The 57671-nt window shown below is 61.7% G+C and carries 50 protein-coding genes and 3 pseudogenes (2 of these 53 only partly in view); 21 read left to right on the plus strand and 32 right to left on the minus strand.

All coding sequences use genetic code 11. The features are described 5' to 3' along the window. A protein-coding gene (locus QX094_RS01805; RefSeq protein WP_315768256.1) for an NAD-dependent epimerase crosses the window boundary here: on the minus strand, positions 1 to 911 show its 5' portion. 106 nt of this gene lie to the left of the window's left edge; the window shows 911 of its 1017 coding nt (coding positions 1-911); it begins with the start codon at positions 909 to 911; its stop codon lies beyond the left edge, outside the window. 10 nt (positions 912 to 921) lie between these two features. Further along, on the minus strand, positions 922 to 2205 hold the full coding sequence (locus tag QX094_RS01810) for a nucleotide sugar dehydrogenase (RefSeq protein ID WP_316187569.1): 1284 nt from the start codon (positions 2203 to 2205) through the stop codon (positions 922 to 924). A 189-nt stretch (positions 2206 to 2394) separates the two neighbouring features. On the opposite strand from QX094_RS01810, the gene QX094_RS01815 reads away from it, so the two are divergent. Next, complete coding sequence (locus QX094_RS01815; protein WP_316187570.1) at positions 2395 to 3354, plus strand: lysylphosphatidylglycerol synthase transmembrane domain-containing protein; 960 nt, start codon at positions 2395 to 2397, stop codon at positions 3352 to 3354. A 281-nt stretch (positions 3355 to 3635) separates the two neighbouring features. Here the strand turns inward: QX094_RS01815 and QX094_RS01820 are convergent, their stop codons facing one another. Continuing rightward, positions 3636 to 4502 carry a hypothetical protein gene (locus QX094_RS01820; RefSeq protein ID WP_316187571.1) on the minus strand — a complete coding sequence of 289 codons (867 nt, stop codon included), beginning with the start codon at positions 4500 to 4502 and terminating at the stop codon, positions 3636 to 3638. 714 nt (positions 4503 to 5216) lie between these two features. Here QX094_RS01820 and QX094_RS01825 point away from each other — a divergent pair. The 4 genes from QX094_RS01825 (at position 5217) to QX094_RS01840 (ending at position 8584) form a co-directional block, all read left to right on the plus strand. Continuing rightward, a complete protein-coding gene (locus tag QX094_RS01825) occupies positions 5217 to 5594 on the plus strand; it encodes a hypothetical protein (protein ID WP_316187572.1) in 378 nt (125 codons plus the stop codon). Positions 5595 to 6147: 553 nt separating this feature from the next. Next, a complete protein-coding gene (locus QX094_RS01830; protein ID WP_316187573.1) occupies positions 6148 to 6891 on the plus strand; it encodes a TylF/MycF/NovP-related O-methyltransferase in 744 nt (247 codons plus the stop codon). A 182-nt stretch (positions 6892 to 7073) separates the two neighbouring features. Continuing rightward, positions 7074 to 7769, plus strand: coding sequence for a TylF/MycF/NovP-related O-methyltransferase (locus tag QX094_RS01835; RefSeq protein WP_316187574.1), 696 nt, complete (start codon positions 7074 to 7076; stop codon positions 7767 to 7769). Continuing rightward, positions 7766 to 8584, plus strand: a complete 819-nt coding sequence (locus QX094_RS01840) for a glycosyltransferase (protein ID WP_316187575.1) — start codon at positions 7766 to 7768, stop codon at positions 8582 to 8584. The genes QX094_RS01835 and QX094_RS01840 overlap by 4 nt, the downstream gene beginning before the upstream one ends. A gap of 13 nt (positions 8585 to 8597) precedes the next feature. Here the strand turns inward: QX094_RS01840 and QX094_RS01845 are convergent, their stop codons facing one another. Next, on the minus strand, positions 8598 to 10988 hold the full coding sequence (locus QX094_RS01845) for a hypothetical protein (RefSeq protein ID WP_316187576.1): 2391 nt from the start codon (positions 10986 to 10988) through the stop codon (positions 8598 to 8600). A 49-nt stretch (positions 10989 to 11037) separates the two neighbouring features. On the opposite strand from QX094_RS01845, the gene QX094_RS01850 reads away from it, so the two are divergent. Together QX094_RS01850 and QX094_RS01855 are read left to right on the plus strand one after the other, a co-directional pair. Beyond that, positions 11038 to 11445, plus strand: a complete 408-nt coding sequence (locus tag QX094_RS01850; RefSeq protein ID WP_316187577.1) for a hypothetical protein — start codon at positions 11038 to 11040, stop codon at positions 11443 to 11445. Positions 11446 to 11471: 26 nt separating this feature from the next. Then, positions 11472 to 14171, plus strand: a complete 2700-nt coding sequence (locus tag QX094_RS01855) for a hypothetical protein (protein WP_316187578.1) — start codon at positions 11472 to 11474, stop codon at positions 14169 to 14171. Between the two features lie 118 nt (positions 14172 to 14289). Here the strand turns inward: QX094_RS01855 and QX094_RS01860 are convergent. Beyond that, a protein-coding gene (locus tag QX094_RS01860) for an IS3 family transposase (protein WP_316184463.1) occupies positions 14290 to 15479 on the minus strand; the annotation gives its coding sequence in 2 pieces (ribosomal slippage) (positions 14290 to 15230 and positions 15230 to 15479; 1191 coding nt in all). A gap of 288 nt (positions 15480 to 15767) precedes the next feature. Here QX094_RS01860 and QX094_RS01865 point away from each other — a divergent pair. The 3 genes and pseudogenes from QX094_RS01865 to QX094_RS01875 form a co-directional block, all read left to right on the plus strand. After that, positions 15768 to 17402: an FG-GAP-like repeat-containing protein gene (locus QX094_RS01865; RefSeq protein ID WP_316187579.1), complete on the plus strand. Its 1635-nt coding sequence runs from the start codon at positions 15768 to 15770 to the stop codon at positions 17400 to 17402. 199 nt (positions 17403 to 17601) lie between these two features. Further along, positions 17602 to 18788 (plus strand): IS3 family transposase gene (locus QX094_RS01870; protein WP_316187580.1). Its coding sequence is split into 2 segments (ribosomal slippage): positions 17602 to 17863 and positions 17863 to 18788, totalling 1188 coding nucleotides; the frame shifts between segments, so codons are not numbered across the junction. 14 nt (positions 18789 to 18802) lie between these two features. Next, positions 18803 to 19501, plus strand: a pseudogene (locus tag QX094_RS01875) (IS3 family transposase); the annotation flags it as partial. Here the strand turns inward: QX094_RS01875 and QX094_RS01880 are convergent. Then, the gene (locus tag QX094_RS01880; protein ID WP_316187581.1) at positions 19414 to 20952 is read right to left on the minus strand and encodes an SPASM domain-containing protein; all 1539 of its coding nucleotides are present in this window, start codon (positions 20950 to 20952) and stop codon (positions 19414 to 19416) included. The pseudogene QX094_RS01875 and the gene QX094_RS01880 sit on opposite strands and share 88 nt — an antisense overlap. Before the next feature lie 520 nt (positions 20953 to 21472). On the opposite strand from QX094_RS01880, the gene QX094_RS01885 reads away from it, so the two are divergent. From QX094_RS01885 to QX094_RS01895, 3 genes are all read left to right on the plus strand, one after another. After that, positions 21473 to 21946: an acyltransferase family protein gene (locus QX094_RS01885; RefSeq protein ID WP_316187582.1), complete on the plus strand. Its 474-nt coding sequence runs from the start codon at positions 21473 to 21475 to the stop codon at positions 21944 to 21946. Between the two features lie 163 nt (positions 21947 to 22109). Next, the gene (locus QX094_RS01890) at positions 22110 to 23132 is read left to right on the plus strand and encodes a hypothetical protein (RefSeq protein ID WP_316187583.1); all 1023 of its coding nucleotides are present in this window, start codon (positions 22110 to 22112) and stop codon (positions 23130 to 23132) included. Between the two features lie 132 nt (positions 23133 to 23264). Then, entirely contained in the window at positions 23265 to 23696 is a 432-nt protein-coding gene (locus QX094_RS01895; protein ID WP_316187584.1) for a hypothetical protein, read from the plus strand. Positions 23697 to 23853: 157 nt separating this feature from the next. On the opposite strand, the gene QX094_RS01900 is transcribed toward QX094_RS01895, so the two are convergent. From QX094_RS01900 to QX094_RS02005, 22 genes are all read right to left on the minus strand, one after another. After that, positions 23854 to 25155, minus strand: coding sequence for an acyltransferase (locus QX094_RS01900; protein WP_316187585.1), 1302 nt, complete (start codon positions 25153 to 25155; stop codon positions 23854 to 23856). A gap of 75 nt (positions 25156 to 25230) precedes the next feature. Next, positions 25231 to 26361, minus strand: a complete 1131-nt coding sequence (locus QX094_RS01905) for an acyltransferase (protein WP_316187586.1) — start codon at positions 26359 to 26361, stop codon at positions 25231 to 25233. 371 nt (positions 26362 to 26732) lie between these two features. Beyond that, positions 26733 to 28703, minus strand: a complete 1971-nt coding sequence (gene asnB / locus QX094_RS01910) for an asparagine synthase (glutamine-hydrolyzing) (RefSeq protein WP_316187587.1) — start codon at positions 28701 to 28703, stop codon at positions 26733 to 26735. Positions 28704 to 28958: 255 nt separating this feature from the next. Then, the gene (locus QX094_RS01915) at positions 28959 to 30860 is read right to left on the minus strand and encodes a TIGR04372 family glycosyltransferase (protein WP_316187588.1); all 1902 of its coding nucleotides are present in this window, start codon (positions 30858 to 30860) and stop codon (positions 28959 to 28961) included. After that, on the minus strand, positions 30857 to 31897 hold the full coding sequence (locus QX094_RS01920) for a class I SAM-dependent methyltransferase (RefSeq protein ID WP_316187589.1): 1041 nt from the start codon (positions 31895 to 31897) through the stop codon (positions 30857 to 30859). The genes QX094_RS01915 and QX094_RS01920 overlap by 4 nt, the downstream gene beginning before the upstream one ends. A 164-nt stretch (positions 31898 to 32061) precedes the next feature. Continuing rightward, positions 32062 to 32826: a hypothetical protein gene (locus QX094_RS01925; RefSeq protein WP_316187590.1), complete on the minus strand. Its 765-nt coding sequence runs from the start codon at positions 32824 to 32826 to the stop codon at positions 32062 to 32064. Positions 32827 to 33016: 190 nt separating this feature from the next. Continuing rightward, on the minus strand, positions 33017 to 34849 hold the full coding sequence (locus QX094_RS01930; protein ID WP_316187591.1) for a hypothetical protein: 1833 nt from the start codon (positions 34847 to 34849) through the stop codon (positions 33017 to 33019). A gap of 16 nt (positions 34850 to 34865) precedes the next feature. After that, positions 34866 to 35915 carry a glycosyltransferase family 2 protein gene (locus QX094_RS01935; protein WP_316187592.1) on the minus strand — a complete coding sequence of 350 codons (1050 nt, stop codon included), beginning with the start codon at positions 35913 to 35915 and terminating at the stop codon, positions 34866 to 34868. 2 nt (positions 35916 to 35917) lie between these two features. Then, positions 35918 to 36598 (minus strand): class I SAM-dependent methyltransferase, encoded by a 681-nt coding sequence (locus tag QX094_RS01940; RefSeq protein ID WP_316187593.1) that lies wholly within the window; start codon positions 36596 to 36598, stop codon positions 35918 to 35920. A gap of 40 nt (positions 36599 to 36638) precedes the next feature. Then, positions 36639 to 37526 (minus strand): SDR family oxidoreductase, encoded by an 888-nt coding sequence (locus tag QX094_RS01945; protein WP_316187594.1) that lies wholly within the window; start codon positions 37524 to 37526, stop codon positions 36639 to 36641. 26 nt (positions 37527 to 37552) lie between these two features. Continuing rightward, complete coding sequence (locus QX094_RS01950; RefSeq protein WP_316187595.1) at positions 37553 to 38215, minus strand: class I SAM-dependent methyltransferase; 663 nt, start codon at positions 38213 to 38215, stop codon at positions 37553 to 37555. A 27-nt stretch (positions 38216 to 38242) separates the two neighbouring features. Further along, entirely contained in the window at positions 38243 to 39280 is a 1038-nt protein-coding gene (locus QX094_RS01955; RefSeq protein WP_316187596.1) for an aminoglycoside phosphotransferase family protein, read from the minus strand. Then, entirely contained in the window at positions 39267 to 39884 is a 618-nt protein-coding gene (locus QX094_RS01960) for a hypothetical protein (protein ID WP_315828210.1), read from the minus strand. Before QX094_RS01960 ends, QX094_RS01955 begins: the two co-directional genes overlap by 14 nt. A gap of 9 nt (positions 39885 to 39893) precedes the next feature. After that, a complete protein-coding gene (locus QX094_RS01965) occupies positions 39894 to 40931 on the minus strand; it encodes a zinc-binding dehydrogenase (RefSeq protein ID WP_315753230.1) in 1038 nt (345 codons plus the stop codon). Positions 40932 to 40939: 8 nt separating this feature from the next. Further along, positions 40940 to 41863 (minus strand): transketolase family protein, encoded by a 924-nt coding sequence (locus QX094_RS01970; RefSeq protein WP_315738900.1) that lies wholly within the window; start codon positions 41861 to 41863, stop codon positions 40940 to 40942. Then, positions 41860 to 42708, minus strand: a complete 849-nt coding sequence (locus QX094_RS01975) for a transketolase (protein ID WP_315712801.1) — start codon at positions 42706 to 42708, stop codon at positions 41860 to 41862. The genes QX094_RS01970 and QX094_RS01975 overlap by 4 nt, the downstream gene beginning before the upstream one ends. A 42-nt stretch (positions 42709 to 42750) precedes the next feature. After that, positions 42751 to 43749, minus strand: a complete 999-nt coding sequence (locus QX094_RS01980; protein ID WP_316187597.1) for an NAD-dependent epimerase/dehydratase family protein — start codon at positions 43747 to 43749, stop codon at positions 42751 to 42753. A gap of 12 nt (positions 43750 to 43761) precedes the next feature. Further along, a complete protein-coding gene (locus QX094_RS01985) occupies positions 43762 to 44370 on the minus strand; it encodes an SIS domain-containing protein (RefSeq protein WP_315712798.1) in 609 nt (202 codons plus the stop codon). Continuing rightward, positions 44367 to 45305 (minus strand): SDR family oxidoreductase, encoded by a 939-nt coding sequence (locus QX094_RS01990; RefSeq protein ID WP_315712796.1) that lies wholly within the window; start codon positions 45303 to 45305, stop codon positions 44367 to 44369. Before QX094_RS01990 ends, QX094_RS01985 begins: the two co-directional genes overlap by 4 nt. A gap of 108 nt (positions 45306 to 45413) precedes the next feature. Then, positions 45414 to 46136: a nucleotidyltransferase family protein gene (locus QX094_RS01995; RefSeq protein WP_316187598.1), complete on the minus strand. Its 723-nt coding sequence runs from the start codon at positions 46134 to 46136 to the stop codon at positions 45414 to 45416. Positions 46137 to 46148: 12 nt separating this feature from the next. Next, positions 46149 to 47654 carry a PfkB family carbohydrate kinase gene (locus tag QX094_RS02000; protein ID WP_316187599.1) on the minus strand — a complete coding sequence of 502 codons (1506 nt, stop codon included), beginning with the start codon at positions 47652 to 47654 and terminating at the stop codon, positions 46149 to 46151. Between the two features lie 35 nt (positions 47655 to 47689). After that, positions 47690 to 48046: a hypothetical protein gene (locus tag QX094_RS02005; RefSeq protein WP_316187600.1), complete on the minus strand. Its 357-nt coding sequence runs from the start codon at positions 48044 to 48046 to the stop codon at positions 47690 to 47692. Positions 48047 to 48335: 289 nt separating this feature from the next. Here QX094_RS02005 and QX094_RS02010 point away from each other — a divergent pair, with 289 nt between their 5' ends. Together QX094_RS02010 and QX094_RS02015 are read left to right on the plus strand one after the other, a co-directional pair. Next, complete coding sequence (locus QX094_RS02010) at positions 48336 to 49223, plus strand: ABC transporter permease (protein WP_316187601.1); 888 nt, start codon at positions 48336 to 48338, stop codon at positions 49221 to 49223. A gap of 195 nt (positions 49224 to 49418) precedes the next feature. Beyond that, entirely contained in the window at positions 49419 to 50177 is a 759-nt protein-coding gene (locus tag QX094_RS02015) for an ABC transporter ATP-binding protein (protein WP_316187602.1), read from the plus strand. 244 nt (positions 50178 to 50421) lie between these two features. Here QX094_RS02015 and QX094_RS02020 read toward each other — a convergent pair whose 3' ends face one another. The 4 genes and pseudogenes from QX094_RS02020 to QX094_RS02035 all read right to left on the minus strand — a co-directional run. After that, positions 50422 to 50913 carry an NUDIX domain-containing protein gene (locus QX094_RS02020; protein WP_316187603.1) on the minus strand — a complete coding sequence of 164 codons (492 nt, stop codon included), beginning with the start codon at positions 50911 to 50913 and terminating at the stop codon, positions 50422 to 50424. 180 nt (positions 50914 to 51093) lie between these two features. Continuing rightward, entirely contained in the window at positions 51094 to 51621 is a 528-nt protein-coding gene (locus QX094_RS02025; RefSeq protein WP_316187604.1) for a hypothetical protein, read from the minus strand. Between the two features lie 332 nt (positions 51622 to 51953). Continuing rightward, positions 51954 to 53050, minus strand: a protein-coding gene (locus QX094_RS02030; RefSeq protein ID WP_316187605.1) for an IS3 family transposase whose coding sequence is annotated in 2 segments (ribosomal slippage) — positions 51954 to 52798 and positions 52798 to 53050 — 1098 coding nt in all. Because the reading frame shifts where the segments join, the coding sequence is not laid out codon by codon here. 77 nt (positions 53051 to 53127) lie between these two features. Continuing rightward, positions 53128 to 53295, minus strand: a pseudogene (locus QX094_RS02035) (integrase core domain-containing protein); the annotation flags it as partial. On the opposite strand from QX094_RS02035, the pseudogene QX094_RS02040 reads away from it, so the two are divergent. From QX094_RS02040 to QX094_RS02070, 6 genes and pseudogenes are all read left to right on the plus strand, one after another. Continuing rightward, positions 53291 to 53533, plus strand: a pseudogene (locus QX094_RS02040) (integrase core domain-containing protein); the annotation flags it as partial. The pseudogenes QX094_RS02035 and QX094_RS02040 sit on opposite strands and share 5 nt — an antisense overlap. A gap of 66 nt (positions 53534 to 53599) precedes the next feature. Next, a complete protein-coding gene (locus tag QX094_RS02045) occupies positions 53600 to 53998 on the plus strand; it encodes a hypothetical protein (protein ID WP_316187606.1) in 399 nt (132 codons plus the stop codon). A gap of 192 nt (positions 53999 to 54190) precedes the next feature. Further along, on the plus strand, positions 54191 to 54463 hold the full coding sequence (locus tag QX094_RS02055) for a hypothetical protein (RefSeq protein WP_316187607.1): 273 nt from the start codon (positions 54191 to 54193) through the stop codon (positions 54461 to 54463). A 225-nt stretch (positions 54464 to 54688) separates the two neighbouring features. After that, the gene (locus QX094_RS02060; protein WP_315714240.1) at positions 54689 to 55888 is read left to right on the plus strand and encodes an IS256 family transposase; all 1200 of its coding nucleotides are present in this window, start codon (positions 54689 to 54691) and stop codon (positions 55886 to 55888) included. Between the two features lie 506 nt (positions 55889 to 56394). Then, a complete protein-coding gene (locus QX094_RS02065; protein ID WP_316187608.1) occupies positions 56395 to 57552 on the plus strand; it encodes a glycosyltransferase family 4 protein in 1158 nt (385 codons plus the stop codon). Then, positions 57549 to 57671 carry the 5' end (the start) of a glycosyl transferase gene (locus tag QX094_RS02070; protein WP_315753267.1) on the plus strand. 879 nt of this gene lie beyond the right edge of the window, so 123 of the gene's 1002 nt are visible here — the first part of the coding sequence; it begins with the start codon at positions 57549 to 57551; its stop codon lies off the right edge, out of view. The genes QX094_RS02065 and QX094_RS02070 overlap by 4 nt, the downstream gene beginning before the upstream one ends.

A 57671-nucleotide genomic window follows, 5' to 3' on the forward strand; every position in this document is an offset into this window, starting at 1 on the left:
GCATAGGTCGCCTCGACGTCGCCGGGCTGCATCGGCAGCATTTCCCTGATGGCCGGCCGCCCGAACTCCTTCTCTAGTAATGTTATCACGTCCATCAGCTGTTCGGGATGATTGTTGCCGATATTGTAAATCCGCCATGGCGCCCGGCTGCTCGACGGATCGGGCCTGTTTCCATCCCAATCCGGGTTTCCCTGGGGCGGGCGGCCGATCAGGCGGACGATGGCCTGCACGATGTCGTCGACATAGGTAAAATCACGCCGCATCCGGCCTTGATTGAACAGCTTGACCGGCTGCCCGGCGAGGATGGCCTTGGCAAAGATGAACATCGCCATGTCGGGACGGCCCCAGGGGCCGTAGACGGTAAAGAAGCGCAGGCCGGTTGACGGCAGCCGGTACAGATGGCTGTAGGAATGCGCCATCAGCTCGTTGGCCTTCTTGCTCGCCGCATAGAGGCTGATCGGATGATCGACATTGTCCTTGACCGAGAACGGCAGCTTGGTGTTGGCGCCATAGACCGATGAGGACGAGGCGAACAGCAGGTGCTCGCAGCCGTGATGGCGGCATCCTTCGAGGACGTTGATGAAGCCTTCGAGATTGGCGTCGACATAGGCGTGCGGATTTTCCAGCGAGTAGCGCACGCCGGCCTGGGCCGCGAGATGCACCACGGCGGGAAAGCGATGCTGGGCAAACAGCGCCTTGATGCCGGCGCGGTCGACGAGATCGAGCTTGTGGAAGGTGAAGCCGGGCTGCCTCTTGAGAATGTCGAGGCGCGCTTCCTTCAGCTTCGGATCGTAATAAGCGTTGATGTTGTCGATGCCGACCACCTGCCGTCCCTCGGCGAGCAGCCGCTGCGATAGGTGAAATCCGATGAAGCCGGCGGCGCCGGTCACGAGGATGGGATGATCTGCCATGGTCGCTCCGTCAGGGTCGCCACAGTTCGATGGCGGCGGGTTTGCTCGCGCGGTCGAGCTTCATCTTCACGTCGAGCACGAGGCCGCCTGCGTCGCGCAGAAGCCCCTGCACCAGGGGCCAGCCGCCGGCGAGATAGGCGTCGTGCGACACCGCCAGCACGACCGCATCGGCCGGACGCAGCGCCTCAATCGCGGTCAGGTCGATGCCGTACTCCTCGTGCACGGCGGCGCGATCTGCCAGGGGATCGGCCACCTGCACCTCGATGCCGAACGACTGCAGCTCGCTGATGATGTCGATCACGCGGGAATTTCGGATGTCCGGCACATTCTCCTTGAAGGTCATGCCGAGGATGGTGACGACACCGCTGCGTCCTTTCCGCTTCAGCAGCCCGCGAATGCATTCGCGCGCGATGCGCCGGCCCATCTCGTCATTGATGCGGCGGCCCGCCAGGATCACCTCGGGATGATAGCCTGCTTTCTCGGCGCGGTAGGTCAGATAGTATGGATCGACGCCGATACAGTGGCCTCCGACCAGCCCCGGCGAGAACGGCAGGAAGTTCCACTTGGTGGCGGCGGCGGCCAGGACGTCTCCGGTATCGATGTTCAGCGCCTGGAAGATCAGCGACAGCTCGTTCATGAACGCGATGTTGAGATCGCGCTGGGTGTTCTCGATCACCTTGGCGGCCTCTGCGACCTTGATCGACGGCGCACAATGGATGCCGGCGCTCACGACCGAGCCGTAAACTTTGACGACGATGTCCAGCGTCGCAGGATTCTGCGCCGCCACGACCTTGGTGATGCTCTCGAAGCGATGGGTCCTGTCACCTGGGTTGATGCGCTCCGGCGAATACCCGACGTTGAAATCGACTCCGGCCTTCATCCTGGAGCCGTCTTCCAGGATCGGAATGCAGTCCTCCTCCACGGCGCCAGGGTATACGGTCGATTCGTAGACGACGATATCGCCTTCCTTAAGAACCGCCGCCACCGTGCGAGTGGCCGCGAACATCGCACTCAGATCCGGCCGGCGTGCGGCATCGATGGGAGTCGGCACCGTGACGATGAAGAAGTCGGCTTCGGCAAGGTCCGCAGCGGCGCTGGTGAATGTCAGACCCGGCTGCGAAAGATCGGCTGCATCGACCTCGCAGGTCCGATCCTGGCCGGCCTTCAGCTCGGCAACGCGCGAGGCATCGATGTCGAACCCCAGGACTCGACGGCCTACCCGCGCGAACGCTGCCGCGACTGGCAGGCCCACATAGCCGAGGCCAATCACTGCGATCTTCCTACCATGAGACATAAATTGACGTTCCGGTGGTTTCGAAGGCATTGACGCCGCCCTGACGACTGTTTAGCCACCGGGGCCAAGGTCCCGCAAGGGGTGGGCGGAACTCGCCGCCGCCACTCCGCGTCAGGGAACGCTCCAGGACTGGGCTCGCAGCTTGCGCTCGGCCTGGATTTATCTTCAGCAGGGGCCAGCCGAGCTGCCATGCGCGCTTTCTTGATTTTGGTCATTCGCATCGTGTTGTCGCTGGCGCTGCTTTATTTGGCGCTTCGTGACATCAACTTCGCGGCCATCCGCGAACGTCTCAGTCAGATCCAGATCAGCTGGCTCGCGCTTGGCCTGGCCGTCGGGCTGTTGCAGGTCTTCATCGGCGCGCTGCGCTGGCGAGAAATCTCGACATTTTGCGGTGCGCCGCTTAGCGGCCTGAGAGCATTCCGCTACAATATGATTGGCGCATTCTTCAATCAGACATTGCCGTCCTCGATCGGGGGCGATGCCGTACGTCTGTGGCTGCTTGGCCGCACCGACGCCGGCTGGCGTGCCGCCAGCTACTCGATCCTCACAGATCGCGCCGTCGGGTTTATCGCTCTGGCACTGATCATCGTCGCGAGCTTACCCTGGAGCTACGGGATGATCGGCAACGACAAGGGCCGGGTTGCCCTGGTCCTGGTCGATGCAGCCGCATTGGCGGCCGGGCTCGGCTTTCTCGCCATGGCTTATTTGCCCGCGCGTTGGATGAAGGCGTGGTGGCCGACGCGCCACATCCACGCCTGTTCGATTATCGCCAACCAGGTGATCTTCAGTCCGACGACGGGCCCCAAGATCTCGGCGCTTTCGCTGTCGATCCACGTTTTAGCCGTGACCATCGCCTGGTGCGCGGTACGTTCGATCGGCGCTCCCGGCGCATTCACGCAGATCTTCATGTTGACCCCCCCCATCATGCTGATCACGATGTTGCCGATCTCGATCGCCGGCTGGGGCCTTCGCGAGGCCACCATGATGGTGGCATTCGGCTATGCCGGACTGGCGCCTGCCGACGGCACCGTCGTTTCGATTCTGTTCGGTGCCGTCTATTTCATGCTCGGAGGCATTGGCGGGCTGGTCTGGATCTTTAGCAGCGAGAAGGCTTTTGGCGCCATCGGCCTCCCGAAGACGATCGGTTAGGCCGCAGCGACTGGTCCGGGCGATAGGACCTTCGTCAACGACCAAAATCGAGAATCAGCCGCTTCTCCTCTGGTCGCAAGTTCGCTTCCCCTCACGCGTGTAGCCTTTTCTTTTGGCCCGCTCCGGCCCTGCCCGACAGTTCGCTGCTGGATCTGCTTCCAAGGCTCATCCCCACAGCAGGTGCCACAACTTCGCTTGGCCGCTCTGGCTCTTGAGCGCGCCCGGGAGAGGTCCGGCTTCAGCCGCTGTCGGAAGGCAGAGCGGACATTGGGCGACCAAACCTAGTTCAGCGGATTGACCGTCAGCGTGCCACCGGAGATGTTGGAGGTGAAGTTGCCGTTGATCTCGTTGGTCTGGAAGGTCAGGATCGTGGCACCGTTGGAGATGCTGACGCCTGTGCCGTTGAACTCGACCATCGAGTTGCCGAGCAGAACCGAGAGGTTGTTGCCGCTCGCAGCGAGCCCGGTGCCATTGTGGGTGGTCACTAAGCGATCGATCCCCATCAGCGCCCCGGGCTTTCCGGCCGGAGTGAGCGCGGAGGCGCCGATTCCGGTATTGTGCGCCACGATGCTCCGCGAGATTGCCATGGACACCACCGTCGTGGCGTTGGCTGTCGAGAGCAGGATCCCGGTCACATTGTTCTCAATCGTCGAATCCCGAACGCTGGCCTGAGCGTTCGTCGTCGATGGCGCGGCATTGATGCCGTTTGCCGTGAAACCGGTGATGAAGCAGTGTTCGACGATCAATCTGGCTCCCGTTAGGAAGTTGATCCCATTCGTGCCGGTCCCTGCTCCGTTGATGCTGAGGTTGCGCAAGATGACGGTATCGCCTGCGCCTGCGGAAACATTGATACCGTTGGTACCGGACGCCAGGATCGAGGCCAGCGTTGCGTCACCGTCTATCGTGATCGCCTTGGTGATCGTGACCGCACCGTAGCCGCCGGGATCGAGGGCGTCGATTTCGCCGCCGGAGGCCGTCTTCGAGATCGCGCCCGCAAACGTCTTACATGGGGCTGTTCGACTGCACGGATTGGCGTCGTCGCCGACGCCTGAAACCCACGTCCGGGTGGCTTGGGCGGATGCGGGGTTGGCTGACATCACAAACGCCGCAAGGAACAGGAATGCAAACCGATTGAACAGTTTCAGCATGGAAAGAACATCCTCTTTGGGACCCAGCGCGATCGATCCGTCGTGCTTACGCGGAAGCCAGAGTGGTAGTTTATGAACTAGATTACACCCTCGGCGAGAAATTGTATGTGGAATCAGATGCCTGGACTTGCAGCACAGCCGGGATGCAATCGGCTGTCATTGAGCGCGCAATTGGCGACCCTACGCAACCACGGCGAGATCAAGGTGCCTGTTATCGGTCGTCTCGGTCGCTTTGAGAGCCGAGCATGATCTCGGGCGGCGCCGCGAGACGGGCCATTTCGGTGTGCTGGACGGCCTGCTGGAAGGCCACGAACAGCTTGTCACCAGCCTCTCGCCTAAAGATCCACTTTTGGTTGCAGCGACGAAATGCTTGGGCCGATGTCGAGAAACCTATGGTCCTCAAGCTCAAAGCAACGCTGTGTTGAGGTAGCCGGCATTTCGGCGTGTGAATGCGGGGAAAAGCGAGGGAGGGACCAGAAAGGAACAGAACCGGCCTCCGCTCACTCGGCCGCGCCGTAAGGCTTAATGCGTTGATATTGCAACACTTTATCTGCTCGGCCGCGCTCAAATTTCAGATATGTTCAGACTGGCACTTAGCCGTATACATATCGAGAGTTACTGGACCGAATCGGCCGCTCGTCGGGGGTCGTGATCCCAATCATCACGCAGTGTGTGTGTTCATTCGTCTCTGGAAGGCACATCAGGGGAAATACCGTGATTCCGCTCGAACTTAAGCTCTATCAGTTCATCGGCCAGATCAGGCTCCCCATATTAATCAAGGGGCTGATCTCGGCAGGCATGATCTATTTCGCCATCAACGTCCTTACGGGCTCACAGGACAAGGCACTCGGAATCGGCCTTAGTGGGTTGCTGCTCGCGCTGTTCTCGACGTGGCGTCGCTTTGTCGAGTCACTTTCATTTCTCATCTTCATAATCAGCCTGATCGCATTTTGCGGCGGGCCGGAACTGGCGGAGAGGCTCTCCAGGCTGCCGCCAAACACCCGCGTTGCCGGCTCGTCCCCAGACCCTCATGCGTCCATGCTGGTGGTGGGTGGCAAGGTGGGAGGAAAGTCCCCCACCACAGGGGAGTAGGAAGGGGAGCAGCCGCAAGCTGTCGGCCTGCAAGCGATTGCCCGCTCAGACACCTCATGAACCGTGACATGACCGAGCACCCGATTGCCTCGCTCGACGAGTCTGGTGCCGAATTTCGGCGAAGGCCTGTCCAGAGGTGATGCTGGCGCCCGCTAAGCCCAGTTGCCTTGCGATGGGGCGATGGGGCAATGGAGCGACACCGCCTCCGACAGTTGATCCCTCGCCCTGCTAGATCGGCCGCAACACGAGCCAACCGCTATCGTCGTGTCGATTGCTCAGGAAGCGCCGGTCCGGCGACAGCAGATCTCGTATTTTTCTTCAGCTAGCGATCGAAATGCAAGGCATGCAGGCTCCCCGACGGGCAACTACCGGTGGAACATCAGAAGGTTTGACAAGTTCGCGGTTGAGAAAGCAGAGTGGGTTTGCCTATCATCGAGGTCACACAGCCCGCCCCTCATTCTCGCTCTCTGTGCCGGACATAAACTGCATGACCTCAGCCGACGACATCAGCTCGCATGCCCCCGTCGAGGAAACTCCAGCGGTCAGGTTCGACATGGCGATCGCCGCGATCGCATCTCAGCACTCCTCGGTGTTCTGGGGCGACCGATTGCTTACACTGGACAAGACGGTTTCGTTTCGCGATGACCCCAAATTCAAGGCGGCGACCCGGACCACGGACAGCAGCACCGGCGAAAACCAGTACGCCTCCCCTGACGGCGTGTCGTGGCGCTACAACACCCTGATCTGGGCGGCGCGCCAGGCCATGCTGATCGAGGGGGACTTCGTCGAATGCGGCGTCTATCGCGGCGACATGTCCTGGGTCATCACGGAGATGATCGATCTCCCGTCACGCGGGCGGACGATATACCTCTACGACACGTTCAGCGGTTTCTCGGACAAGTATTCCTCGTCAGAGGATTACCCGGACGCGCCTCAGTTCTTCGATTTCGCCAACGCCAGCTACGGCCAGCAGGGCCTCTACGAGGAAGTGGTCGATCGTTTCAAGGGCAAGGCGTACGTCAAAGTCATTCGCGGCGTCGTGCCGGACGCTCTGGTCGGGACCGCCCCCGCGAAGGTCGCGTTCCTGCACCTCGACCTGAACTCGCCGGGACCCGAGCGGGCAGCGCTTGCTCACCTTTACGATCGCATCAGCCCCGGCGGCGTCATCGTATTCGACGACTACGGCTGGTCGATCTTTCGGAAGCAGAAGGAAGCTGCGGATCAGTTCATGGCCGAGCGCGGTCAGACGATCCTGGAATTGCCGACGGGGCAAGGGCTGGCGGTCAAGACCGGCTGATCAGGAGCCCCGAAGCTCCGAGACGGCCTGCGCTCGACAGGAATGAGGCGGCTGTTCGAACGCGCAACCATGAGCTTCGTCGGGTTGTCCTTGCTCACGGTAGTGTCTATAACGTTTCAACTTGCCCCTCCGTCTGTATTCTCGAGAGCACTCCTCCCCCTATGCTCGTCACAAACTTTCATGTGAAATACATCCTGTATCGGATTGTGCTCGCTGGATACCAGCTGCTCGATACGGGGCGCATGCATCCGGTCCGCGAACGCGCGATCCGTGCTCTGAACAGCAGCGTCGACTATATCGAAAGCAGCATGCCGGATGCGCTCGGCTTCGACAGCCAGAGAGAACTGATCGACTACGCCCTCACACAGGCCCCGGCCAGCGGTCATTACCTGGAATTTGGTGTGTTCTCGGGCGGTACGATCCGATACATCGCGAAGCGCAAGCCGTCGGTGACTGTTCATGGGTTCGACAGCTTTGAAGGACTGCCGTCGGCGTGGGGCGGCTTCAATCTCGGCACCGGCGCGTTCTCGCGCGGCGGCGAGCTTCCCAAGGTGCCCGGCAACGTGGTGCTGCATAAGGGATGGTTCAGCGATACGATCCCCCCCTGGAGCCGCCAGTCCGGCGGCGCGATCGCCTTCATCCACATCGACTGCGACCTTTACAGCTCGACGGTCGATATTCTAACCGGCCTCGCCGCCCATATGCGCCCTGGAACAGTGGTGCTGTTCGACGAGTACTTCAACTATCCCGGCTGGGAACGTCACGAATTCAAGGCCTGGAAGGAATTCGTTGCATCGCATGGGGTGAAGTATGAGTACCTCGCCTACGCCCGGCAGCAGGTCCTGGTTCGTATTCTGAGTCTGGAAATGAAGTCGTGAGCATCGGACGGGAGTTCTGGGCGGCGGACGTCACACTCAGCAAGGCCGCCGAAGCTTTTCACACGGTTCCCACCATTATTTCGCCGTACGACGTCGACCCGCTCGACCTCACGCTGTTCGTCTCCTGCTACAACGAGCAGGCCTACATTGCCCACACGCTCGATATGATCACCGAGATCGCGGAACGCGCCGATCTCCGCTACGAGGTGATCGTGATCGACGATACGTCGCGCGACGGCTCGCGGGACGTGGTCATCGATTATATCCGCAGGAATCCGACCAAGAACATCCTGCTGCGTGCGAATAAGACCAACAAGGGTCTGGCGCAGAATTACATGGATGGCGCATTTCTCGGCCGCGGCAAGTATTACAGGTTGATCTGCGGCGATCATGCGGAAACGCCCGAGAGCACGCTGGCCGTCTTCAAGGCCGTCGGGCAGGCCGACATCATCGTGCCCTACTATACCGACATCGAGGGCAAAAACCTTCCGCGGCGGCTCATCTCTAATTTCTTCACCGGTCTGATCAACACGCTGACCGGCAACAAGCTTCACTACTACAATGGGCTCGCCGTTCACCTCCGGCGCAATGTCATGCGGTGGCATTCCGATTCACGCGGCTTCGGATTTCAGGCCGACATCCTGTGCCGGCTCATCGACCTCGGCTTCAGCTATCAGGAGGTCGCGATGGTCGCCATCGAACGCCGCGAGGGCAAGTCAAACGCGCTGACCTTCCGGAATCTGCTGTCCGTCGCCCACACCCTGCTCGAGATCGGCATCCGCAGAATCTCCAACCGGGTTTACCGCAAGCGCTGAAGCGGACAGATCGTTACCAGGGAAGCTTGAAGGAGTGCCACGGGTGTGGCGTGGCGCGCAGGCTGCGGAAGATCGGCTCCATCTGGGCCGACGCCACGGGCGGTGTCTGCTCGAGTGCCCGCTTGTAATCCGCGATCCAAGCCTGGTCGAGGGGCTCAATGCCGGGCGCCAACCACGTCAGCAGCACTGTATCGCCATCCGTCCATTTCACGCCGAGAATGGACGCGATATTTTCTGGCCGGAACAGGGATGCGTTCGGGAGCACGTCCGGCACACTCAAGATCTTTGCCAAGCTTCGCGAGAACAGGAAGTAGTTCAGCCCTGCTTGCTGCAGCACCTCCCGTCCCTGCTCCGGCGTTCCGAAGGTCAGGACGTCCCAGTCACGTCCCGTCGTGAAGGCCGGGAAGGTCTGCATGCGGCAATCCGGCAACATGCAGTAGCTGTGGGCGTGCATGGACCGGATCGGTACCCCAGGGCCAACCGCGGAATACGCCCCTCGAGCGCCGGGGTGGATGCCGCCCCATGGCAGGCGGCCGGGCCATCCGGTCTGGGCGACGTAGGCTTGATCGATGCTGTAGGCCCCCCGGGCAAACCGCCAAGCCTGCGACGCAACCGCGGAAAATGCGCCAGGTTGGTAGCTTTTGGCGGCGCCGTGCCACGTCGCCCACAGCACCAGCGCCGGCAGAACGAGCCCCAGCGCTTGTCGCCGACCGAAATGGCGCGACGACAGGTTGCCCCAACAGCAGGTGCCGAACGCGATCGAGACGATGCAGGTGAAGCTCGCGTAGCGGAAGAACGAGATCGGCTGCGCGCGCCCGGCTGTCGAGGTCAGCACTAGGCAGGCCAGGATCGAAATGAGGAGGAAGGCGAGCAGGACCGGGTCGCGAACAACAGCACGGCGGACTAGGAGTGCCAACGCAAAAAGGAGCACCCCACCGCCGACCAGGGGGTAGAGCAGATCCAGCCGGAGCGAATTGATCAGGAGGTCGACCAGGGGCATGCCGAACGGCATGCTGTTCGCCAGCATGCCGGTGGTGCCTTGGTGAAGGTAGATGACCCACGGCAACGTGCCGAGCTGATACAATTTCTCGACATCGGCATACTTCCAAAGAGTGAGAACGCCCTGATCGTTGATCAGACCTGTCACGGCATAATTGATGCCGAGCAGGGAGAGCAAAGCCAGCCCGGCCGTAACCGTAAGCAGCAGACAATTGCGCGAAAGCCGCCACCTCCGCCGGAACAGCAGCAATGCGGAAAGAGTAGCAAAGACGGCGCCAAAGTAGATCGATATGGTCACGTTGATGATGACTGCGGCAACGATCGCGCAGGCCGCAGCGACCCACCAGACGCGCTCGCCTCGCGCCAACGCGTTCGCGGTCAGCCAGATGACGGCTGCGACCAGCGCCGCGTTCAGTTCATGCAATTTTTCGAAGTCGCCCCACCCGCCATTGAGACGGTATTCGCCTTGCCCGGGCGTATGGATGTAGAGCGCGAGCCAGAGGATGACGCCGACGTGAGGCCACCAGGTCTCCGGCGCCAGTCGAGACAACAATTGGAACAAGGCAATTGACGCGACGGCAACCAGGCAGAACGTCACGAGCTGAGGCGCCAGCGGATCCGTCAGCAGCATACCGAGGAAATAGAGTCCGGCGCCCTTGGAATAATAGAAGTGGTACCAGACCTCGTTCGGCCAAAGATTGCCGCGGGCAATGACGCTTTGGAGATACGGAAAGTAGTGCAGGAAATAGTCATGGCCGCCTGCTGGATAGAGCCCCTTGACCAGCAGCAGCATCAGCAGGCTTGCACCGAGCACTGCGGTGAGACATTTCGCGACAACGGCCTCGACGCTGGTTGCGGGCGAAGGCAGCGAGCCCGGCTGCAGCGGGGCGAGACGGATCGCAAGCTCGCTCCAAGCGCAGCGAACATGTGACGTCGACAGGACAACGAGCGGCAATGTCAGCAGGACGGCGACGTACGGCGTGTACAGGCTGAGAAACCCGAGACCGAGCATCCCGAGATGCCAGACACCAGCCCCGGCGAAGAAGCCGACCGCGAGCCATTCGAGCGTGCCTGTGCCGGCCGGCCTTTCACAGCGCAACAGGCTGAGGGCCAGGCTGCCTGCGGCATGCACGATCCAGAACAGATAGAAGATGAAGACGACACGGCAGAGGTTGTAGAGGACGACAAGCGGCCCGCTGGTCGCAAAATGGGCGTGATAGACGTCGATCCACCTGAAGAAGAGAATCAGCGCCGCGTAACCGCCGACATGCAGAAGAGCGGGAGGGGACAGCCAGCGCCCGCGGACCGATGAGGGGCTCGGGGGCGAGGACGCATGCGGATCGCGCGCCCGGCCAAGACCGGCCCAGGTATGAATCGGAACAAATAAGGTCCAACGCCTAAACATCTACGTCCGTAATGGTCATCGTTCGATAACCTGGTCCGAAAACCTCGCCATGAACACACGCAAGCCAGCGGCCCAATCCGCCGGTTCCCGGCTGGCGATCAACGCCGAGCTGACCGGACATCAATATTTTGCAGTGATGCATTGCTGGGTTGAACAGGCAACAACTTTCGGTCGCATCCCGGAAGATTCGCGCCCGGCACCGCTCGGTGCTGGCGATGGCCGCCGCGTTGGTCGAGGTCGGCATCACCGGCGTCGTGGATACAAAGAGAACAGAGCTGGAAACTGTGGGAACTCCGACCTAACCTGCGAGGCTCAGATCGACGCGTTCGACGTGATCCAACGCCATGCGAGCGGCTCCGCATCTCGATCAGCGGGCGCACTCGGCGCCAGCCGCCTTGATGCGCCAGTCATGATTGCCATTCGATCAAGGATCGGCCATGTGTTTTCCAGGCTCTGAGCGCTAGATGAATTCAGCGGATTGACATGAAGCCCAGCTCGATGGATCTCGAAAACAAGCCATGGTCGCGTACCACCGCGGTCGCGTTTGCCGTTCTCGCCGCCCTGTTCTGGCTGGAGATCGCCTGGTTCAACCTCGTCGATCCCTATGAAAAGCACTATTTCGATGCGGGCCTCATCATGGTGCTGCATCAAGGGGCGCGCCTGGTCTCGATGCTGCTGATGGGGTGGCTGGTCTATGCAACTGGCGCCGGCCTGCTCGCTCTGCTGCCGCCGATCAAGTCAGGAACTCGATTGCTGGCGACCGACATCGCCCTGCTCGGCTTTGCCTTCGGATGCTTCATCTGGCACGTCGTCATGCTCGGGCTTGGCCTGGCAAGCCTGTACTACCGGCCGCTGCTCGCGGCCGTGGCCTTTGTGGTGATCGCCCTGTCCTCGCCGCACGCGGCTGCCGTCGCCGGCAAGTTTCGCGAGGCCTGGCCGCGGCTGCAGCTCCAGCGGCCCGGACGGCTCGCGGCTGTGATCGTGATGAGCTTCGTCGCCCTGTGGCTGCTGACGCTGAAATCGCTGTATCCGGGCGGCGGTGGCGACTTCTACACGCACTACTTTCCCTACGCCGTCGCGGTCCTGAAGAATCACGGGCTCGTGCCGAATGACGTCTGGTATCATTTCTACTATTCGAAAGGCGACGGGCTGTTCTTCCTCGCCATGCTGCTGACCGATCCGATGGCGCAGCCGCTGGTGACCAGTATTTTCGTCGCCTTCGCAGCGCTCGCGGTCGGAGATCTGACCAACCGGCTCATCCCAAACTCGCTCTGGCCGCTCTGCGCGATGCTGGCTTATCTGCTCTTGAACGCCGTCAACATGAATCCGACCGGCGGAGGCGAGTTCCAGAAGTCGCACGAAGTGGTCGCCGCGTTGGTGACCCTGATGGCCTGGGCGCTTTGCCGTCACCGCACCGAGGGCGCGCCGATCTTCATCGCGATGGCCTCCGCCTGCGCTGCGACGATCGCGATCGTCAATCTGCCAGTCGGCGCAATCCTGAGCTTCGTGTTCGCGTTACTCGGCGCTCCCGCCTTGCTGTCCCGCTCCTACCGGCGATTCTGGCAGATGTTTGCGGCCGGTGCCTTCGTGGCACTTACTGCGGCCAGCGTGCTCGCGCTCAATCAGGGGGTAACGGGCCTCGCATCCGACCAAGCCCTCGGCGCGACGCTCAAGATCGCGGATTTCGCCCGCCTGGACCGCCGGGGCCTGCTTCCGCAGATCGTGTCCTTGGCGTGGATGCACGACAACCTCGACGATCTCGCACCGCCCTTCGGATGGGACGACATATCGAGGTTAGCAGAATATATGCGTGTCTTTTTTCTCTGGCCCTTGCTCGTCGCTCCTGGCGTTGTGCTACTGGGAGCCATCCTGAATTGGCTCCTTTTCCTTCGAAGCCGGCGCGCTCCTCGTGAGCTGGCTCATCTGGTTTTCGACTACAACTTCGCCTTAGACTCACGCGGGTCGATAATCCGACTCTGCCTCGTCATTGGCCTTTTTGCTGTCGTTTTGACGATGAGTGGCCGCGCCCAGAATATCTCAGCTTTCCGGGCTAGCTCCTTCTTCGTGCCACTTCTGATTATGTTAGATGTTGCTCTGGTGGCTTGGCTCTTAAGCCTGCCGGTCAAGCAGCTTGGGGTTAGGTTAGTTCACAAGACGATACTACCCGTCGCTGGTCTCATAGGGTGCCTGATCACTTGGCAGGTTGACTACTATTGGGCACAGCAGTTCCTTGAGGGCGCCGCCAACGGCTTGCGATTACTGAGTGGTCGCTACAGTCTTGCGACGGCATATGAGCGCCATCCGCTCGGTACACTAGCCGTTGGATTAAGGCTCGGCGGTATTGAGCCCGGTACGCTCGCGGCGTCGCGGCAGTTGCCGCCCGATACGCGGATTTGGAGCACCAACGTCGATTCCTACTGCATGGTACCGCACTGCCAAGTCGAGTCCGTGGTTTCTTTCAAGATGTCCGACCGTCTGGACGAAATCCTCGGAGGATCGCCGGACCATGCCAAGCAGCTGCTGCAGCAAGCCGGCCTCAACTATTTCCTGTTCTCAACCCAGCATCGGCTGCTTGACATGCTGCCCTACAGCCAATTGTTTGATCCGAAGATCATTGGCGACTATCTCGGTCTCGCATGGACCGATGGGGCGACATTCCTGCTGACCTGGAAATCTCCCGACATCGCTCCACTGGGCGAGGATTTTCTCGAACCCTATCGTCACCGCGTCGCTGAAAAAGAATCGCCCTGGTTCCAGTTTCGCGATTTGATCCGGTACATGCAGCCGACAGTCGCCCGGCTGCGGTCAGGCAATGTCGATGTGGCTCACGCTTTCCCCTGGCGCAACGCGCCATCGTCCGGCATCCAGATCGTCGAGGCCACCTACGGCCGAAACTGCCGCTTCTTCAGACCGCCCTACCCTGGCATCAACATGTTCCGCCGCAACAATGCGGGCATCTTCATGAGAAACGAGTGCCGCGGTCGCGACCATTGCACCGTTCCCGTTTCAGTGTCGGAGATCGGCGATCCTGCCCAGGGATGCGGTAAGGATTTTTCTGTCGTCTACCAATGCGCCGGAGACTCCAAGCAACGAACCTTTGAACTTCCCGGCGAAGCTAACGGCCAAAATGTCGAGCTCAACTGTTCGCAAGCCAGCGACGCAAAGCAAAGCCGAGGAGAATAGCGAGACAAACCCAACGCGCTTGCCGTCGTTGCGCAACAAGACGTAGCAGCGAACTGAAGCGGAACGCCCCTTCAGCTGGCCGTACTGACGCTAGGTTCGGTGACCTTGCCCCCAAGTTTTATCCAGATCTGAGTTCGTTCGGGCGGTTTGATGTGCCCATCTGGGCGGTCGTAGCGGCGGGAGCTGGCGCGGAGCTCTCGGCATAGCGCAGCGCCAGATCCCGACGCGGATTGCAGGTGGCGGCGAACTCGGATGGCGTCTTCCATCCGAGCTGGGAGTGCGGCCGAGCGTCGTTATAGTCGGTCCGCCAGCATCGGAGCGCGACGCGGGCCTGAGCAAGCGAGGTGAACAGCGTCTCGTTCAGCAGTTCATCCCGCAGGCGACCGTTGAAGCTCTCGATGAAGGCGTTCTGCATGGGTTTGCCCGGCGCGATGTAGTGCCAGGCGACACGGCTCTGATCGGTCCATGTCAGGATGGCATTGCTCGTGAGCTCGCTGCCGTTGTCGCTCACCACCATCTTGGGCTTGCCGCGCTCGGCGACCAGCCGGTCCAGCTCCCGGGCGACCCGGGCGCCCGAGAGTGAAGTGTCGGCCACCAGCGCCAGGCACTCGCGGGTGCAGTCGTCGACCACGGTCAGGATGCGGAAGCGCCGGCCATCGGTCATCTGATCCGACACAAAGTCGAGTGACCAGCGATCATTCGGGAGCAGCGGCACCGTCATCGGCGCTCGCGTCCCGATAGCGCGCTTGCGGCCACCTCTGCGGCGCACCGTGAGCCGTTCCTCCCGGTACAGCCGGAACAGCTTCTTGTGATTGACCAGGTAGCCCTCCCGCTTGAGCAGGACGTGCAGGCGACGATAGCCGAAGCGGCGACGCTCATGGGCGATCGCCCTCATGCGCTCCCGCAGCCCGGCATCATCGGCCCGGCTCGTCCGATATCTGACCGTCATGCGGCAACAGCCGATGGCTTTACACGCCCGCCGTTCGCTCATCCCGTGAACGCGCACGAGATGTGCGACAGCTCTCCGCTTCGCCGCAGGCGTCACCACTTCTTTCCCAGGAGATCCTTCAGGGCGGCATTGTCCAGCATGGCGTCCGCCAGCAGCCGCTTGAGCCGCGTGTTCTCGTCCTCCAGCGTCTTCAGCCGCTTGGCCTCCGAGACGTCCATTCCGCCGAACTTGGCCTTCCACTTGTAAATGCTGGCGTCGCTCACGCCATGCTTGCGGCAGAGATCGGCGACCGGAACGCCAGCCTCGTGCTCCTTCAAAATCCCAATGATCTGCTCTTCCGTAAAGCGGCTGCGCTTCATGCTCTGGTCCTCGTTGGGCCAGAACGAACTTCAAACTGGATTAAGCCCCAGGGGCAAGGTCACCGACCGACGGCCGGCTGACGATGCTGGATGTGCGCCCGCTGTTCGAGGCGACCGATGGCGAGGCGGCCAGACAGCGGAGCCCCCCTCGCCGCAGAATGTCAAAGCGATAGCGAGCCCGAGTTGCTGGGAACGGCTCCGACGGAAGGCCCCGTGACCAGACCGGCTTCACAAGGCGTTAACGATCTGCCACCAGGGTTGATAGTTGATTCGTGCGGGAGCCGATCGATGGCGAACTACACCTTGGAAGGCGCGAAATGGGGTAACCCGACCTTCGGAACGTACGGAGGTACCGTCACCTGGGCAGTGGACGGCACGGTTCCAGCGATCTTCATCAACTATTTGATCGCCGCCTTCGCCGATTGGGCGAAATACACCAATATCCAATTCCAGGAAGTCGCTTCGACGGCGACATCGAACATCGACATTTCGCTGGCCAGCATCGACGGCCTCGACCAGATCCTGGCCCAGACCCAGTACTGGTACTCGGGAACGTCGTTCGTTTCGGCGACCATCACGTTCGATAGCGGAGAAGGCTGGCACTCCTCTTCCAGCAACGTCATCAGCAACGACAATGTGAACCTTTACCCCGTGGCCCTGCACGAGATCGGCCACGCCATCGGCCTTGGCCACTACAACTCGGTCCCGGCGATCATGAATGCCTATTACAATGCATCCGTGACGGACCTGCTCCAGCCGGACATCGACGGCATCGAGGCCATCTATGGCAACGCGGTTGCTCCCTCCTACTCATTCAGCGTCACTGTTACGGCGCCGGCCGGGAGAATGGGCCCGGAGTGGCATCTGTTGGCCAGCGCGGACTATACGGGAGATGGGAACGCCGATCTCACATGGATGGACACGGCCGGAAACATCGCGCTTTGGACCATGAAGAGCGGGGCCCTCGCGGCTGCTCAAATCACCCAGGGACACATGGGCACCGAGTGGACGGCGTTTTCGACGAATGCTGATTTCAACAAGGACGGAAAGGCCGACCTGCTGTGGACCAGCAATGGTAGTGCGGCGATCTGGGAAATGAACGGAGCGTCCCTCGCCGGTTTTGCAAGCCCCGGTGGACACATGGGCCCAGAATGGCAACTAAAGGGCGTCGGTGATCTCAATGGCGATGGCAATTCGGATCTGGTTTGGGTGAGCTCGTCGAATCAGGTTGCGCTCTGGTCGATGAACGGAGCGGCGCTTGCAAACGCTGAGCTCTCCGATGGTCAAGACGGTAGCGAGTGGACCTTCAGTGGCGTCGGCAACTTCGACAGCAATGGAAAAGCCGACCTACTCTGGGTGAGCTCCTCCGGGGCTGTTCAGGTGTGGTCCATGAGCGGCTCACATGTGATCGGGGCCTCCACCGTGGGCCAGGCCCCTACGGGATCGCACATCGCGGGGATCGCCGATGTGACCAAAGATGGCGTCGATGACATCGTGTGGATCGATGCTTCGAACAACGTCAAGATCTGGCAGATGAAAAATGACAGCGTCGCCGAGGTCCTGACGCCGAGCGGCCATATGGGCACGGAATGGCAGCTGTCGAGCATCGGCGATGTGACCGGTGACGGACGTCCAGATCTGGTCTGGACAAGCGGCGGAGCGACCGCGGTCTGGAACCTGGGAGCGATCAGCTCGGTCGCCGCCGCCGTGACAGCGGACAACTTCCAGTTCGACCCCGCCAAACTCGCCTCGCTTGCAAGCCAATCAACCTTTGACGCGGCGGGACCGCACATCGCGATGTCGAGCGATATTGATCCATACTACGCCGCCCCGACGCCGGAGATCGGGCAGACTGGGCTTCATGATGCGCTGGACTTCACGTCCGCGTTTCTGAATTCTCACGCCCACGACTTTCTCGTCTAGATCACCCCTAGCGAAGGCGAGTCGTGGCTCAAGCTGGAAAAAGGCCAGAACGCTTCCCTCCTCCCGCAATGGCTGAAACTCGCGCAATTTGTTGAGAAGCGCAGTCAACTTGCAAGCTTGCGACCGACGTAGCCTGTGACCTGCCCCTAAGAATTTCCTCCAGAACGATTTAGAGTCCGGCCTGACGAAGGACGGACAGATGAAGCGAAAGCGGTTCACGGAAGAGCAGATCATCGCGGTTTTGAAGGAGCACGAGGCCGGTGCGAAGACGGCCGATCTGGCTCGGAAGCACGGGATTTCGGAAGCGACGTTCTACAATTGGAAGGCTAAATTCGGCGGCATGGACGTCTCCGAAGCCAAGCGGCTGAAGGCGCTCGAGGACGAGAATGCCAAGCTGAAGAAGCTGCTGGCCGAGCAGATGCTCGATGCGGCCGCGCTGCGGGAGCTGCTCTCAAAAAAATGGTAAGGCCTGCCGCCAAGCGCGCCGCGGCGGCGCACCTGCAGGCCAAGCTGGGCCTGTCGGAACGGCGGGCCTGTTCGATCGTCGGAGCGGACCGGACGATGGTCCGCTACCGGTCCCGCCGGCCCCCCGACACCGCGCTTCGGGGCCGCTTGCGCGAGCTCGCCAGCGAGCGGCGGCGCTTCGGCTATCGACGGCTGTTCATTCTGTTGCGGCGGGAGGGCGAGCCGTCCGGGATCAACCGCGTCCATCGACTTTACCGGGAGGAAGGGCTCACGGTGCGCAAGCGCCGCAGCCGCCGCAAGGCCTGCGGCGTCCGCGTGCCAATCCTGGTCGATGCGAGGCCGAATGCGCGCTGGTCGCTGGACTTCGTGTCCGATCAGTTCGTAGGCGGGCGGCGCTTCCGCATCCTCAACATCGTTGACGACGTCACCAAGGAGTGCCTGGGCGCGATTGCCGACACTTCGCTCTCGGGGCGGCGGGTGGCGCGGGAGCTGACCTCGATCATCGCCCGGCGCGGCAAGCCGGGCTCGATCGTCTCGGACAACGGCACCGAGTTTACCAGCAACGCGATGCTGGCCTGGTGCAGGGACAACGCGATCGACTGGCACTTCATCGCACCGGGCAAGCCGATCCAGAACGCCTTCGTCGAGAGCTTCAACGGCCGGATGCGCGACGAGTTCTTGAATGAAACGCTGTTCTTCGGTCTCGATGATACCAGGCGCAGGCTCGCCGCCTGGGTTGCCGACTACAACAACGCGCGGCCGCATTCCTCGCTGAGATACCAGACCCCTGCGGCCTTTGCCGCCAACCTCACCGCAACGGGCGATCGGCTGCGCAACCCCGACCAGCTCCGCCAATCGCCCGTTGCTCCACCCGCGCCACTCGGCGTACAACCCACCCGGACTCTAAACGCTGCTGGATGAAACTTCGGTGGCAGCTCAATCACAAGAAGCTGTTCCGGCTGTACCGGGAGGAACGGCTCACGGTGCGCCGCAGAGGTGGCCGCAAGCGGGCCCTCGGCACACGAGCTCCGATGACGGTGCCGCTGCTCCCGAATGATCGCTGGTCGCTCGACTTCGTGTCGGATCAGATGACCGACGGCCGGCGATTCCGCGTCCTGACCGTGGTCGACGACTGCACCCGCGAGTGCCTGGCGCTGGTGGCCGACACCTCACTCTCGGGCGCCCGGGTCGCTCGAGAGCTGGACCGGCTGGTCGCCGAGCGCGGCAAGCCCAAGATGATGGTGAGCGACAACGGCAGCGAGCTCACTAGCAATGCCATCCTGACATGGGCCGATCAGAGTCGCATCGCCTGGCACTACATCGCGCCGGGGAAACCCATGCAGAACGCCTTCATCGAGAGCTTCAACGGCCGCCTGCGGGATGAAATGCTGAACGAGACGCTGTTCACCTCGCTCGGCCAGGCCCGCGTTGCGCTCCGATGCTGGCAGGCCGACTATAACGACGCTCGGCCGCACTCCCAGCTCGGATGGAAGACGCCATCCGAGTTCGCCGCCCCCTGCAATCCGCGTCGGGATCTGGCGCTGCGCTATGCCGAGAGCTCCGCGCCAGCTCCCGCCGCTACGACCGCCCGGATGGGCACATCCAACCGCCCGAACGAACTCAGATCTGGATAAAACTTGGGGGCAAGGTCACCTGGATAGTCGAAATCATGCCAGCAGCGGGCATCGCTCATCTTCGGAGTATTAATCACCTCGATAAACTCACCATACAGGCGATGTTCTGGACGATGCACCGCTCTTTCGAGGTAGTCTGCGAGAGTGTATGCGATATTCTGCAACCTCTCGAAAATTGCGTAGTCAGCATGCATCTCTTCGCAGAAGTCGACGAATGCCGGCATCTCACGAAAGTTTTCGATCTGGTATGTGAACGAGAACTTCAGCTGAGGCACGACCGTCATACGCAAATGACGGAGGAAGCGCATATTCTCGATGAACGGCTCATACCTTCCCAAACGGCGCAATTTCTCGAACGTGACCTTCGTCGCCGCATCGATTGAGATCCGGATTGACTGGACTCGGTTGTGAATCCCTGGGTACTTGTTCCATTCCTGCTCGCTGAACAGCGTGCCATTGGAGATAATCGCAAGCTTCACATCCGGCGCAGCTTCGTCGCTGATCATCTCCAATACTTTACGAGACGGCTTGCTCGCGAATAGCTCTCCCGCAGGATTGATGTGCAAAATTTTGGCTTTCGCCAAAAGCGGTGCAAACTTATCCTCGACGGCACGCGCTTTTGCGGTTGACTGAGACGGCTTCTCGACAATCCGCTCCGTTCGGCACGAAGGACACGAGAGATTGCACGTCTGGTCGAAAGCAAACATCACCTCCGAAGGATGATCGAGGCGAAAGTCCTTCGTCTCCATTGCAGTCCGGATCACTTCAGGCGCATTCTCGACCCTGGTCAGAGTGTCTCTGACCATCGCTCCACAATCGACGTGATTGCAGTATTTGTACGTCCCATCTGTCACCGACTTTCGAATATCTAGAGCCACTCGAGAATTGAGCACGCCCTCCACGGACTGGTCCATGAAGTTCCCGACTGACGTCGGCATCCAATGCCCGCAGCAAAGAAGCACCGTTCCGTCTGGCCCGATGTCGAACCGCTCGAACGGCAAGGTACAAACGAACTGCTTGAGATAGTCATTGTCATCGCCAAGGAATTTCTCGAGCCTTGGGTGAACGTCCGCACCGGCGGCTTTAAGCGCCAACGCATGCTTCGCTCCCTTGAGCAGAACAGATCCCGGCGCTCGCACTATCGCTTGCTGAATGACATCTGCGGCTTCCTCATACCTACTTGCCTTCGCATATATTCTGCATAGTGCTAACGTCATCGCCTCGAAAATCGCCCAGCGAAACGCATCGTTTCCAGAAGTCGCCTCATAGGCGTCTACGGCGGCACGGAGCAGTCTGGACTTTTGGTCGGCAGACAATGGTGACGCCAGATCGCCCAGCCCATACGCTGGATATCCGAAGAACGACGGATGATTAACCTCGCCCGCGCGCCGACATGGATCGTTTCTTGCAGCTCGTTGGCGCCCGTTGCCCAAGCGTAAAAGCAGCTGCAAGCTTGATAGGTGTCGAGTTGAAGCGCGCGCTCCACCCCCCGAAGCAATTGAGATCCCGCAAACGCCGGAAGCTCTGACAGCTCCCGCACAAATTGCGCCGGCCTCGTTCTGAGTGGGGCAAGTCAGAAAAGCACCAGCCCCCTCGTTGCCCTCCCCTAGGCGGACCATAATAAAGGGGTGAAAGCCGGTTCGCTCTATCTGGTCGATGAACCCTCGATCGAACCGAGTTCCGAGATCGACGCCCCCCCGAGCGAAACTCTGGCCGCACATCTCGGCCAGACCACGCAAAGCGGGATAAACGGGCCAGAAGGTTCACCGTACAATCTCCGGAACAAAAAATGCCCCGAGGTCAACCCTCAGGCTAGAAAAAGCTCAACTATTCAACCGTACCAAGCGCTCAACGTCAAGCGGTGCAGGCACAGATCCGCCACTTCCCAGCCCAAATGTTGCCGGCATGCTTCACCCTACGCGCACGACGCCCTATAGGTAGCACAGCTGGTTTGGGGGAGAGATGCACACGATGAACGCGCCCGCTGTCGATAAACGATTTGCAGGTCAGCCCACGACTATAGAGGACCCGCTCATCGACCGGCTCCCCCCTTTACCAGCTTTGACCGGACTACGATTCTTTGCTGCCTTTTTCATACTGTTCGCGCACGCGACAGACTGGATTGCAACATTTCAGAATTACAATATTCGGGACAAGCTTTCGTTTGTCGCAATGTACGGCATGCCGCTATTCTTTGTTTTGAGCGGCTTCGTGATCCACTACAACTACGCGAGACTTTTTGGTACTGTTGGAACTGCACAAGCCGTGCGTGAATTCGCGACAGCGAGATTCGCACGGCTATTCCCCCTCTACCTTGTTCTTCTCTTGTTTTCGGTGTTTGCGGACAACTTCCTTGCCAAGACCTATGGTAGGACTGACCTACTCCTTGCCATCTTGGCCCACTACTTCAGCCTCACGCAATCCTGCGTGGTACAACATCTATGAAGGGCAGTCCATAATAGACTGGCTGTCTCCACTTTCCTGGTCGATTTCGACCGAGACGTTTTTCTATCTCGCGTATATTGGGGTTGCGTTTCTGAGCTTTCGATTACGGAGTAGCCGCGCCGCCTTCTGGGCTCTCATCACCTTCTGCTGCGCGAGCATTTTGATGCTCGTTGCCTCCCGCTACTTCCTGGCTGAGCTTCTTGGCTTGGCTCGCAAAACCAAACCGGACTACATCGACTTGAACGATCGTTTCTCAAGTTCGTTCTACCGCTGGCTTTTTTACTTCTCACCGTATGTGCGTATTCTCGAATTTGTAACCGGCTGCCTCACATCGCATTTGATCATACGTCTGAGGCCGCTCCAATGCTCAGCGGCCGAAGCCTGGCTTCGGGAGGTCGGACTGGCGGCAGCCTTTCTACTTCTCGTGGGTGCAGGTTTGGTGAAGGTTGGCTATGGTCACGAGACCGTTGTCGCTGCTTACGTACAGCACCTTTCGAACAATTTCGTTTGCGTCCCTTCGATAGCGTACATCCTCTTTTACGTCGCGCGCTACGATACGCGGTTTACACGATTGTTGTCCTCCCCGACCCTGGTTGCTCTTGGTGAGGCAAGTTACTCAATCTACCTCGTTCACACCTGGACTTTAAGGGTTTTCCTCAGGCCCGAACCTGCGCTGAACTGGACCTTTGCTTTGGATACGGTTGGCCGAATTACGTTCGGCATCGCATTTACCCTTGTCGTCTCTTATGCAACGTATCAACTGATCGAGCGTCCCAGCAGATCCTGGCTGCGGGCGCGTCTTGGAAGAATCAGAGCCACTCAAGCGTTCCCGCCCCGCCAGCCAGGCGTTTCTGGACCTCACATTCCGATTAAGCCGGCCCTGGTCGTAACTATGCTATTGCTGGCGGTTGTTGTCGGAGGCCAAGCAGCCAAATCTGAAGTACCTTGGAGGATGCTTAGCCGTTTATGGTCCGGTGACCGCCCGGAGATCGAGGTGCTATCCGCAAGCTACGGATTGAACTGCAAGGGCACAATAGGAGCATCAATCCCGGTCAAACTTGGCAACGTGACCCCAAGTCTCGCTCGTTCATGCAATCAGCGCACCCGATGTGAGTTTTCGATCTCCACATCGCGCCTCGCGCGATCCAGCGAATGGCTGCGGAAAGGAGTTTTCAGTTACCTATAAATGCTCTAGATCAGAGACAATCAACTCACTCCTTATAGAAGCTGAGGCCGACGGCAAGCGTGCCATTCTTGATTGCGCTGCATCGAGTCAAGCTGCTGAGTGAAACTGCGGCTATTCCGGTTGCCCATACGGTTGCCGGAGATCACGTCGAAAGCCGTCATCTGCCAGCCCGGCGCTGTGCTGAACCGCGCCCGCACATGCGTCGCCGTCGCCACGGCGTTTCCCTGGCGCAACCTGCCCGTCAACGGCATAGACATCATCGAGGCGAGCTACGGTCGGAATTGCCGCTTCTTCAAACCACCCTACCCCGGCATCAACATGTACCGGCGCAACAACGCGGGCATGTATCTGCGCACCCAATGCCGAGGTCGAAGCCACTGCAGCGTTACAGTCGAACTGTCCGAGATCGGAGATCCCGTCCAGGGCTGCGGGAAGGATTTTTCCGTTGTCTATCAATGTGAGGAAGACAGCAAACGGCGAACCTTCGAACTACCAAGTGAGGCGAATGGCAAGATGGTCGAACTCGATTGTTCGGTGGCCGACGAGGAAACGTCGAAAGAATAGGATGTCCTAAAGTCGCCAGCGAATGGCGACAACTCCGTCCCATGCGGCTGCGTGGGAGAGGATGTCGCGAACCAAGCGAGCAGCGCTTCCCAGTCACACGCGGCCCGAACTTCGATGCCCCTTCCAATGAGACTGACGGCAGCCAACCTCGACATTCTCAGCCGGTCGTCGCAACCTGAAGATCGGGACGCACACGCGGCGAGATCGTCAGCCAGCGCCTGACGATCCGCCGCGCTGGCATCTCGATCAGAAACCACAGCACGAGCGACAGGCCGATGATCGCCGCAAGCGTGATCGAGATCTGGGGGAGGACCGCCGCCCAGATCTGATGATCGGTCACCGCCGGCACCTCGTACCGGAACGCATTGATCACAACCATGTGGCACAGATAGATCGAGTAACTCGCCTCTCCCGCCAAGACGATCGGTCGGGCCGACAAGACCCTCACGATGACGTTGTTGTATCGGATGCAGCCGAAGATGATCACGGCGAGGAATGGCGCGAAGCCGAAGTTCATGTGCAACGCTACGATGAGCGCGGACGTGCTGGTCCTCCCGAACATGACGTACTGCAACCCGGCGGCCCCCAGGATGGCTCCGGTCATGAGCCAGAAGCCAAAACGGTTCTCGCGCTCGTTCGACGGCGGCAGGACCCGCAGCAGAGCCGAGGCCAAGCAGCCCAGGGCGAATTCAAGCACCCGGACATAAGGCGAAAAGTAAGCCAGCCAGCGGTAGATGCCATCCTGGCTTTCGCCGGCGATCGGGCCGAACTGAGTGACACCATAGGCGGCGATCTGCGGTGCCCGCAGATTGACGAACGTGACGAGTGCAAACGCTGCAACGCAGAACGCGGCGATGGCGATCAGCAGCGCTCGCGGAGTTCGCAGCAGCGCCATCGCAAGGCAGATCACCGGAAAGCAGAGATAGAAGAACCACTCGGTACTGATCGACCAGGATACGGCTGGCACCAACCCGTATTGATAGACCAGCGCATTGCCATCAATGGTCTTGTAGAGCCAGGTCTGGGTCAGCGTCAGGTAATAAGGCAGTGCTTCCAGCCGCTCCAGCTTGAACTGGTGGTAGCCGAGCTTCATCGACAGATCGAGGCAGAGAAAGAAGAGATAAAGCGGGTAGAGCCTGGCGAAGCGCGCGGCAAAGAAATTCCACAGCCCCGTCGGCGTGGACATCGCGTGGCCATAGTTCATGTGAATGACGAAGCCGCTCAGGACAAAGAACAAAGTCATGCCGGCGCCGGACAGGCTTCCGACGACGCTCAGCAGCGTATGCAGAATCGAGCCGCTCCCCGGCACCTTGACCATCATCGCGAAAATGTGGCTGACGACGACCGTCAACGCCGCGATGAATCGCAGCCCGGTCAGACTCGGTACGTTCTCCTTAATCACTCCGCCCCCCGGCTGGCCCCCTGCGCCGGACGAGGCGCACACCATACTTGGTTTCAAGTTAATTCATGGCATGAGGCAGATCAACCGCAAACCGGACGTCAGGCTTCGCGGTAGACCGCCGCTGTTTTCCGGTTACCGGCCGGCCGCCACCTTCACCTGCTCGGTCGCTCCGTAGCGATCGGCATCAGCCTCCTCGGGGCGCTGCTGGTAAGTCGAACGCAGATGCAGGAATGGCAACTCGATGAGATGATAGCTGACCAGCGCGATCAGTAGCGTGACGGGCAGCACCAGGAACAACCCAAGCGCGTAGGACGACAACCACATCAGCTTGGTCTTCAGCAGCGCGATGACCAGGATGTGCCAGATGTAGGCCGAATAGCTGCACTTGCCGAGATTGGCGAGGATCGCAGATCCCCAGATTTGGGACCGCGACCTGAGATAGAGAAGAAGGAATACACTCCACATCATGGCCTGCAACAGCGGCCAGATGACCCACTTGTTGCTGCGGCTGACGGAATCGATCGAGACATGCTGCCAGTCGACGTGAAAGAACGACGGAACGGAAAACATCATCGCGATGACGACACCGATCGCAGCGAGCGTAGCGAGTACCAGCCACGGTTCGTACTCGACCTTGCGCTGCTGCAGATGCTGATAGATCTCGGCCGCGATCATTCCCCCGATGAATAGATCGATGCTGCCAAACAGGCTGAAGTACGACAGCGCGTGTGCCGTTCCGGTCAGGGCGTATTGCGCGGCACGAAGCGCGAAGGCGATCCCGAGCACGCCGCCGTAGAACGCAAGTCGGCCGTAGCGGCGTCGGAACCGCAGCAGAATCGGCAAGAGCAGATAGAACTGCAATTCGACGGCGATGGTCCACAGATGGCCTCCGAAGCTGCCGTATTGCAGGCGATAGAGATTTGAGATCGGCAGCAGCGACATCAGGAAATTGATTCCGGCCGCTGTCGGCCGCGGGTCCGGCGTCGTGAAATAGCCGAAACTCACGATCAGGATCAGGAGCGGATAGATGCGCAGGGCACGGTTGTAGTAGAATTTCAGCGGCTCGACGTCACGCCCCATGAACATCGTCATCATGATGAACCCGCTGATCACCATGAACAGCCCGACGCCGACATGGCCCTGGTCGATCAGGGCGATATGGAAGGTCTCTGCCGGCCGGCCCGTGCCTCTGGTCTCGAGCACGGTATGAAATAGGATCACCAAGCCCGCCGCCAGAAAGCGCAGGTGGTCGAGCAGTGGCATGTAGTGAATGCTTCGACTTTGCACGTCATGCGCCCGTCCGCGTCGTATTCCGCCCTGCGGTAAGGGGATCATTGACCGACCAGCACTCAGCCCTCGAGCATGATCGGGAAAAGTGGAAACCGGCTTTCCGAAAAGATCATGCTCAAACAAAGAGACGAGAGCATAATGCGCTTCCGCGTAAGCGTATTATGCCCTGGGTGTTGGCGCGGGTTAAGGCGCGATTGGGACGAGAAGGCGACCAAGCGCCCGGCCGAAATCCGATGGCGGACCGCCATATGAAGGTCCGGCGTCGTCGATGACCTGCGCCGCATCTCCATGCCCCGGCAGAACGCCGCGACGAGCCTGCTGCGACGCTGAGAGGCGGCCTCAAGCTACCGCGCCGGCCCCCAGGCATCATACCAGCCCTCGGCCATCAACACGTTCCACAGCCAGTGCCCATGATTGCGCGCACCGCTCATATGCTCGCCGAGCCGCTGCTGGACCATGCCTGGATCGAACAGCCCCTGCCCTGCCAGACGTGGCGCCGCGAGCAGGTCCGACGCCCAAGATTTCAGGGGCCCTCGCAACCAGGCATCGAGAGGAATGCCGAACCCGGTCTTCGGACGGTCCACGAGCCTGGGCGGAACGTGGCGATAGAGCACCTGCCGCAGCAGCCATTTGCCGCGCCCGTCACGAACCTTCATCGCCGGTGGAACGGTTGCGGCAAACTCCACGACCTCCTTGTCGAGGAACGGCACCCGCGTCTCCAAGGCAACGGCCATTGCCGCACGGTCGACCTTTTGCAACACGTCGTCCGGCAGATAGCTCAAGGCATCAGCCAGCGTCATGCGATCCAGTGGATCGAGCTCTCCTGTGATCCCGGCCATCTGGCGTCCCGACCACGTCTCGCTCTCCTGAGCCTGCAGCACCGTCCGGGATGGTGCGTCGTCCAGCGAGCACAGGCGGCGGTAAAGCTGGTCACCCGAATCCGCATCGATGATGCGGGCCAGCTTGGCGATCTGGTCGCCGGCGCGGCGCACGTTGAGCCGGCGGGGAACGAAGGGTTGCGCGAGCCGCGCGAGCGCGTCGGCGCGCTCCGGAGAGAGCGTCCGCATTGCCAGCGCCAGCGCTGACCTGAGCGTAGCCGGCCACCTGAACAGGCGCGACTGGAGGGCCACGCCCCAGACGTGGCGATTATAACCGCCGAACAGTTCGTCGCCGCCGTCGCCCGACAGCGAGACCGTGACCTGCTGGCGAGCGAGCTTTGCAACGAGATGGGTCGGGATCTGCGAGGAGTCGGCAAAGGGCTCGTCGTACATCGTCGGCAGCAGCGGGATCACGTCACGCGCCGTGTGTGGTTCGACATAGAGCTCGGTGTGGGCTGTTCCGAGATGGGCAGCCACCAGGCGAGCCTCGGCAGCCTCGTCGAACCCGCCTTCCCGAAAGCCGATCGAGAAGGTCCGCACGGGTTGCGCCGCCTGGGCCTGCATCAGGGCGACCACGGTCGAGGAATCGATCCCACCCGACAGAAAGGCGCCCAGCGGCACGTCCGACAGGCACTGGCGCCGGATCGCCGCCGACAACAAGCGTTCGAGCTGCGCGACCGCCTCGGCCTCGTCGGAGACTCGCCTGGTCTGCGCCGCCACCACATGGTCCCGCAGCGACCAGTAGCCGACCGGCTCTGGAAGCGCGCCGGCACGACTGTCGGCCTGAAAGGTGACGAACGATGCGGGCGACAGCTTGCGGATCCCGGACCAGATCGACAACGGCGCCGGGACGTAGGCGTAACGCAGGAATGCGGTCAGGGCCGCCCGGTCGAGTTGAGGCGCCCAGCCCGGATGCGCCGAAAACGCCTTCAGCTCCGACGCGAAGACAAGGTCGCCGCCGCTCCAGCCATAATACAGCGGCTTCTCGCCAAAGCGGTCACGCCCGAGGGTGAGCGTGCGCTCGCGCTCGTCCCACAACCCGAAAGCATACATGCCGGAGAGGCGCTGGAGCGCTGCTTCCACGCCCCATCGCCTCACCGCGACCAGGAGCGTTTCCGTGTCCGAATGTCCGCGCCAGTTGGGGGCCAAGCCCGCGGCCTCGAGCTCGGCGCGCAGCTCCAGATGGTTGTAGATCTCGCCATTGAAGGTCACGACGAAGCGGCCGCAATCGCTGCGCATGGGCTGCGCGCCGGCGTCGGTCAGGTCGAGCACCGCAAGGCGGCGGTGACCGAACGCGACCCCCGTTTCGGGCCGTGCCCAGATGCCGTCTGCGTCTGGCCCGCGATGGGCGAGACGGTCCGCCATCCCACGCGCTATTGCGGAAAGCTGAGCTTCGTCACCCCCGCCCGGCCGCAGCAGACCCACTATCCCGCACATGTCGATCTCGGATTCTGGCTCATGAGCGTTGCGCCGGATGTCCCTCGGGAGCTGGGTCTCGCGCTTCGCAAACGGCGATCAGGCGGCGATCCGGATGCCGGAGCCACCATCCTCGGGACGCCAGGACGCACGGCCATAGCGAGCACGACGGCGCGCAGCGAAGTTGCAGAAGCGCGAGCAGGAGATCGATTCCCTTTGTCAATTTCGACCCGAACGATCCTCGGTTCGAAATCGTCCCCGACTGGGCGCGCAATGTCAATTGCGCGCGATCCGGCCCTCGGGCTTCGTGACGTCGGCCGCTGACAGGCCAGCTGGATCGTCGAGGAGATGCGCGTATTTATTCAGGAAGCGCCGCCCCATTTGGCTGCCGACGTAGGAGCCGTTCGCCGTGGCAATGGCGTTGAAGCGTTGCAGCCGCTGCTCATCTGCTGCTTCAGCTTCGGCAGCCAGCCCAAACACCTGCTCGTGCAACTCCTCGGCCAGATCGCGCAAGTCTTCCGGCGTGTTGTCTTCAATGACGAAATCGGTGTTCTTGAAGTCGCGCATGAACTGGCTCCAGCCGGTAAAGGACGCATACATCTCCTTGAAGCTGAGATGGCGTCCCTCGCTCACCTTGCGGACCAGCTTGGGAATATAGAGATCGTCCAGATACCAGTTGGGGATCGCAATCGGACTCCAATTGGTCAGCGCGCACTTCTTGCCGAAGACGGGAGGAATGAGGCTGAATCCGGAATTGGTTCCGACGAAATAGGCGCATTCCGCACAAAGGTAGATGTCGAGCGCGGGATGCTTATGCGCACCCGTTGCGTAGTCGATCACCCCCTCGCGCGGTTCGAGCGGCGTCATCGACGCGTCGCCGCCCCGGATCACCCAGCCACCCTTGCTGCGGACGAAATCGATCACCGCGTCGTAGGACTTGATGTCGGCATTCCGCGTCCCCGCATGGAACTCGTGCCAAGTCGAATGAAAGCCCGGCTCGCGCACATGCAGCAGGATGAACCAGGCATCCTCAGGCAGGCCATAGAGCTGCTTCATGAGCCGGCGAAAGCTCTTGCGTTCGTGTTGGTCCAGGGCGAACAGGGCTTGCCTGCCCTGCTCCTTCCAGGCGGTCTCCACAGCGGCGCCAAACGGACCGTACCATCTGATCCGGCCGTCACCATCCGGGCCGTACCAGAACGGACGCGTCAGAGCGACGCGCATGCGTTGCAGGCGGTCGTCATCGTCCGGCGGGACCCCCTTGAGAACGATGGCGTCCAGCTCCTGGTGCACCTTGCGCTCGGTGGCAACGATCTCGATGTGCTTGGAGAAGAACTTGAATAGCGGCCAGCCGGCCGGGGGATTGCTCTGCTCGTAGATCAGCAGCGACTTCTTGGCGCTGTACCAGCCGAGCATGCAGGCCTTGATGTAAGTGTCGAGGAACGCGACGTGACCGATCGCGGCGAGCCAGGTGCGATCAAGGATCGCATAAGGCGAGTCGGCGACGCCCAAATGGCTGCGTTCAAGCTCCTTCTGGAAGTCCGCGAAAGTGAAGCTGGATTCGGAGTTGGGATAGAGACCGGTGAGGAATTCGGTGACCCCGATCTGCTCGAGCAGAACCGGGTTGTTGGGACGCTGCAGCAACGCCTGCTGGAAGGCATCGAGCCCCAGCCGGTTGCGTCCGATGCCCAGCGCCTTCGATCCGAGCGCCTCCAGTGCCTTGTAGCCGAGACGACCGCGCGGAATGCCGCCGAAGGCGGCTTCCAGACGGTCCGGATCCCGCTCGATCGCGTTCAGCAGCAGCGCCTTTTCCAGATCGGGCACGACATAGCCCGGCACCGAAGAGACCGACTTCAAGAGGCTGAAATAGACGTCCGTCTTCAACGGCGTTGCGTTGACGTGCTGAAGCAGGTGCGCACCCGACACCCAACGGCTTTCAGGGTCCTTGTCGAAAGCCGCCAGGTAGAACTCCAGCGCCCGCTCGATCCGGTTCTGGAACAGGTACTGATTGCCGACATGAAGCAGATGATTGGGCTGGTAGCTCTTGAGAGAGCCGCCATATTTCCAGCGCGCCAACGGCGGCAGGAGCAGCGAGGTCACCGCATTGGCGGCGAACCTGAGGCCATGCCTGAGCAGTTTCTCCAGCAGGCCACTCTCCTGTCGTGAAGCTGGGGGCATCATTGCGCAGCTTGCAGGACGTCGTAAGGCCGGATCGAGACGACACCATGGGCCCGCAATTCACCCTCGATGCGGTCTTCCCACTGGGGATAGGGAAAAGCCATTCTCAGCAATGTCCCCTGACGCATCGAAGCCAGGATCTCGGCCGTGGAGCGGATGGGCACTGGGCGCACCAATGGCGCAAAACGTCCGGCCTTGACGGTGTCGTCGTCCACCAGGACGTCGACCAAATCGCCGAGGCCGGCAAAATTCAGGAAGTTGAGCTGGATATGGGACGCTCCGATGCCGACCACCGGCTTCGGGCTGGCGCGCAACATGGTCCTGAGGCGGGCCGACAATGCATCCCACCGGGACTGGAATTGCGCCACGGCTTCGAAATCCGCCTCGTCCTCGGGCAGGCCGCTCTCCGCTGGAGATCCCGACCGCGCCGGCCTGGACCAGCACAGCAGGTTGCGTGTGTCGCGGAAGCGCTGTCGCTGCAGGTTTACCGGGGCGAGTCCGCAATCCCTGTGGATCCGGGCCAGCGAACGGTTGCGGAAATACGTGATGTGCTCGTCCCAGATCTCATGCGCGAACAGATTGGTCACGACCCAATCGGCGTCGGGCACCTCGATCAGACTGATCGCATCGTCAGCCAGCACATCGGCGATCGCCTGGGTGAACTCGCGAATGTCCGGCACGTGTTCCAGCGTGTGGCGGCAGATGACGGCACGCACGGGTCCACGTGTCGCACGAATCTCCGCGGCGAGCCGGCGGTCGAAATACGCGTTCAGAATTTCGAGACCGGACTGCCGGGAAAATTCAGCAAGCTGTGTCGAAGGCTCGACGCCGAGAAGATTATGGTAGCCGCGGTTGCGAAGCTCGCGAAGGAAGGTGCCGTCGTTGGCACCGACCTCGAGAACCAGATCGCCGGGCTGCACGCCATACCCCGGCAGAGCCGACATGATGTCTTCGGCGTAATGCGGCAGCTGCTTCGCCGTCCCGCGAAAAATGCCGTGGTAGTTGAGCTCGACGACTTTGCCCGGGACCTGCCGGATCAATCCGCAGTCCTTGCAGTATTCGAGCTCAATCCGGATGGGCTCGTGCGGAACGAGGGGTTCGGACGGGTAGTGTCCGGAAACGGAAGCTTCAGTGACAGAGAAAAACCCGCCGAACGAACCGCCAGCGCACGCGCCACATCTTACCATTCAAACGCCCCGGATTCTCACGAGGCCGATTTGAACATGATAGTCACTTCGAAGCTGACCCGGCACTGCTCGGACCGGTTCAGCGCACCGACGTGAAGCGTGCCGTAGTTGAACATGATCGGCTCACCAAGCGCGCCGCAGAAGCGCTGCAGCCCGATGGCGTTGACATCGAAGTCAGGAACGAAGGCCAGCTTGCCGCTCGTATCGACGTGATACGGCGCCGGACCGGTCTGCGACCGCGGTGCCAGCAGCAATCCGGCGCGCCCCGGCTCGCCCCCGACAGCCACCCACGTCTTGCCACGGCCCATGCCCGGCGGGACCTTGAAGTCGTAGTAGTCCCAGAACCAGGAATCGCGATGCAGCGATCCAACGTCTTCGCGCCGGTTGGGACGCACGATCCGGAAACAGATCTGCTCGTGGCCGATACCCTCCTCGTCGGAGAGGTAATATGGTCCGACAGCCTTTTCGACATAATCGAAGAAGGACATCTGCTTGATGGTGTCGACGATAGCCTTGGGAAGGATCCGGCCCTTTTTCGACAGCAGCTTCGCGTGATCGAGCTCGGTCGAGATCAGGTGGTATTGCTCGAGCTCGGCATTGGCGATCGCATCGGCCGCTTCGGCCGAGAACGCGTGGGCCGTTTCGACGAGATGCTTGCGAATGAGCCCGCGGATGACGGAAAGCTCTTCAGCGGTAAATGCAGGTCCCTTCAGCAGACCTTCCGGCCCGCAGAAGGCCTTCTCGCTCGGTCCGGCGCCACCGAACAGACGTTCGGGCGACACGGGTCCTTCCGCCTGCAGAACCGGCGGTTCGATAAGCACCGCATCGCGGCGCTCAGCTACAGCGTGTGATGGCAACCCCATAACAATCCCCTATCATGCCGCAGTAAGGACCTCAATTTGAGCCGGTCTGACCGCGCGCTGTTCAACCCAGGTTGCGACAAATTTGTCACTTGACTCGTCACTCGGATGGCTAGGCACGCCCTGCGCCGCTTCTTGCCGTCGCATCCACCCCGGACCGTTGATCAGCCCCGGAGGAACCGATCATCCCCACAGCTTTCGGGCTCTCTGCTCCACGCCACAACTTCAAGAGCAGGATGTTCGCCTGGTCCGTCGATCTCCGGTTATCCCAGCCGAACAGGTTTGCAACCAGAACTTGACTCAAGGCGAACGCGCTTGCAAGCGCCAATCTGACTGATCGCAAAGGCATTGTTAGATCAAAATCAGTTGCGAGGCGCCGATTGGAAGCGACTGTTTTGACCTCGATCAAACTCATGAAAGGCATTGCCGATAATATCTTAAACTTCCGTTCAATAGCTGCCAACGCGACGATCCGTTCGCGAACTTTCAGCTCGTCGGGAACCAGATGCAGATCGTTGGTCACGATCATGAAGGCGACCTGCCCCGGCCGCGTCGCCTCATAGAGTTTGGTGACCGCGCTTTCCGCACGTTCCCAGTCGTAGCATTCCGTGATCGAGACCGGAGCGCCATCTTCACTCCAGCGCGGCGCCAGCATTTCGAGCATGGCGACGGGACCGACCGCCTTCAACGGCCCTAATTCTTTCACGACCTCCTCGGCGCGGAAATACGGATGCCAGGGCCGTCGGCTGCCGGGTGCGCCCAGCAGCTGCCGCTTGACAAAATCGCGGATGCGCGCGCGCAGAGTAACGGTTGCCGGCAGCTCCGCAGCGATCGGGGCAATCTCTGCGGGAATCTCGCGATGTCCGAGACGGGCACGGTTGCGAAGATAGGACGCCACCCCCGCCTGCCAATATGGATGGTAGCGCACGGGATGAAGCGGCCCGAAGTGCTGCTTCAGCTCTTTGATGAAGCGTCCCGACGTTTCGATGGTTTCCGCAATCGCAGCCTCCGAGCCGTCACGAGACCTGAAAACGATCGCGGTATCGGCTTGCTGCGCACTGAAGTCGGTCATCCATGACGACATCCGCAGGGCGCCGTCCTTGGCGCTGGTGCCGCCAGACCGCACGAAGTCCAACTCCTGCCTCGTAGGCGCGAGCTCGACGATGAAGAGCTCATCCGTGTTGTCGATGATGTCGAACGATGGCGTTTCGGCCATCGTCGAAATCCACCCGTAATCGCAATAGGTGTCGGCGGGTCCGGGCGGAAGGGTTGGCGCGACCGCAAGGGGAAACAGCAGGAACGCGCGCAACACCAGCGAACTGCTGTCCGGCTTCCAGAAGAACTGGTTGGGATGCGCCGATCGTAGCAGCGCCTGGTCTACCCGGCAGGCCAGCACCGTTGGGTGCAAGGCGCCCAGTGCCAGTGTGACAGCTTCACGGCTCGGCACCACCATGACGCCGCGGCTCCCACGCATTCTCAGGAACTCGTCGCGGACCAATTCCTCGCGGACGCGCACGGAGGAACACAACAACACCTTCTGGCCGGCCTCGAAGCGTTTTGCGATCGATAACAGCGATCCGTCCGTGAGGAGGAAGTCGCCGTTCAGGAAGATGATCCGACGCGCGCTGTCCGCCTGCATCGCGAGATTGACGCCACGTGTGAAAGCAAGCGTGAGCGTGACGGTCGAGATGCCGCCCGGAATGAGATCATCGATCGCCACCAGCCTGAGATTGCAGCTCTCGCGCAGCAGCTCCGTTATCGGGCTGCTCTCGATCGCGGCGAAATCCCGCGCCGAAGTCAGCAGCATCAGCTCGACGGGGCCCCGCCCCGCCAGCGCCGGCAGGTTACGGGGTGACAGCCACGTCGGCAGCGCCCACTCGAGGAACCTGGCGACATGGGCCGCGCCCCAGACCGGGACAATGATCGTAAACGATTTGGTTGTCATCAGCAGACGCCGGCCTCTATGCGCCGCGGATCCGGCGCGAAAGCGTGGTGAGAAACAGATCGCGAAGCAGCATTGGACGCTCGCGCAGGAATAGCCAGCCGAGCGAAACAACCGAACCTAAACGCTGCCCAAGTGCGCCGGCGATGCGGTAGATCAATCGATCGATCGAACTGCGTGCGCAGAATTGAGTAAGGACATCCGCTCCGGCTGGCCCTGACTCGACCACCGCAACCCGCCCGACCGAAAAGCGCCAGCGGCGCTCAAGCAGCTCCGGGTACCAGGGCGGGAACAGCGGATCGGCCGCGATCAGGCGCCGCATGCTCTCGATGGTCTGGCGCGCAACGTCGGCCTGCGAAGTCGCCGATCGCGAATACCCTGCGGGATTGACACGCCAAGTTACAAATACCGCCGGAACATAGACGAAGCCGCTCTTCAGCGCGAGGTGGCGCGCGAGCAGTCCGTCCGTGAACGAACGCGCGGCGGCAGCGAAGCCGCCGGCCTCCCTGACCAGATTGCGCCGGAACAGGGCCGCACCGGTCAAGATCCAATTGTCAGAGCGCCTGAGCAGCTCGACCACTTCGGGCGGCGAGAAAAACCGCTCGGACTGCGACGGCCGCACCGGCGGACGGATTCCGAGGGAACGATCCTCGAGGTCGACGAGCTTCGCCTCGCCGGAGGCAAACGCAGCCTCAGGATGCCGCGCCAGCGCGCCGGTCAGCCGCGCGAACAGCCCGGGTGCGGTGAGATCGTCGGCCGCGCCGAAATAGACGAGCTCGTAGCGAGCCTCGCTCAGACCGCGATTGAGCGCGGCAATGGCTCCGGCATTCTTTTCGTGCCTGACGACCCGGAGCGTGCCGATCTGCTGGCTGAGCTTCGCGAGCACCTCGAGACTGTCGTCGGTCGAGGCATCGTCCACAACGATGATCTCAGCAGGAGGCGGCTGCTGCGACGCCAGAGCACGCACGGCATCCGGGAGATACCGCGCATGATTGTAATTCGGCAGCACCGCGGAGACGTCGAGACGTTCCGCAATGCGCGTCCGCTCCGGCTGAAGAGCCAGTTCCATCGTCACTTCTTGTGAGTGCCGAGTGCAAAAAGATAATGAGCCATCTTGTGATAGCCGGTATGAACCACCTCGTCGTTCATCGAGAACATGAAGACGCTGTGGAAGTACTCTTCCATCAGCTTCTTGAAATCCGGCATCGTCTTGCAGTTGATATGCCCGACCTTGCTCTGCGGCGACGCATAGACCTGCGATTCGAGCGAGGGCATGCCGAAGATCGCCACGCCGTGCGGCCCGAGCGAGCCCAGGGCGTTCTGCAGGAACTGCCGCTCGACCGACGGTTCGATGTGCTCGAGCACGTCGAGAGCGTAGACCGCATCGAACGTGCCAGGAATGGGACCGGACAGCAGATCATGGACCAGGGTGTCCATCGGCCAGTGCTTGTCCATCCGCTCCCGGACATCCTCGATGAACAGCGGGTCGAAATCGGTCGCCGTGATGTGGCCGACGGTCTGCTGCACCAGACGGGTACCGAACGCGTCGGCACACCCGATTTCGAGCACGCGCTGACGTCCCTCGAACATCTTCGAAACGAACTTGTAGCGCGCCAGCGTGAACAGCGTACGGCGCGGATCCTTGTTCCAGGACTCGTTGGCCATCAGCCCGAAGCGGCTGATGCCATGCTCTTCCTTGACGCGAAACAGCAACTCATATTGCGGTTCTTTGGTCTGAGCCTGATCGTTCACGACTGCCTCTCGATTGTTGGCTGTTGCGGATTGCGCCACGTCACTGCGCTTTAAACTGCGCCTCTGCGATCTCGCGGCAGACCTGCGCCATCGAACGGAGCGGGTATTTGACTGTTGTCTGCAGCTTTTCGACCGACAGCGACGTATTGAGAGGGCGCTGCTCCAGGAATGGGATGTCACGCAGACTGCAAGGTTCGACCGTCGCCCTCACGTTTGGATCGACGGCCTGTATGCAGCCAACCAGCAATTTATTCAAGTCGTAGCGGCTGATCGGATCGGGGCCGGCGACATGATAGATCCCCGTGGCGCACTTCTCCATCAGTTCGATCAGGGCCCCTGCGATGTCGTCGACATGCAGCGGCGAGATGATCTGATCGGTCGCGCTGCGCATCAGCTTGCCGTCACAGATATCGTTCACCCACTGCCCGAGTACCGAATGGATGTTGCGGTCGCCGCTCACGACCTTCGATAGGCGGGCAATCAGCCATGGTTCCGAACGACCCTGTAGCCATTGCTCCACCTTGGCCTTTTGCCGTCCGTACTCCGTGTTGGGGCATTGCGGCTCGTCCTCCCGGCGCAGGCCGCGCGTGCCGTCGAACACGTAGTCCGTCGACAAGAACACCGGCGTCAGCCCCGCAGCGATGACCTCCGAGACGAGCCGGATGATGCTGTCGACGTTGATCCGGGCCGTGCCTTCGGGGTCTCGCGCACACTGTTCGGGATTGATCGCGCCGTGCGCCACGATGACGTGGCTGAACTCACCTCGCATCGCCGGCCTCAGGTCGGCAAAACCATGCGTCAGCGCGTCAAAATGATCCAGGCCGCCGCGGGTATTGCGATGGCCTGTCCCGATCGCGCGCTCCGCACCGAGCCGGGCCAGAATGGTCCGGCCGACGAATCCTGATGCACCGACGACGACTGCGCGCATGGATGTGTCCGAGTGTTGAGCGAACATCATTCGAAATAGATGAATTCGTGGTCGCCGGTGTAGCCGGAGCGCTTGAATTCGAAGGCCCATTCCTCGGGCGTGTGGAAGATGCGGCAGGTGAGCTGCCAGTACATCAGGTTCACCTTCTCGCGCTCGTTGCGGTAGCCTTCGACGCAGAGATACTTGGCGCCGCGGCTGACGCGCTCCATCTCGCGCAGGGCGGCATCGAGATCGTAGTTGTAGAGGTTGTGCAGCGTGTTGATCGAGATGACCAGATCGAAGTGCTTGTCGGGGTAGGGCAGCTTGGCCGCGGTGCCGACCTGGCAGAACGGTTTCACGCTCTCCATCGTGTGCTCGATGCCGTAGGAGGAGACGTCGATGCCGGCGACCTCGAGATCCGGGATGGCTTCGCGGAAATCGTGCAGGATGAAGCCCTTGCCGGAGCCGACGTCGAGCACGCGCATGCCGGGCTTGATGCCGTAGGTCGCGATCATCGCATCGGCGACCTTGCGCCAGCGGCCGTCATATTTGTAGCCGCCATAGCCGGTCTCGCGGCTGCCGTCCCAGTAGTCGTAGTCGTACTTGATCGCCATCTCGGCGACATCGGCCTTGTCGCGCTGGGTAACGCGCGCGAGATAGTCGCGCTTGGTCGATTTGTGGACGAGACTGACGAACTCGCGATAGGCCATGAAGATCTCCGGGCGTTACGATGTCGGTTAGTCGGATGTGGCGCCGATGAGGTCGAGCTTTGCGTCGGCCTTGGCGAGCTGCGCGGCGCAACGCTGCGCCCAGGCGCCTGTGTCGGCGAAGGCGCGGCGGGTGGCGCCGAGCGGCAGGAAGTCGTTCAGGATGATGCAGGTCCACTTGACCTGGTAGGCGTCGAGCAGGAGCCGGCAGCGCGCGACGCTGGCCGCGTCCAGTCCGAGGCCGTCCGTGAGCCGGTCGATGAAATGCTCGTGCACCGCCAGCGGCACCGGCACCTCCGGCTGGCAGAAGAAGTCGGAGACGAGCTTGGCCGGGTCGTCGCGGCCGGCATATTCGAAATCGAGGAAGGTGAGCTTATCAGCGTCGTCGATCAGAGCGTTATGGAAGCCGAAATCCGACGGCGACAGGCAGACCTGGTCGGCGGGGATGACGGCCTCCAAGGCAAGCCCTTCGGCCGCGGCGCCGCGCAGAATGGCCGCCTTCACCTCTGCCCAGGCCGGCTGCAGCCGTGCGGTCACGAACTGTCGGGCGTCGGCGACATGGGGCACGTCGGCATCGAGCGTCGCCAGCCGCGCCACCCGGCGCTCGACGGTGGCGAGGTGCTCGGCGAGGGAAAAGCAGGCCTCGGATCCGGCCGCCAGCGCCGGGCGGGGCGGAGCATTCACGGCGAGCACGAAGTCGATCGCGGCATCGACATGAACGGGCGCCAGCTCCGCGACCGTCAGCTTGCGTCCCTCGACGAAGCTGTACAGGCCAGCCTGTTCGGCGCGATCGCAGGCCAGCGGCTCCGGCACGACGCGGACGCCGTGCGACCAGGCATGGCTGATGAAGCTCCATTCGGCGCCGAGCCGGTCGCGGGTGTCGCGAGCGTCGGTGAAGTAGCGCTTGAGGACCAGCGGGCCGTCGGCCGTGTCGAGACGGAAGACCTGGTTGTTGCGGCCGCCGGCCAGCCGCGTCAGTCCCGTAGGGCTGGCCTTGCCGGCCTGCGCGGCGAGGCGCTGGGCGAGCGCCAGCAGGGCGGCGTCGGCGTTGGCCTCAGCCGCGGTCACGGACGACATCCGCCGCGATCTCGGCCCACGAGGCGCGGCGCTCGTAAGGGACGGCCGTGGTCGCGAACTGGTTCTCCGGGTCGAACAGCACCTTGCGCATCCCTTGCGGGAATCCGGTCATGCCCAGGATCTCCGGCAGGTCGTCTACAAAGACCTCGCAGGCCAGCGCATGCGCACGGGCGACCTTCTCGTCCTTGGTCAGCTCGAAGAACACCCGGTCCGGCGCGATCTGGCTGGCGGCCGAGCCCATCAGTCCGCGGTCGGTCAGGAAGCCGCGCGCCGCGGCATGCATGTCGTGCTTCGGGCCGAGAATCGGATGCCTGGTCTTATGACTGACGATGAACAGGTCATGTCCGGCGCGGCGGGCCGCGGCGACGAACTCCGCGAAGCCAGGGTAGGGCGACACCAGGTCCATCCGGGCACCGTAGACATAGCCCTGGAGCTCGGTGAAGTCGTCCTTGCGCCCGGAGCCGTTGAGATGGTCGCGGACGCTGTTCTTGTCGCGGCCGAGGTCGGCCGGGATCAGGCCGCGCTCGAGCGCGGCCGCATGAAACACGCCGTCATAGCAGGCGATCGTGTTGTCGAAGTCGATCCCGATCCGCATGGCCTGGACTTAACGCAGCGACATGTCGATCAGCGGACGGCCGACCTTGCCGGCGGCCAGATCCTGCAGCGCCTGGTCGGCCTGGGCGAGGCTGTAGGGCTTCGACAAGAGATCCCGCACCGGGAAGCGGCCGGAGCTCAGCAGCCGGCCGTAGCGGCCGTAGTCGCGATCCGGAACGCTGTCGCCGCCCCAGGTGCCGAGCAGGCTCTTGCCCTGGTTGAAGACGCCCGGATTCAGCGTGAGCGCCGCGCCATGCTTGGCGTTGCCGATCACGACCGCGCGGCCGCCCTGCTGACGGGTGGAATTGATCGCCTGCTCCATCACGGCCGGAATGCCGGAGGATTCGACCGCGAGATCAACGCCCTGCGGCACGATCTTCTTGATCTCGGCCAGCACGTCGCCGCTCGCGTCGATCACATGCGTCGCACCGTAGATCTGCGCCAGCGCGCGTCGCGTCGGGTTAGGGTCGATGCCGATCACCGGCATCGCGCCGGCCAGCGCGGCGGCCATCAGCGCGTTCAGGCCGATGCCACCGGTGCCGAACACGGCGACGGCGTCGCCGGGCTGCACCTTGAGCACGTTGTAGACCGCGCCCATGCCGGTCGGCGCAGCGCAGCCGAGCAGCACCGCGACATCCATCGGCAGGTCCGGCGGCAGCAGGGTCAGGCGGTTCTCGCTGACGACAGCGTGGCGCTGGAAGGTGGTGACGCCGCCGGCGTTGACCTTCTTGCCATCCCAGTCATACACGGCGCCGCCAGCCTCGATGCCCGTGCCTTTGATCCAGGACAGCACGACCTTGTCGCCGACCTTGACCTTGGTGACCGCGCTGCCGGCCTCGATCACGGTGCCGGTGCCCTCATGGCCGAGGCAATGCGGCACCCATTTGTCCTCGCCCTTGTCGCCGCGCCACTCCATGACCTGGGTGCCGCAGGCGCCGGAATAGGCGATCTCGACCAGGACCTGCCCGGGCTTCAGGGCCGGCGTCTCGATCTCGGCCAGGACGAGCGGCTGGCCGGTCTGGACCAGGAGGGCAGCTTGGGTCTTCATGTGATGTCTCAGCTCAACGCGTGGATGATCTTGTCCGCGATCTGGTGGCCGGTCAGTCCCAGCACCTCGCGGGCATACTCCTGCTCACCGGATTTCTTGAAGAACGCGTCCGGCGTCCCGAAGCGCAGGAACTTCTGGTGCTTCGTCTCGGTATCGGCGAGCCATTCGGAGACGGCGGAGCCGAAGCCGCCGATCAGCGAATGCTCCTCGATGGTCGCGACCAGCTTGAAGCGGCTGAAGGCCTGCTTGAGCTTGTCCTCATCCAGCGGCTTCACGGTGTGGAAGCTGACGACCTCGGCGGAGATGCCCTTCTCCTTCAATCTGTGTGCGGCTTCAATGACTTCCGGCAGCATGTTGCCGGTGGAGAGCAGGCAGACGTCGGAGCCTTCCTCGATCGTGATCGCCTTGCCGATCTTGAAATCCGTGATGGGGCCCTTGTGAACGACCGGCTCACCCTTCTTGCCCATGCGGATGTAGACCGGACGATCCTGCTGCATCGCCGCGCGCAAGGCACCACGCACCTCGAAGGCATCGCCCGGGCAGATCACGACCATGTTCGGGATCGAGCGCAGGAACGAGATGTCCTCGCAGGCGTGGTGGGTCGGGCCGAGGCCGGAATAGGCGAGGCCGGCGCCGACCGCGACGATGGTCACGGGGACTTCGTGATAGCAGACGTCGGTGCGGATCTGCTCCAGGCAGCGCGTCGTCACGAACGGCGTGATGGTGTAGGCGACCGGGCGCAGGCCGTTCATGGCCATGCCGGCGGCGACGCCCATCATGTTGGCCTCGGCGACGCCGCAGTTGAAGAAGCGGCTCGGATGCTTGTCCTTGAACTTGTCGAACAGGCGGTTGCCGATGTCGCCCGAGAGCATGACGACGCGGCTGTCCTCGTTACCGAGCTTGGTCAGTTCGTCAGCGAACGCGTTTCTCATGACAGGCCGAGCTCCTTGAACGCCTTCGTCACTTCGTCTGCGGTGGGGGCGCGATAATGCCAGTTGTTGTCGTCTTCCATGAACGACACGCCCTTGCCCTTTACGGTGTGGGCGATCAGCGCCACCGGCTTGCCCGAGCCGTTCGGGATGTTCTGCATGGCTTCCGCCAGCGCGCCGACGTCATGGCCGTCGATCTCGTGGGCGTCCCAGCCGAAGGCGGCCCATTTGTCGCGCAGCGGCGCCAGCATCAGGGTTTCGTTGGAGCGCGCGGTCGCCTGCCACTTGTTGTAGTCGACGACGACGCAGACGTTCTCCAGCTTCTGGGCGGCGGCGAACATCGCGGCCTCCCAAACCGAGCCCTCATTGTTCTCGCCGTCCGAGAGAAGGGCGAACACGCGAAAACTCTCGCCCTTGATTCGACCGGCAAGCGCCATGCCGCAGCCGAGCGGCAGCCCGTGGCCGAGCGAGCCGGTCGCAGCCTCGACGCCGGGCAGCAGGTTCGCCGGCGGATGCTCGGCGAGACGGCCGCCGTCCTGGCAGTAGGTGTCGAGTTCCTCGATCGGGAAGTAGCCCTTCATCGCCAAGGTCGCGAACAGCGCTGCGGCGGCGTGGCCCTTGGAGAGGATGAAGCGGTCGCGCAGCGGATCGGTCGGGTTTTTCGGGTCGATATTGAGCACATGCCAATAGGCTGCGGTCATCGCATCGGCGCAGGACAGCGACGAGGCCAAGTGTGCGGCCTGGGCCTTGTGCGACATCTCGATGATCTTGCCGCGCAGCTTCGCCGCCTGCGCCTTCAGGGCGGCTGCGTCAGGCTTGGCCGCTGTGCTCCGGACTGCCACGTTCATCGTGCTCTCCAGTCGCGCTTCACCGGGAAGCGCAGGGGTCGATCAGGGTTTATGTTCGTACTTGGTCGGCAGCTTGGCCATGACATCCTCGAAGCGCCGCGCCCAGGCGATGACGTCGTCGATGCCCTGTTCCAGCGAGAAGGTGTCGCGCCAGCCGAGCTCGGTGCGCAGCTTGAAGCTGTCGAGCGTATACGCCGTGTCCTTGCCCGGACGCTCCGGGCCGATCTCGACGCAGTCCTCGAACGACTTGCCGAGACGGGCCAGGATCATCTCGACCAGGGTGCGGATCGAGACCAGCTCGTAGCCGGAGATGTGGTAGGTCTCGCCGAGCTTGCCGCTGCGGCCAATCTTCACGGTCGCATCCGACACGTCGGTCATGTGGATGAAGACGCGGATCGACTTGCCGCCGCCGTCCAGCCGGAGCTTCTGCCCGGTCATCGCGGCCACGATGGTGCGCGGCACGATGCGGTAGAGCTGCTGACCCGGACCGTACACGTTGGCGGCGCGCGTGAAGACCACCGGGAACTGGTAGTTGGCGAAATAGGTCCGCAGGCTCATGTCGCCGGCGGCGCGCGACACCGCGTAGGGCGTCGACGGGTTGAACGGCGCATCCTCGCGCACCCAGCCCTCGGTCGAGCCGTAGACCTCCGGCGTCGTCACATGGACGTAGCGGTCGAGGCCGTCATAGTTGCGCAGGATGTCGTGCAGCCGGACGGCGGAGACGACGTTGGTCATCATCCAATGGTCCGGGTACAGCCAGCTCTCGCCGACCATGCTCTGGGCCGCGAAATTCACGACGTGGGTCGGCCGCTCGGCTGCCAGCAGCGCCTTCAGCGCATCGAGATCGTGGTTGAGGTCGACGCGCTGGAAGCGGACCTTGCCGGCCCGCTTCTGCCATTTGTACGGCAGGAACGCGTCATGCGGCTCGTCCGAGCGGCTGGTCGCGATCACGTCGTGACCGGCCGCAGCCAGGAAGTCGACGAAGGTTGCGCCCGAAAACGAGTTCGAGCCGAGGATCAGGTACTTTTCGTTCGCAGCCATCGTCCTTGCCCGTCAGACCTCGCGCGTCGTGATGATGTCGCCGCGCTGGGCGTACAGCCACTGCATGATCATGTGGCCGATCACCATCTGCGCGTCCTCGGCGATCTGCATGTCGTCGACCGCGAAATGGATCGGCACGTCGGCGAGCGCCTTGGCCTTGCCGCCGGAGAAGCCCAGCACGGCATAGCTGGTCATGCCGATCTTCTTGCCCTCTTCGAGCGCCTTCAGGATGTTCGGCGAGTTGCCGGAGCCGGAGAAGGTGATCAGCACGTCGCCCTTGCGCGCGAGCACCGCAAGTTGCAGCGAGAACACCTGGTCGTAGCCTTCGTCGTTGGCGAGGCAGGTGATCACGGACGGGTTCGACGACAGCGAGTGCACGCGCAGGCCCGAGCCGGGCGTCTTCGACAGCGCGTAGAGGAAATCGTTGGCGAGGTGGTTGGCGTTGCCGCCACTGCCGCCATTGCCGCAGAAGAACACCTGGCGGCCGGTCTGCCAGCAATCGCGCAGATCATAGGCGAGCTTCTCGACCGGGCTCCAGTCGAAATCCTTCAGCACGGTGCTGAAGCGGCTGGTGTAGTCGGCGAACAGGCTGCCGGGGGTCTTGAAGGCCAGGACGTTCATTTCACGACCTCCTTCTCCATCCATTTCAGATTGTACCAGCGGTCGTCGTTCTTGAGCTGGCCTTGCGAGTACATGCCGATGATTTCCTTGATCGCGTCCTCCACCGTCTTCTTCGGCCGGAAGCCGGTCGCGAGCAGGCGATCGGAGTTGACGCGATAGCTGCGCGGGTCGTTCGAGGGCGTCACGATGACCTCGGCCGGCACGTGCTTGGTGACGAGCCTGGCGATGTCGAGGATCGAGATGTTCTCGAAGCCGGCATTGTAGATCCCGGTGTGCTCAGGATGATCGAGCAGGAAGAGATAGAGATCGGTGATGTCGTCGATGTGAATGTTCGGGCGAGTCTGGTCGCCGCCGAACACGGTGATGCGGCCGTTCATCAGCGCCTGCATCGTCAGCATGTTGACGGAGACGTCGAGCCGCTGGCGCGGAGAGTAGCCGCAGACGGTCGCGGGGCGCACGATCTGCACCACCATGTCGTCCTTGTAGGACAGCACGATGCGCTCGCCGCACATCTTGGTCTTGTTGTACTCGGAGATCGGCAGCAGCTCGAGATCCTCGGTGACCTGCTCCTCTTCCTTGACGCCGTAGACGCTGCCGGAGGAGGCGTAGATGAAGCGCTTGATCCCGTGGCGATAGGCGCGATCGGCGAGCTGCATCGTGGCGAGGCAGGAGATCTCCCAGGTCAGCTTCGGGTCGAGATCGCCGCAGGGATCATTGGCGACGCTGGAGAGATGAATGATGGCGTCGACCCCGGTCAGGTCGATGGCGTCGGGATTGCGGACGTCGCCCTGGACGACGGTGAGATCCGGATGCGGCTCGAGGAAGTTGCCGAACCACATGATGTCGAATGCAACGACCTTGTGGCCGGCCTTCAAGAGCTTCGGCACGAGCACGCTGCCCTTGTAGCCGCACGCTCCGGTCACGAATATCTTCATCTGAGCAATCCCCGTGGCTCGCCTGTCGTGTCGCCGGCTGGCGCGTCGCGCGCACCTTTATACAAATTGGCAGAAGAAGGTGACCAGCCCGGCGGCGAAACCCGCCCGTCAAGCGTCCCCGCCACGGCGTGGTTCGTGATTAAACTCCAAATGGGCCCGGCGCAAGCTTTCCGGGTTGCCGATGTCCCGATGATAACCGCTGGTTTCCACGCAGAAAATGCGTCCCAAATAGTTGGGGATGATTTCCGTGGAGAGATCGACGATCGGCTTTCCCAGCGCGGCGATGTCGCCGATGACGGCGGGATCGAATACATAGACCGCGCCATTGGCGAGGTTCCCGGGCGGATTCTTGACCTTTTCATGGAAGGCGAGCACGCGGTTCTGGCTGTCCAGCTCGAGAATGCCGCAAGACCGCGGATCGTCGGTCCGGAACGCCAGCATGGTCATGACGCAGCCGGCCGGCCGGCCGCGATGAGCCGCAATCAGGCCGGCGACGTCGAAATCCGTGAGGTTGTCGGCATGAGCCACGAGGAACGGCTGCCCGCCAAACCAAGCCCGATTCGCCAGCACGGTACCGCCCGTGCCCAGCAATGCATCCTCATGAACAAGGTCGATGCGGGAGCGCCAGGGTGAGTTTTTCACGTGCGCGCGCACCTGCTCCGCCAGCCAATGCGTATTGAGTAGCGCGCGCTCGACACCGCCTTCGAATACGAGATCGAGCCAATAGTCCAGCAGCGGCCGATCATGCACCCTGACCAGACACTTCGGCGTGGTGTCGGTCAGCGGTCGCAGTCGGCTGCCGATTCCGGCCGCAAGCAGGAGGGCACGCATCAGCACATTCCCTCACTCTTGACTGAAACCGGTCTCGTCGATTTCGTTGACCAGTTCCGCTGTCGTCAGCGGCAGATTGCCAACGCGGGAGACCTGCAAAGCAGCGGCCAGCGAGCCGAGATATGAGGCCTGCCAGATGTCCGAACCGGCCCGCAGCGCCATCGACGAGGCCATGAAGAAGCTGTCACCTGCCCCGGAGACATCCTTGGGCGAGGGATTGAATGCCGGCAGGCGGTCGTAATGCAGCACACCGTCGACCATCGTGTTGACCAGGACGCCTTCGGCGCCGAGGGTGATGACGAGATTGGTCGTGCACGCCCGCTGCGTCAGCCGATCGCTGATCACCGCAAGGCCGGAGGTGAAGTCGTTGAGCGCGACGCGCGCCTCGCGCTCGGTCGGGGTCAGCAGCGTCATATTCCGGAAACGCGAGACATCCCCGGTCTGCGAGGAGACCTGGCTGTCTGCAGCCATCATGACTCCCTTAGCTCTCGCGCGATCGGCGACGGCATCGACCAGGTCCTGTGGCAGACAGCCGTAGTTGAAGCAGGAGAACAGCAAGAGATCGCACGTCTTGAGAGCGCGCTCGACCGAAGACAGCATCTGACGCTGGATTTCGGCATCGGCCGCATGCTGGCGCAGATGATTGACCCGCAGCAGCGTCTTGTTGAGCGCGCGGAAGCGCTGCTTGCGGGTAGTCGGCCGTGTGGAATCGACGAATGGATTGAAGATGACGCCGTGCTGCTCGAGCGTTGAGCGGGCGAAACGGGATGACTCGTCATCGCCAACCAACGTAAAGAAGTTGACGTCCGCACCGAGACCGTGTGCGTGAGCTGCGACCGCGCCGGCGCCACCCACGAAGGTGCGCGTCATAAGCGGCGTGACCACGATGGTCGGATCCTCCTGCGACATGCCAACCGCGTCGCAGGTGACATATTCGTCCACGATCAGGTCGCCGATCACGGCGACCCGCATGCCCGCGAGCTTGTTAAGCTGCCCCTTGAGCTGCGAGATCTCGAAGCCGTGACGCTTGGGGAATTCGAGCGGCTTGCGGACCGTCGAGATATCGACATTGGCATCGCGCTCCAGCAGCGACAGCGATGCGAACCGCAACTCGCCCGAGGAAAAGATCAGGCGCCCGCCATAGGAATCGACCGCCGCCTGTTCCGGATTGTCCCGGTCCTCGAACTCCTTGCCCTTGACCACGACGGTGGGCCTGAGGTGTGCAATGAAATCCGACGGGCTCGTTTCGAGTCGCACGACATGGTGCACGAAGGAGATCGGCCGCACATTATCGAGCCGCATGTCCTGCGGCAGGTTGACTCCCGGCGTCGCGTCCGGATTGACGCCGACGACGAGCACGTCGGCCCGCTCGGCGGCGAATTTCAACAGCCGCAGGTGGCCGGGATGGACGACATTGAAGTTGCCAGACACGAACACAATGGTCTGCTTCGGCTCGCATGATGCGCGAATCGCCTGGCAAACCTGGTCCGTAGGCACTCGATCGATCGATTGGTCCAAGGAACCCGCCTCCACCTGACGGCATACAAACGCCGTCAATCACGTCCCGGCCGGCGTTTTACCCTAACAATATCACCGACCATAAGCCCCGAATAACCCAACTCTGCGGCGGAGAGAAGCGAGATCGGAAGAATCAAGGATTTAAGAACGCATTCTTCCGATATCTCGTGCTTGATGGCGCCGATCGCATCGTACTCGCCACGGACCAAGCGGTTGTTCGGATCGAACGTCCAGACAACCGAGCTGTTCAGCACCACGTAGTCGTTGAACGGAGTGCTGCCAAACGTCAAACCGAGCGCCTTTTCCTGTCTAACGGTCAGCGCATGGGTGATGGCTTCGCCCGGCGCCAGGTAGGTCCGGCCCCGGCAGGGTCGCATACGCCGTCGCGCCATGGTGCGATTCGGAAATCGAAATACCGGCCAGCGCGCATGACAGCAACCGTCGCGCGCACCTTTTCCTACGCACCATACCGTTCATTCCGGGCCCGCACCGGACTTGGTCCGGAGTTCAAGAACGTCCGCAGCTCGGTTTCCCCCGCTGACGTCAACAGCACCAGTGAAGGACGCCGCGCACGTCGAAAGGGCCGAAATCGCGTAAAATCAATAACATGACCGCCAGTTGCCCGACAATAGGATATGCCATATAGAGCGCGGGCTAACGAGAGCTAAGAGCGCTGCAGGAATGATGACGGCAGGTTTAGACCGACAAGTTGATGCGGCGCGCGTCGAGCAGCCGAAGCAGGACGGAACACCCGTCGTCGTTTACTTCGGCACCGGCCGCTCCCGAGGCAAGGCAGCGATCGCGGACATTTTCGCGGGCTTGCATCAGTGGCGGCTGTGGGTCTCGCTTGCCTCGCTCGACGTCAAGCAGCGGTATCGGCGCGCCGTGCTCGGCCCGTTCTGGATCACGATCAGCATGTCGATCCTGGTGCTGACGCTCGGCACCGTCTACGCGGGCCTGTTCAAGCAGGATGTCCACTCGTTCCTGCCTTATGTCGCAGCCGGCTTCATCGTGTGGAACTTCTGCACGGGAACAATCAACGAGAGCACGCTTGCCTTCGTGCAGGCGGACGGGCTGATCAAGCAAGGCGGGCTGCCGCTCTCATTGCACATTTTTCGGACCATCTTCCGCAATTTCATCATCAATGCGCACAACCTTGCAGTCATGGTGCTGCTGTACATCTGGCAGCCCACACTGTTGAACTGGCATCTGGTGCTGCTAGTGCCGGGTCTGCTGCTTATGCTGGCCAATTTCGCCTGGCTCTCGATTGTCATTGGCGTCTTCTGCACCCGCTTCCGCGACCTGCCGCCGATCATCGCCAACATTCTGCAGATTCTATTCTTCGTCACCCCGGTGATGTACCGACCTGAAACACTGCCCCAACACCTGTCGTGGTTCGTCAATCTGAACCCCTTCTACTACCTGATGGAGGTCGTCCGAAACCCTCTTCTGGGCAATGCTCCTCCTCCTGCGGCCTATCTGGTGCTCGTCTTCTGCGCGATCGGCGGCTCGTTGCTGACCTTCTGGTTCTTCGGCAGGACACGCCAACGCATCGCCTATTGGCTGTAACTGGACTGGCGAACCGGCGGCTTCCCTTGAGGCGAGGGTAAGGTTCGAGGTCGCGGCCTCACCGGAAAAGTGGAATTGCCGATGCTCCTAAGCTTCCGAAGTTCAGCTAGGAGCCAGTCAGGAATACGTACGAACTTCGAAAACCGGAGCACCAGAGTGACGTCTATGGCTACACTCCCGATACAACGCAGGCGGTTGAGCTCGGTCAAGTTCGAACATGTCCACATCGAATTTCCGATCTATACGGCGCACGGTCGATCGATCAAGCGTTCGATGCTGCAATACACGACCGGTGGCCGCATCGGCGTCGGCTCAGATCAGAGGGTCGTGGTGTCGTCCCTCAATGATGTCACGCTCACCGCAGAACACGGCGAGCGCATCGGCCTGATCGGGCACAACGGCGCCGGCAAATCGACCATGCTGCGCGCGGTCTCGGGCGTCTACGAGCCGGTGCGAGGCTCCATCACTGTATGCGGCCGCGTGGCATCGCTGATCGATCTGACGCTCGGCATGGACTTGGAAGCCAGCGGATACGAGAATATCCGTATCCGTTGCATGCTGCTTGGCCTCAAGCGCGACGAGGTCGACCTTCATATCGACGACATCGCAGAACATACCGAACTAGGTGACTTCCTGGAAATGCCAGTCCGTACCTATTCGAGCGGTATGGTGCTGAGGCTCGCCTTCGCAATCTCGACCTCGATCACGCCGGACATTCTACTGATGGACGAGTGGATCGGCGCGGGAGATGCGTCATTCATCAAAAAGGCCCAGGCGCGCCTGCAAGGCCTGCTCGGCCGCACCGGCATCCTGTTCATCGCGTCCCATTCGGAGGACATCGTCAAAAGCAACTGCACCCGCGCGATCTGGCTCGAAAAGGGTGCCGTTCGCGCCGACGGCAAGCCGGAACATGTCTGGCGCGACTATCAGGCGTGGAGTTCGGCTCCCGCCTGAGATTTACAGACTCGTGCCTCGAATTCAGGCAAGCCCGATTGGTCTTGGTGGATTCCGAACGCATTGCTGTGAACTGAACTTGGTAGAACGGTAGAACTCGCTTAAATAACTACTTTCGTACCATCCACCTAATCGGGCGATACCCTTACGTGCGCGCGGTTGGCGGGCTTGTTTGAGAGCGCATAGAACGATGATTGGGCGATCTGCGAATCGACTTGGAATTCGCTCACACCGCAGCTTTAATTCACCCATTCGGCGATTGAAAAATTGGTTGTTCCCCCCGAGCAAAGGTCGATTTCAGGATCAATCTAGTTGGGTCGGATAACGTCAAGACATCACAATCTGACTGGCTGAAATAGCCAAGTTCAGACATTTGACCGATGCTGGGCTGGCGATCCTGGTCGATGATCGTTCCCTGGAAGGCGATCGTAGTGAAAAAAGAGACATCGCCATTGCGGTATTTGACAAGGAACTCGGGGCCGCCAAAGACCCCTATCAAGCTCTCGATCGCGACAAAAAAGCCAGTTTCCTCAAAACACTCACGAACAGCCGCATCGGCTGGCTGCTCCCCCGGCCAGATAGCTCCTCCGGGAAGCGTCCACAAGCCCATTTCAGCATCTTTCCCTAGCAGGACACATCCTCGTTCGTCGAGAATTGACACAGAAACGACGGGCAACAGAACATGATCGTGCCCGACATGCGCACGCAGACCTTTCAAATACGTTGATATAGGCATCGCGCGGACCACCCAGGGCCAAAGTTGCTAAGACAAGGGCTTGTCGTATACCTCGTAAAGGAAACGGGTATGGTAATCGCCCTTTTGCAAGTCTTTTCTACAATAGCAGTCATTTTCGGCCGGAGCTATCCGTTCTCGATGACCGAGAGACTACATTGATTGGCGATGCGAACAGGTGCCTCACCAGCTGGGGTGGACGCTTTGCGGGGTGTGACGCTTCAAAAACCCCAGCCCTCCGGTGGAGAAGTAGCGCATCACCGCGGCAGCTCTGATGCGGCGACCCGCGGCGGCGCCGGCAGATTTGCATGATGATCCGGATCCCCTCCGGCACACGGATGTGGCCCGCAAGCGGTCACAGGTCGTGGTCGAGTAGCTCAGCCATTTGGCTTCGCCCTCACAGATCCGGGCATGCGGCTTTCCCGCACCTGGCTCTTCCCGGAAGTTACCCGCATCAGGCGCCTCGTGGCGTCCAGGGTTGAGTGATGCGCGAAAGCGGTAGGGCAGACGCGCGGTCACCTCCTCGAACCAGTCCCAACCCATGCGGCGGTTCTTCTGGCTGCGCCGTTTCAGGCACATGAACCAGATTCGCCGGATGTCTTGCCGGAAGGCGTTGAGCGACCGCCAGTTGTGCGGCGTGCCGAAGTAGGTGTAGTGGCCGCGCAGAACGCTGGTGAGCCAGCGGTGCTGATGAGCCAAGGACTGATGCATGCGTCGCCGCGCCTCCTGCCGGATCCGTCGTCAGCTTGCGCGTGAGGCGCGTGCTCTGCGTCTTGTGCCTTACCATGAAGCTGCCGTCTCGTGTCCACCCGCAGTAACGGGTGAACCCGAGGAAGGCAAAGGTTTCAGGTCGTGGGTTGCCATGAGCTTTTCGAGCCGAGGACGCGAAGCGTCCGAACTTGATCAACCGCGTTTTCTCCTCGTGGAGTTGCAGGCCGATGACCTTGCCCCCAAGTTTTATCCAGATCTGAGTTCGTTCGGGCGGTTTGTGAAGTGCTCCCCAAAACTAGGCCAGCCGGAGCTGGAATTTTCCGGGGTTAGGCTCATGCCGGCGGGGGCGCCGATGAGCCATTCAACAGCGAAATCGGCGGCTTGTTGCCGATCGCGCTGTGTGGCCGGACCTCGTTATAGTCTCTACGCCAATCCTCCATTTTCTGCCGGGCGTCGTCAAGGCTCAGGAACCAGTGCGTGTTCAGGCACTCGTTTCGAAGCTTGCCATTGAAGGATTCGATGAAGCTGTTGTCTGTCGGTTTGCCTCGTCTGGAGAAGTCGAGAATGACATTCTTCTGGTAAGCCCAGATGTCGAGATCGCGGGAGATGAACTCCGACCCCTGATCGACGCGAATCGTCTTGTAGCCGACGGCCTTGCAGACGCGTTCCAAAGTCAGCACGACGTCCTCGCCTCGATAGCTGAAGCGCGGATCGACGGCTGGAGAAAAGCGACTGAAGGTATCGACGATCGTAAGAACCCGGATCTTGCGACCGGTGGCAAGCTGATCGTGAACGAAATCCATCGCCCAGGTCTCGTTGATCTGACACGCGTCGGTACGATCCTCGCGCAGCTTGGCCTTGACGCGACGCCTCGGCGTTTTATTGCGCAATTGCAGGCCTAATTCCCTATAGAGACGATAGACGCGCTTGACGTTGACGGCCCAACCGGCACGTTGCAGCAGGACATGGACGCGGCGATATCCGTACCTCACCCGTGTCTGGCAGACGTCCTTGATCCGATTTTTGAGGGCGGCCTGGTCGCCACGCTTGGACTTGTAGACGTACAGTGCGCGATCGATCCGAAGCGTCGAACAGGCCCGCCTGATCGAGACCTTCCAGTCGCCCCGCACCTTGTCGACAAGCTCACGCTTGCGGCCAGGCTTCAGAGCTTTTTTGAGAGCACATCCTGCAGCATGGCCTTATCGAGCGACAAGTCCGCAACGATCCGCTTGAGCTTGGCGTTCTCCTCTTCGAGCTGGCGCAGCCGCTTCATCTCCGATGGCATCAGGCCCGCATACTTCTTCTTCCAATTGAAATACGTCGCCTGGCTGATCCCGGCCTTGCGGCAAACCTCCGCAACCGCCATGCCGTCCTCAGCCTGCTTCAGAACAAACGCGATCTGCGCCTCCGAAAACTTCGATGCCTGCATGGAACTCTCCTCTGTCCCGGGTCGGGATCATAAGTGGAAAATTCCAGTTCAGACTGGCCTAATTTGATGGGGGCAGGTCATGATGTGCCCATCTGGGCGGTCGTAGCGGCGGGAGCTGGCGCGGAGCTCTCGGCATAGCGCAGCGCCAGATCCCGACGCGGATTGCAGGTGGCGGCGAACTCGGATGGCGTCTTCCATCCGAGCTGGGAGTGCGGCCGAGAGTCGTTATAGTCGGCCTGCCAGCAGCTGGACCGGCTGGTGGCCGAGCGCGGCAAGCCCAAGATGGTGGTGAGCGACTACGGCAGCGAGTTCACGAGCAATGCCATTCTGACATGGACCGATCAGAGCCGTGTCGCCTGGCACTACATCGTACCGGGGAAACCCATGCAGAACGCCTTCATCGAGAGCTTCAACGGCCGCCTGCGGGATGAACTGCTGAACGAGACGCTGTTCACCTCGCTCGCCCAGGCCCGCGTTGCGCTCCGATGCCGCGCTTAAGAAGAAGATCAATCCAGCGCGTGTTCCCATCGAGAAGAAGGAGAGCGTTCGGTGGCTGGACAATGTTCGGCTATCCACGGAGCTGCTGGAGAGCCGGGGCGATGCGTCCATGTCGGTGATCGCGAAAGCGACACCTATGAGCTCTTCTGTGCGGCTCAAGAAGCTAGAACGCATTTCGTGATCCGGACTTGTGTTTACCGCTTGGCCCGAGACGGAGATCACACAATCGCCGATGAAATGAACGAGGTCGCCGTCAAAGGCCGGCATCGTGTTAACGTCAGGGATAAAAATGGCAATGCCGATGAAGCCATCCTTGAAATAAGGTATCGCAAGATACGCGTCCTGCCGCCTATTGGAAAGCAGAAGCGCTATCCCGCTCTGACTTTGACTGTGATCCATGCCGAAGAGCGCGTGACTCCGAAGAACAGAAAGAAGTCGAATGGAAGCTGATCACAGATCTGCCTGTCGGCTCCCGCGCGGATGCTATCGAGAAGCTCGAATGGTATGCCTTGAGATGGAAGATCGAGGTCTTTCACAAGATCCTCAAATCGAGCTGCAAAGCTGAGGAATCGAAGCTCCGGACCGCCCAGCGTCTTACTAACCTGATCGCGGTCTTGTATCATCAGTTGGCGAGTCTTCTGGATGACGATGCTTAATCGCTCGGCCCCAAAGGCTCCGCCGGCTCTTGCATTGACCGCAGCTGGAGTCGCGCTTCTCGATCGCCTTGTAAACGACAAACCGAGACCTCGACGAAAAACACTTTCGCATTACCTGACGAAGGTCGCGAGATTGGGCGGCTACCTCGCACGCGCCAAGGATCCTCCACCAGGTAACACCGTCATGCTGCGCGGGCTATCGCGCCTGACCGACATCGCGCTGGGGGCCAGCATCGGTGCTGAAATTGTGGGTAATTGAAAGCCGGTGACCACCACGCCAGCTACACCATTCTATGGGGCAGGATCCAGTCACACTGGGACGCGAAGGGTCGTGTCCCCGGAGGTGGTGTAGCTCGGTGGAGCAAAGCCGCCCGGACGCGCGCTCCCAAATAGCGCCGTAGTGGGCGGGCGGCTTTGCGGTGGTCACCGGCAGTTCTCCGGTAGGATCGGGTTGCGACACGCCAACGCAACCGAGGAACCACCGATGACCGAAGACATGATGAACCTGCGCACGCTGGTAGAGAAGACCCCAGACGCCGATCTGCTGCGCGAGATGATCGGCTTTGCGGCCCAGCGCCTGATGGAGCTGGAGGTCGAGAGCCAGACCGGGGCTGCCTATGGCGAGAAGAGCCCCGAACGTCTGGCCCAGCGCAATGGCTACCGCGACCGGATCTGGGAGACCCGCGCCGGTGCGGTGGAGCTGCGCATCCCAAAGCTGCGCAAGGGCTCCTATTTCCCCGGCTTCCTGGAGCCGCGGCGCATGGCCGAGAAGGCGCTCACCGCCGTGGTTCAGGAGGCTTACGTTCAGGGCGTCTCGACCCGTTCGGTCGACGATCTGGTGCAGGCGATGGGCATGACCGGCATCTCCAAGAGCCAGGTCAGTCGGTTGTGCGGCGAGATCGACGACAAAGTGAAGGCCTTCCTCGGCCGTCCAATCGAGGGTGACTGGCCCTATCTTTGGATCGACGCCACCTATGTGAAGGTGCGCCAGCAGGGGCGCATCGTCTCCGTCGCGGTGATCGTTGCAGTCGGCGTCAACAGCGACGGCCGGCGCGAGGTTCTCGGCATGGACATCGGGCCGTCCGAGGCCGAGACGTTCTGGACCGCCTTCCTGCGCAAGCTGGCCCGCCGCGGCTTGCGCGGCGTCAAGCTGGTGGTGTCCGACGCCCACGAGGGCATCAAGGCCACCGTGACCAAGGTGCTCAACGCCAGCTGGCAACGCTGCCGCGTCCACTTCATGCGGAACGTGCTGGCTCATGCCGGCAAGAGCGGACGGCGCGTGGTCTCCGCCTTCATCGCCACGGCCTTTGCCCAGGACGATGCCGAGGCCGCTCGCACCCAATGGCGCAAGGTCGCCGATCAGCTCCGTCCCAAGCTGCCCAAGCTTGCCGGCTTCCTCGACGAGGCCGAGACCGACGTGCTTGCCTACATGACGTTCCCGCCGCAGCATCGGACCAAGTTGCACTCCACCAATCCGATCGAACGCCTCAACGGCGAGATCAAACGGCGCACCGAGGTGGTCGGCATCTTCCCCAATGAGGACGCTATCGTCCGCCTCATCGGAGCTGTCCTGCTCGAACAGAACGATGAATGGGCGGTCCAACGCGCCCGCTACATGACGCTGGAAACCATCGCGCCATTGAGCGATGATCCGAACGTCAGCCTCACGGCTATCGCCAGCTGACAGGCCCGGCTCCAGCCGGCGAACGCGGTGGGCCGCCAGCTACACCACGCTTGGGGACACGATCACGCGAAGGCTTCGATGGCTTGCCGCCGATGATTCAAAGGATGCTGAAGCGGATCCGCATAAAGGCCCCCTGTTTTGTTTCGCAGTAAGAGCGGCGGCCTGATCAAAGGTACTGTGGCACGACGGCCAGGAATTTGCCTCTCCGCCACCAGCCTGCAGCGCGACCGCCGCATCTGACCGTCCCCTGCGCATAAAGTGGGGCGATCACACCACGCGCAATATTGTGCGCGGTCGGTGGTGCTCACCCCAGTGGATATATTCCATCTTTGTGACGACCACGGCTGACTGGCTCCCGATGGCATTTAAATACCACTCACGCTGATGCTTGCCGGCCAAAGAGCGCTCACTGATGCGCAGCATCGTCGACAATTCCGCGATAATCGCTCGCGGAAAGGGCCGGGTTGCCTTATAGGGCGCCTTCGACCGTCGATGTTGTAATCTGAATGCCCTCGCCATCCCCTGCCGCGCCGCGCCGGCTCCTTTACATCGCGAACGAGGATTACGCCTTCCTGATGCATCGCCTGCCGATGGCGCGCGCGGCGCGCGAGGCCGGCTACGAGGTGCATGTCGCGACCAACGTCAATGCCGGCGCCGCCGCGATCGCCGCCGAGCGGTTCGTGCTGCATCCGATCCCGTTCCAACGCGGCGGGCTGTCACCGTCATCAGCCCTGCCCACGATCCGCGCGATCCGCGCCGTCGAGACTGCGATCAGCCCCGACGTGGTGCATCATTCCGGATTGCAGTCGAGCGTGCTCGGCTCGCTCGCCGCGCTTGGACGCACCACTCCGGTGGTCAACGCCATGACCGGCCTCGGCTATGTGTTCACATCGGCGAGCTGGCGCTCGCGTCTGCTCAAGCAGGGCCTGCTGTGGCTGCTGCCGCAGCTCATGAACCGGACACCGAGCTGCGTGCTGGTCCAGAATCCCGACGATCGAGAGGCGCTTCAAGCCATGGGCGTCCGGGGCGACAAGATCACGCTGATCCCGGGCTCGGGCGTCGACACCGACCGCTTCCAGCCGCTGCCAGAACCGGACGGGCCGATCACCTTCGGCTTCGCAGGACGGCTGCTGACCGACAAGGGCGTCCGCGCCCTGGTCGCTGCGCACCGCATGCTGCGCCAGCAGGGCCGCGACGACCAGTTGCTGATCGCCGGCTCGCCTGATCCGGCCAATCCTGCCTCGGTCTCGGCCGAGGAGGTCGAGGCCTGGCGGAAGGAACCCGGCATCACCCTGCTCGGCCAGATCAAGGACATCACCGAGCTCTGGCGCCGCTGCCACGTGGCCGTGCTGCCGTCGCATCGCGAAGGACTTCCGGTCAGCCTGCTGGAGGCCGCCGCCTGCGCCCGGCCGCTGATCTCCACCAATGCACCCGGCTGCCGCGAGATTGCGATCCACGACCAGACCGGACTCGCCGTGCCGGTCGAGGATGCGGCGGCGCTCGCGCAGGCGATGGCGCAGCTGGCGGCGTCGCCCGAGATGCGCGCACGTTATGGCGCGGCGGCCCGTCAACTGGTCGAGGACAAGCTCTCGGCCAGGATCATTGGCCGTTCGGTGGTGGCGCTCTATGATCGCCTCATCTCGGCCGCAGAGGTCCGCGGATGATCGCCGATCCCACCGCGGTCCTTGCCGCCATCGCCGTGCTCGCGGCCGCGATGTGCGCCATCCTGATCGTGCTGTTGCGTCCAGTGCTCCAACGCTACGCGCTGGCGCGGCCGAATGCG

The organism is Bradyrhizobium sp. SZCCHNS1050, from assembly GCF_032484785.1.
GTDB lineage: Bacteria > Pseudomonadota > Alphaproteobacteria > Rhizobiales > Xanthobacteraceae > Bradyrhizobium.

Coding starts and splice junctions, on each gene's coding strand:
- QX094_RS01945 (WP_316187594.1), bottom strand. CDS start 37,526: ATGCGCGCAGTCGTCGTCGGTGCATCAGGATTCGTCGGCCGGACCATT.
- QX094_RS01820 (WP_316187571.1), bottom strand. CDS start 4,502: ATGCTGAAACTGTTCAATCGGTTTGCATTCCTGTTCCTTGCGGCGTTT.
- QX094_RS01965 (WP_315753230.1), bottom strand. CDS start 40,931: ATGAAGACCCAAGCTGCCCTCCTGGTCCAGACCGGCCAGCCGCTCGTC.
- QX094_RS01960 (WP_315828210.1), bottom strand. CDS start 39,884: ATGCGGATCGGGATCGACTTCGACAACACGATCGCCTGCTATGACGGC.
- QX094_RS01930 (WP_316187591.1), bottom strand. CDS start 34,849: ATGACAACCAAATCGTTTACGATCATTGTCCCGGTCTGGGGCGCGGCC.
- QX094_RS01885 (WP_316187582.1), top strand. CDS start 21,473: ATGAACGCGCCCGCTGTCGATAAACGATTTGCAGGTCAGCCCACGACT.
- QX094_RS01890 (WP_316187583.1), top strand. CDS start 22,110: ATGCTCGTTGCCTCCCGCTACTTCCTGGCTGAGCTTCTTGGCTTGGCT.
- QX094_RS02025 (WP_316187604.1), bottom strand. CDS start 51,621: ATGCATCAGTCCTTGGCTCATCAGCACCGCTGGCTCACCAGCGTTCTG.
- QX094_RS02005 (WP_316187600.1), bottom strand. CDS start 48,046: ATGGCGCGACGGCGTATGCGACCCTGCCGGGGCCGGACCTACCTGGCG.
- QX094_RS01985 (WP_315712798.1), bottom strand. CDS start 44,370: ATGAACGTCCTGGCCTTCAAGACCCCCGGCAGCCTGTTCGCCGACTAC.
- QX094_RS01850 (WP_316187577.1), top strand. CDS start 11,038: ATGAACACACGCAAGCCAGCGGCCCAATCCGCCGGTTCCCGGCTGGCG.
- QX094_RS01980 (WP_316187597.1), bottom strand. CDS start 43,749: ATGGCTGCGAACGAAAAGTACCTGATCCTCGGCTCGAACTCGTTTTCG.
- QX094_RS01995 (WP_316187598.1), bottom strand. CDS start 46,136: ATGCGTGCCCTCCTGCTTGCGGCCGGAATCGGCAGCCGACTGCGACCG.
- QX094_RS02010 (WP_316187601.1), top strand. CDS start 48,336: ATGATGACGGCAGGTTTAGACCGACAAGTTGATGCGGCGCGCGTCGAG.
- QX094_RS02065 (WP_316187608.1), top strand. CDS start 56,395: ATGCCCTCGCCATCCCCTGCCGCGCCGCGCCGGCTCCTTTACATCGCG.
- QX094_RS01905 (WP_316187586.1), bottom strand. CDS start 26,361: ATGCCACTGCTCGACCACCTGCGCTTTCTGGCGGCGGGCTTGGTGATC.
- QX094_RS02060 (WP_315714240.1), top strand. CDS start 54,689: ATGACCGAAGACATGATGAACCTGCGCACGCTGGTAGAGAAGACCCCA.
- QX094_RS01810 (WP_316187569.1), bottom strand. CDS start 2,205: ATGTCTCATGGTAGGAAGATCGCAGTGATTGGCCTCGGCTATGTGGGC.
- QX094_RS01845 (WP_316187576.1), bottom strand. CDS start 10,988: ATGTTTAGGCGTTGGACCTTATTTGTTCCGATTCATACCTGGGCCGGT.
- QX094_RS01815 (WP_316187570.1), top strand. CDS start 2,395: ATGCGCGCTTTCTTGATTTTGGTCATTCGCATCGTGTTGTCGCTGGCG.
- QX094_RS01865 (WP_316187579.1), top strand. CDS start 15,768: ATGGCGAACTACACCTTGGAAGGCGCGAAATGGGGTAACCCGACCTTC.
- QX094_RS02020 (WP_316187603.1), bottom strand. CDS start 50,913: ATGCCTATATCAACGTATTTGAAAGGTCTGCGTGCGCATGTCGGGCAC.
- QX094_RS01855 (WP_316187578.1), top strand. CDS start 11,472: ATGAAGCCCAGCTCGATGGATCTCGAAAACAAGCCATGGTCGCGTACC.
- QX094_RS01970 (WP_315738900.1), bottom strand. CDS start 41,863: ATGAGAAACGCGTTCGCTGACGAACTGACCAAGCTCGGTAACGAGGAC.
- asnB (WP_316187587.1), bottom strand. CDS start 28,703: ATGTGCGGGATAGTGGGTCTGCTGCGGCCGGGCGGGGGTGACGAAGCT.
- QX094_RS01950 (WP_316187595.1), bottom strand. CDS start 38,215: ATGGCCTATCGCGAGTTCGTCAGTCTCGTCCACAAATCGACCAAGCGC.
- QX094_RS01935 (WP_316187592.1), bottom strand. CDS start 35,915: ATGGAACTGGCTCTTCAGCCGGAGCGGACGCGCATTGCGGAACGTCTC.
- QX094_RS01915 (WP_316187588.1), bottom strand. CDS start 30,860: ATGATGCCCCCAGCTTCACGACAGGAGAGTGGCCTGCTGGAGAAACTG.
- QX094_RS01975 (WP_315712801.1), bottom strand. CDS start 42,708: ATGAACGTGGCAGTCCGGAGCACAGCGGCCAAGCCTGACGCAGCCGCC.
- QX094_RS01830 (WP_316187573.1), top strand. CDS start 6,148: ATGGCGATCGCCGCGATCGCATCTCAGCACTCCTCGGTGTTCTGGGGC.
- QX094_RS02055 (WP_316187607.1), top strand. CDS start 54,191: ATGACGATGCTTAATCGCTCGGCCCCAAAGGCTCCGCCGGCTCTTGCA.
- QX094_RS01990 (WP_315712796.1), bottom strand. CDS start 45,305: ATGAAGATATTCGTGACCGGAGCGTGCGGCTACAAGGGCAGCGTGCTC.